Origin of the sequence: Mycobacterium botniense, from assembly GCF_010723305.1 — a bacterium.
GTDB classification, from domain to species: domain Bacteria; phylum Actinomycetota; class Actinomycetes; order Mycobacteriales; family Mycobacteriaceae; genus Mycobacterium; species Mycobacterium botniense.
This window is the reverse complement of sequence record NZ_BLKW01000004.1, coordinates 688,403-746,073: the sequence shown is the minus strand read 5'-3', so window position 1 is coordinate 746,073 and position 57,671 is coordinate 688,403. Positions and strand designations below refer to the sequence as shown.

Annotated in this window: 42 protein-coding genes and 4 pseudogenes (1 of these 46 cut by a window edge); 14 read left to right on the top strand and 32 right to left on the bottom strand. The window is 64.6% G+C overall.

Annotation, left to right across the window (positions count from 1 at the left end; genetic code table 11):
* The 6 genes from G6N08_RS13480 to G6N08_RS13455 all read right to left on the bottom strand — a co-directional run.
* Positions 1 to 1,767 carry the beginning of a non-ribosomal peptide synthetase gene (locus G6N08_RS13480; protein WP_163760592.1) on the bottom strand. 2,589 nt of this gene lie to the left of the window's left edge, so 1,767 of the gene's 4,356 nt are visible here — the first part of the coding sequence; it begins with the start codon at positions 1,765 to 1,767; its stop codon lies off the left edge, out of view.
* A 44-nt stretch (positions 1,768 to 1,811) separates the two neighbouring features.
* The gene (locus G6N08_RS13475) at positions 1,812 to 8,402 is read right to left on the bottom strand and encodes a non-ribosomal peptide synthetase (protein WP_163758043.1); all 6,591 of its coding nucleotides are present in this window, start codon (positions 8,400 to 8,402) and stop codon (positions 1,812 to 1,814) included.
* Between the two features lie 65 nt (positions 8,403 to 8,467).
* A complete protein-coding gene (gene mbtD / locus G6N08_RS13470; RefSeq protein WP_163758041.1) occupies positions 8,468 to 11,491 on the bottom strand; it encodes a mycobactin polyketide synthase MbtD in 3,024 nt (1,007 codons plus the stop codon).
* Positions 11,491 to 12,816 carry a beta-ketoacyl [acyl carrier protein] synthase domain-containing protein gene (locus G6N08_RS13465; protein ID WP_163758039.1) on the bottom strand — a complete coding sequence of 442 codons (1,326 nt, stop codon included), beginning with the start codon at positions 12,814 to 12,816 and terminating at the stop codon, positions 11,491 to 11,493. Before G6N08_RS13465 ends, mbtD begins: the two co-directional genes overlap by 1 nt.
* Positions 12,806 to 13,543 (bottom strand): thioesterase II family protein, encoded by a 738-nt coding sequence (locus G6N08_RS13460; protein WP_163758037.1) that lies wholly within the window; start codon positions 13,541 to 13,543, stop codon positions 12,806 to 12,808. The genes G6N08_RS13465 and G6N08_RS13460 overlap by 11 nt, the downstream gene beginning before the upstream one ends.
* A gap of 62 nt (positions 13,544 to 13,605) precedes the next feature.
* On the bottom strand, positions 13,606 to 17,055 hold the full coding sequence (locus G6N08_RS13455) for a non-ribosomal peptide synthetase (RefSeq protein WP_371869023.1): 3,450 nt from the start codon (positions 17,053 to 17,055) through the stop codon (positions 13,606 to 13,608).
* Positions 17,056 to 17,229: 174 nt separating this feature from the next.
* On the opposite strand from G6N08_RS13455, the pseudogene G6N08_RS13450 reads away from it, so the two are divergent.
* A pseudogene (locus G6N08_RS13450) lies at positions 17,230 to 18,885 on the top strand ((2,3-dihydroxybenzoyl)adenylate synthase); the annotation flags it as partial.
* A 34-nt stretch (positions 18,886 to 18,919) separates the two neighbouring features.
* Positions 18,920 to 19,103: pseudogene (locus G6N08_RS13445) on the top strand (MerR family transcriptional regulator); the annotation flags it as partial.
* A 13-nt stretch (positions 19,104 to 19,116) separates the two neighbouring features.
* On the opposite strand, the gene G6N08_RS13440 reads toward G6N08_RS13445, so the two are convergent.
* A complete protein-coding gene (locus tag G6N08_RS13440; protein WP_163758033.1) occupies positions 19,117 to 20,469 on the bottom strand; it encodes a salicylate synthase in 1,353 nt (450 codons plus the stop codon).
* Between the two features lie 314 nt (positions 20,470 to 20,783).
* Here G6N08_RS13440 and G6N08_RS13435 point away from each other — a divergent pair, with 314 nt between their 5' ends.
* On the top strand, positions 20,784 to 21,002 hold the full coding sequence (locus G6N08_RS13435) for a hypothetical protein (RefSeq protein WP_163758031.1): 219 nt from the start codon (positions 20,784 to 20,786) through the stop codon (positions 21,000 to 21,002).
* An 83-nt stretch (positions 21,003 to 21,085) separates the two neighbouring features.
* Positions 21,086 to 22,306, top strand: a pseudogene (locus tag G6N08_RS13430) (sodium-dependent bicarbonate transport family permease).
* Positions 22,307 to 22,421: 115 nt separating this feature from the next.
* Here G6N08_RS13430 and hemW read toward each other — a convergent pair.
* The 3 genes from hemW to G6N08_RS13415 form a co-directional block, all read right to left on the bottom strand.
* Positions 22,422 to 23,591, bottom strand: a complete 1,170-nt coding sequence (hemW, locus tag G6N08_RS13425) for a radical SAM family heme chaperone HemW (RefSeq protein ID WP_163758029.1) — start codon at positions 23,589 to 23,591, stop codon at positions 22,422 to 22,424.
* Positions 23,592 to 23,685: 94 nt separating this feature from the next.
* Complete coding sequence (locus G6N08_RS13420; RefSeq protein WP_163758026.1) at positions 23,686 to 24,117, bottom strand: transglycosylase family protein; 432 nt, start codon at positions 24,115 to 24,117, stop codon at positions 23,686 to 23,688.
* On the bottom strand, positions 24,114 to 24,545 hold the full coding sequence (locus G6N08_RS13415; protein ID WP_246216754.1) for an Rv1363c family protein: 432 nt from the start codon (positions 24,543 to 24,545) through the stop codon (positions 24,114 to 24,116). The genes G6N08_RS13420 and G6N08_RS13415 overlap by 4 nt, the downstream gene beginning before the upstream one ends.
* A gap of 685 nt (positions 24,546 to 25,230) precedes the next feature.
* Here G6N08_RS13415 and G6N08_RS13410 point away from each other — a divergent pair.
* Positions 25,231 to 26,895: a nitrite/sulfite reductase gene (locus tag G6N08_RS13410; protein WP_163758024.1), complete on the top strand. Its 1,665-nt coding sequence runs from the start codon at positions 25,231 to 25,233 to the stop codon at positions 26,893 to 26,895.
* A gap of 103 nt (positions 26,896 to 26,998) precedes the next feature.
* Positions 26,999 to 27,724 (top strand): sirohydrochlorin chelatase, encoded by a 726-nt coding sequence (locus G6N08_RS13405; protein WP_163758022.1) that lies wholly within the window; start codon positions 26,999 to 27,001, stop codon positions 27,722 to 27,724.
* A gap of 108 nt (positions 27,725 to 27,832) precedes the next feature.
* Here the strand turns inward: G6N08_RS13405 and G6N08_RS13400 are convergent, their stop codons facing one another.
* The 6 genes from G6N08_RS13400 to G6N08_RS13380 all read right to left on the bottom strand — a co-directional run bounded on the left by G6N08_RS13400 (position 27,833) and on the right by G6N08_RS13380 (position 32,167).
* Positions 27,833 to 28,888, bottom strand: coding sequence for a sulfate/molybdate ABC transporter ATP-binding protein (locus G6N08_RS13400; protein WP_163758020.1), 1,056 nt, complete (start codon positions 28,886 to 28,888; stop codon positions 27,833 to 27,835).
* Positions 28,885 to 29,697 carry a sulfate ABC transporter permease subunit CysW gene (gene cysW / locus G6N08_RS13395; RefSeq protein ID WP_163760587.1) on the bottom strand — a complete coding sequence of 271 codons (813 nt, stop codon included), beginning with the start codon at positions 29,695 to 29,697 and terminating at the stop codon, positions 28,885 to 28,887. Before cysW ends, G6N08_RS13400 begins: the two co-directional genes overlap by 4 nt.
* Positions 29,698 to 29,708: 11 nt before the next feature.
* Positions 29,709 to 30,503: a sulfate ABC transporter permease subunit CysT gene (gene cysT, locus G6N08_RS13390; RefSeq protein WP_163760585.1), complete on the bottom strand. Its 795-nt coding sequence runs from the start codon at positions 30,501 to 30,503 to the stop codon at positions 29,709 to 29,711.
* A gap of 77 nt (positions 30,504 to 30,580) precedes the next feature.
* On the bottom strand, positions 30,581 to 31,618 hold the full coding sequence (locus G6N08_RS13385; RefSeq protein WP_163758019.1) for a sulfate ABC transporter substrate-binding protein: 1,038 nt from the start codon (positions 31,616 to 31,618) through the stop codon (positions 30,581 to 30,583).
* A gap of 100 nt (positions 31,619 to 31,718) precedes the next feature.
* The gene (locus G6N08_RS21345) at positions 31,719 to 31,811 is read right to left on the bottom strand and encodes an Ms4533A family Cys-rich leader peptide (protein ID WP_371869022.1); all 93 of its coding nucleotides are present in this window, start codon (positions 31,809 to 31,811) and stop codon (positions 31,719 to 31,721) included.
* Between the two features lie 152 nt (positions 31,812 to 31,963).
* Complete coding sequence (locus tag G6N08_RS13380) at positions 31,964 to 32,167, bottom strand: hypothetical protein (RefSeq protein ID WP_163758017.1); 204 nt, start codon at positions 32,165 to 32,167, stop codon at positions 31,964 to 31,966.
* A 415-nt stretch (positions 32,168 to 32,582) separates the two neighbouring features.
* Here G6N08_RS13380 and G6N08_RS13375 point away from each other — a divergent pair, with 415 nt between their 5' ends.
* The gene (locus tag G6N08_RS13375) at positions 32,583 to 33,158 is read left to right on the top strand and encodes a metallopeptidase (RefSeq protein ID WP_163758015.1); all 576 of its coding nucleotides are present in this window, start codon (positions 32,583 to 32,585) and stop codon (positions 33,156 to 33,158) included.
* 82 nt (positions 33,159 to 33,240) lie between these two features.
* Here G6N08_RS13375 and lepA read toward each other — a convergent pair.
* Positions 33,241 to 35,161, bottom strand: a pseudogene (gene lepA / locus G6N08_RS13370) (translation elongation factor 4).
* 48 nt (positions 35,162 to 35,209) lie between these two features.
* Between lepA and G6N08_RS13365 the strand changes: the two are divergent.
* Positions 35,210 to 35,857: a type II toxin-antitoxin system PemK/MazF family toxin gene (locus G6N08_RS13365; protein ID WP_163758011.1), complete on the top strand. Its 648-nt coding sequence runs from the start codon at positions 35,210 to 35,212 to the stop codon at positions 35,855 to 35,857.
* 12 nt (positions 35,858 to 35,869) lie between these two features.
* Here G6N08_RS13365 and G6N08_RS13360 read toward each other — a convergent pair whose 3' ends face one another.
* Complete coding sequence (locus G6N08_RS13360; protein ID WP_163758009.1) at positions 35,870 to 36,298, bottom strand: CBS domain-containing protein; 429 nt, start codon at positions 36,296 to 36,298, stop codon at positions 35,870 to 35,872.
* A gap of 643 nt (positions 36,299 to 36,941) precedes the next feature.
* Here G6N08_RS13360 and rpsT point away from each other — a divergent pair.
* A complete protein-coding gene (rpsT, locus tag G6N08_RS13355; protein ID WP_163758007.1) occupies positions 36,942 to 37,202 on the top strand; it encodes a 30S ribosomal protein S20 in 261 nt (86 codons plus the stop codon).
* 101 nt (positions 37,203 to 37,303) lie between these two features.
* Here rpsT and holA read toward each other — a convergent pair whose 3' ends face one another.
* Genes holA through G6N08_RS13340 form a run of 3 tightly spaced genes read right to left on the bottom strand, consistent with a single transcriptional unit; the run spans position 37,304 to position 40,700 of the window.
* Positions 37,304 to 38,272, bottom strand: coding sequence for a DNA polymerase III subunit delta (gene holA / locus G6N08_RS13350; RefSeq protein WP_163758004.1), 969 nt, complete (start codon positions 38,270 to 38,272; stop codon positions 37,304 to 37,306).
* Between the two features lie 47 nt (positions 38,273 to 38,319).
* The gene (locus G6N08_RS13345; RefSeq protein ID WP_371869059.1) at positions 38,320 to 39,834 is read right to left on the bottom strand and encodes a ComEC/Rec2 family competence protein; all 1,515 of its coding nucleotides are present in this window, start codon (positions 39,832 to 39,834) and stop codon (positions 38,320 to 38,322) included.
* 23 nt (positions 39,835 to 39,857) lie between these two features.
* Positions 39,858 to 40,700 (bottom strand): ComEA family DNA-binding protein, encoded by an 843-nt coding sequence (locus G6N08_RS13340; protein ID WP_163758002.1) that lies wholly within the window; start codon positions 40,698 to 40,700, stop codon positions 39,858 to 39,860.
* Between the two features lie 815 nt (positions 40,701 to 41,515).
* On the opposite strand from G6N08_RS13340, the gene G6N08_RS13330 reads away from it, so the two are divergent.
* The 3 genes from G6N08_RS13330 to G6N08_RS13320 all read left to right on the top strand — a co-directional run bounded on the left by G6N08_RS13330 (position 41,516) and on the right by G6N08_RS13320 (position 46,187).
* Positions 41,516 to 42,664 (top strand): NAD(P)H-dependent amine dehydrogenase family protein, encoded by a 1,149-nt coding sequence (locus G6N08_RS13330; protein WP_246216753.1) that lies wholly within the window; start codon positions 41,516 to 41,518, stop codon positions 42,662 to 42,664.
* A gap of 203 nt (positions 42,665 to 42,867) precedes the next feature.
* Positions 42,868 to 43,311 carry an MmpS family transport accessory protein gene (locus tag G6N08_RS13325; protein WP_163758000.1) on the top strand — a complete coding sequence of 148 codons (444 nt, stop codon included), beginning with the start codon at positions 42,868 to 42,870 and terminating at the stop codon, positions 43,309 to 43,311.
* Positions 43,308 to 46,187 (top strand): MMPL/RND family transporter, encoded by a 2,880-nt coding sequence (locus G6N08_RS13320; protein WP_163757999.1) that lies wholly within the window; start codon positions 43,308 to 43,310, stop codon positions 46,185 to 46,187. Before G6N08_RS13325 ends, G6N08_RS13320 begins: the two co-directional genes overlap by 4 nt.
* A gap of 75 nt (positions 46,188 to 46,262) precedes the next feature.
* Here G6N08_RS13320 and G6N08_RS13315 read toward each other — a convergent pair whose 3' ends face one another.
* The 8 genes from G6N08_RS13315 to G6N08_RS13280 form a co-directional block, all read right to left on the bottom strand.
* Positions 46,263 to 47,096: a DegV family protein gene (locus tag G6N08_RS13315; protein WP_163757998.1), complete on the bottom strand. Its 834-nt coding sequence runs from the start codon at positions 47,094 to 47,096 to the stop codon at positions 46,263 to 46,265.
* A 4-nt stretch (positions 47,097 to 47,100) separates the two neighbouring features.
* Entirely contained in the window at positions 47,101 to 47,844 is a 744-nt protein-coding gene (octT, locus tag G6N08_RS13310; RefSeq protein WP_163757997.1) for a diglucosylglycerate octanoyltransferase, read from the bottom strand.
* Complete coding sequence (gene gpgP, locus G6N08_RS13305) at positions 47,834 to 48,496, bottom strand: glucosyl-3-phosphoglycerate phosphatase (protein ID WP_163757996.1); 663 nt, start codon at positions 48,494 to 48,496, stop codon at positions 47,834 to 47,836. The genes octT and gpgP overlap by 11 nt, the downstream gene beginning before the upstream one ends.
* On the bottom strand, positions 48,493 to 48,861 hold the full coding sequence (rsfS, locus tag G6N08_RS13300; RefSeq protein ID WP_163757995.1) for a ribosome silencing factor: 369 nt from the start codon (positions 48,859 to 48,861) through the stop codon (positions 48,493 to 48,495). The genes gpgP and rsfS overlap by 4 nt, the downstream gene beginning before the upstream one ends.
* A complete protein-coding gene (gene nadD / locus G6N08_RS13295) occupies positions 48,858 to 49,490 on the bottom strand; it encodes a nicotinate-nucleotide adenylyltransferase (RefSeq protein ID WP_281352789.1) in 633 nt (210 codons plus the stop codon). The genes rsfS and nadD overlap by 4 nt, the downstream gene beginning before the upstream one ends.
* 76 nt (positions 49,491 to 49,566) lie before the next feature.
* Positions 49,567 to 51,009 (bottom strand): vWA domain-containing protein, encoded by a 1,443-nt coding sequence (locus G6N08_RS13290; RefSeq protein WP_163757994.1) that lies wholly within the window; start codon positions 51,007 to 51,009, stop codon positions 49,567 to 49,569.
* Positions 51,010 to 51,019: 10 nt separating this feature from the next.
* Positions 51,020 to 51,895, bottom strand: a complete 876-nt coding sequence (locus G6N08_RS13285) for an AAA family ATPase (RefSeq protein ID WP_163757992.1) — start codon at positions 51,893 to 51,895, stop codon at positions 51,020 to 51,022.
* Positions 51,896 to 51,922: 27 nt separating this feature from the next.
* Positions 51,923 to 53,170 carry a glutamate-5-semialdehyde dehydrogenase gene (locus G6N08_RS13280; RefSeq protein WP_163757990.1) on the bottom strand — a complete coding sequence of 416 codons (1,248 nt, stop codon included), beginning with the start codon at positions 53,168 to 53,170 and terminating at the stop codon, positions 51,923 to 51,925.
* Positions 53,171 to 53,468: 298 nt separating this feature from the next.
* Between G6N08_RS13280 and G6N08_RS13275 the strand changes: the two genes are divergently transcribed.
* On the top strand, positions 53,469 to 53,966 hold the full coding sequence (locus G6N08_RS13275) for a ferritin (protein WP_163757988.1): 498 nt from the start codon (positions 53,469 to 53,471) through the stop codon (positions 53,964 to 53,966).
* Between the two features lie 45 nt (positions 53,967 to 54,011).
* Here the strand turns inward: G6N08_RS13275 and G6N08_RS13270 are convergent, their stop codons facing one another.
* Positions 54,012 to 54,242 (bottom strand): hypothetical protein, encoded by a 231-nt coding sequence (locus G6N08_RS13270; protein ID WP_163756969.1) that lies wholly within the window; start codon positions 54,240 to 54,242, stop codon positions 54,012 to 54,014.
* 35 nt (positions 54,243 to 54,277) lie between these two features.
* Between G6N08_RS13270 and G6N08_RS13265 the strand changes: the two genes are divergently transcribed.
* Entirely contained in the window at positions 54,278 to 55,156 is an 879-nt protein-coding gene (locus G6N08_RS13265; protein ID WP_281352751.1) for a PfkB family carbohydrate kinase, read from the top strand.
* A gap of 161 nt (positions 55,157 to 55,317) precedes the next feature.
* On the opposite strand, the gene G6N08_RS13260 is transcribed toward G6N08_RS13265, so the two are convergent.
* A complete protein-coding gene (locus tag G6N08_RS13260; RefSeq protein WP_163757984.1) occupies positions 55,318 to 56,154 on the bottom strand; it encodes an SDR family NAD(P)-dependent oxidoreductase in 837 nt (278 codons plus the stop codon).
* A gap of 272 nt (positions 56,155 to 56,426) precedes the next feature.
* A complete protein-coding gene (locus tag G6N08_RS13255; protein WP_163757982.1) occupies positions 56,427 to 57,419 on the bottom strand; it encodes an SDR family oxidoreductase in 993 nt (330 codons plus the stop codon).
* Between the last annotated feature and the right edge of the window lie 252 nt (positions 57,420 to 57,671).

Genomic DNA, 57,671 nt, shown 5'->3' with positions numbered 1-57,671 from the left:
GGTCGTTCCGGAGGTGAACACCACGTATGCGGCCTGGTCCGAATCCACATCGACAGGCCGGAAGTCGCTGGCACACCGCTCAGCGAGCGCGACCAGGCCCTCGTCGACAACGATCGCCGCATTCGTTTGGCGCAGAATCGAATTGACACGTTCAGGCGGCATTCCCGGCTCCAGCGGCACGCACACCGCGCCGACTTTCAGAATCGCGAGCATAGCCACGATGTACGCCGGACCGCGGGCCAGTCGTATCGCAACCGGAGTTTCGGTCCCCGCGCCGCGGGCGGCCAGCAACGCGGCGAGCCGGTTCGCCGCAGCATCCACCTCGTGATAGCGCATCTCTCCGCCCGCCCAGCTCAGCGCCACGGCGTCGGGCATCTTTCCGGCGATCGCGGTGAACCGGGTGTGGATGCCAGTCGCCGCCGGTGGTTTCTGCCACGACCGCGCAGTGCCCAGCGGCGCCGCCTCGTCGTCGAGAAGCACACTGACCTCGTCCAGCCGCCGGTCCCACATCGACAGCAGCCGCTCAGCGGTGGTCAGCACCCGGCGGCCCAGCATGGCGCCGGTGGTGGAGCCCAGCGCGCCGTCGAGCACCTCGACCAGCATGACCAGCGACCGTCCAGCCATATGCACGGCCAGCGCGACCGGGAAATGCGACAGGCTCTCCAACGTTGCCGGGCGGAATGTGACACCGGCAGCACGTAATTCGCTGTCTCCAGAAAGTCCCCCGCGGGGAAAGTTTTCATAGACGAACAGGGTGTCGAACATCTCACCGACACCGCCAAGTGCTCGCAGTTCTGCGTGCCCTAGGTAGCTGTGCTCGCGTAACATCGCCGCATCTTTTTGCACGCCATGGCATTGCGTACCGACAGTCGCCCGGCCGTCGAGACGTACCCGCAGCGGAACGGTATTGATGAACAGGCCGATCATGGTTTCGACGCCGGCCATCTCGGGCGGGCGGCCAGACACTGTGACACCGAAAACCACATCTGTGCGGCCGGTCAGCCGCGACAACACCAGCGCCCAGGCCGTCTGCAGCAGCGTATTGACGGTGATCCCGCGTGCGCGGGCACCGTCGACCAACCGTGCGGTGGCGGCCGCGTCGCTACGCACCTCGGTGCGGCGCGGCAGACCCGCTCCGAGGTGCTCGCCGCCCATCGCGGCAGACAGCAGCGTCGGACCCGACAACCCGGCGAGATACTCGCGCCACACTTGCCGGCTGGCATCGGCGTCACGGTTTGCCAGCCATCCGATGTAGTCCCGGTACGGGCGCGGCGCCTCAGGTAGCGCATCGAGATCCCCGCCGGCGCAGTACAGGGTGAACAGCTCGTCGGCGAACACGGGCAGCGACCAGCCGTCGATCACGATGTGATGGGCAGTGATCACGAAACGCCATTGGGCGTCTGGTAGTTCGATGAGCAGAAAGCGGATTGCCGGTTTGCGTTCGAAATCGAAAGGCCGCCTGCGTTCCTCGGTCTCCAGCGCCGCGACAGTAGCGGGTGTGGCCGTAACGTGACGCCAAGGCAGGTCGACGCGTGTCGGCACAATCTGCACGGGGCGCGGAATCCCGCGGCTGACAAAGCTGGCCCGCAGGTTCGGGTGGCGAACCAACATCTTTGCCGTGCACTCGCGCAGCAGACCGACGTCGAGGTTTCCCAATATATCGGCAGCCATCCCGATCACGTACGGATCGTCGGCCGGTCCGGCTTCGGTGAACTCCGCCAAAGTAGTGAGCGAGTACAGCCCCTCCTGAAGCGGGCTGAGCGCCATCACGTCCTCGATACCCGCCGCGGCGTTCGATTGCCGGATTGTCGTCACGGCTCCCCGCCCCGCCCCGTCGAGTCCGGCGGTGCGGCTGTTGTCCCCGAAGCCGTGCCCTCGGCATCGGCACCCGACAACCACGCCGACGTCACTGCGGCCAGGTCCGCCTCGGAAAGGCCGGAGACGCTCATCGGTGCGAACCGGATATCGCTTTGTTCGCCCGACACGACGCCCGGGGAGTCAAGCGCTGCAGCTAACTGCTGGACCGTCGGGTTCTCGAATATCATCCGGGGATTGACCGCCAGCCCGGCTGCGCGCGCCCGCGCCGCCAGTTGCACCGACAGGATGCTGTCGCCGCCGAGCGCGAAAAAGTCGTCGAAACGCCCGATCTCGGCGGTCGAGAGCACCTCGGCGAACACTGCCGCCAACTTGCGTTCGGTGTCGGTGCGCGGCGGTTCGCTTTGGCCGGTCGTGCTCACCAACGGCCGCGGCAAACCGGGCCGGTTCAGCTTGCCCGATTCGGTCTTGGGCATCGTGTCGAGCACGGTGATTGATGACGGCATCATGTACCCGGGTAGCACCGTGCTGAGTGCCGCACGCACCGACGCCGCGAATTTCGATCTCTCGGCGTCGTCGGTGAGCGGCTGGTGGGGAACCACATATCCGGCCAGTGTGGTGCTGCCGGCGATCTCCCACGTGCGGGCCGCCGCAACCGCTACGCCGTCCACCGCCGCCAACGCCGCTTCGACTTCACCGAGTTCGATACGGAAGCCGCGTACCTTGACCTGGTGATCGGTGCGGCCGACGAACTCCAATCGCCCGTCTTCAGTCCACCGGGCACGATCGCCGCTGCGGTAGAAGCGCGCGCCAGGCTCGGTCGCGAACGGGTTGGCCACAAACCGCGACGCCGTCAGGGCGGGGCGTTTCCAGTAGCCTCGAACCAGTTGGCCCCCAGCGTAATACAGCTCGCCGATCACACCCACCGGTACTGGTTGTAGCGCGTCATCGAGAAGATATACCTGCGAATCCGGTGTCGGTGTGCCCAGGAACGGAACCGGGGGGGCGAGCGGTCCGCGCACCAGCCCTCCCGAGGTCTCGGTGGCGCCGAAGTTGTTCAGCAGCTCGGGCCCACCAGATTGCACGCAGCTCACCAGCCGCTGCAACAGCGATTCGCTTACCGGCTCCCCGCTGCATACCAGACGCTTCAGCGACCGCACCGCCTCGGGCCAAGAGTCGACCATCGCCGACACCAGGCTGGCGACGGCGGTCACCTGGGCCACCGAATGACGTTGCAGCAGCGACACCAATGCCTCGGGGTCGCGGTGTTCGGCGTCATCAGCCAGGATCATGGTCGCGCCGGCGGCCAAACCGGCGAGTGTCTCCATGCTGCCCTCGAGGAATGTCATGGATGCCTGCGCGAGCCGAATGTCGCGGCCTGGCACCGGGTAATTCAACAGCTGCCAGTCCAGGCGGGTCGCCATCGCCCGATGAGTGCCCAGCACTCCCTTGGGTTGCCCGGTCGATCCCGACGTGAACACCAGATACATCGCGTCGTCAGGGTGCGGCAGCGGCAAACGCAGCTGCGGCGCTGGGGCGCTCATCGCTGCCCGAACCGCAGGGTCGTCGAGTGAAATCAGTTTTGTCCCCGCACGTTTCGGCATAGTCTCGGCCGCTTCTGCGGTCACCAGCACCACTGGCGGCTCGACGTCGGCGAGCATGAACTGTTTACGCGCCGAAGGGTATCCGGGATCGATCGGGAAATAACCGGCGCCGGCCTTCATGATCGCGACCAACGCCACCACCAGGTCGATACCACGTCGCGTGGACAGACCGACCAGTGATCCCGGCCCCACCCCGTGGTCGACGAGCAGCTGGGCGAGGTTATCCGAACGACGGTGCAGCGCCGGGTAATCAATCTCCCCGTCGCTGCAGCGCACTGCGATGCACTCGGCACCCAACGACCGGGTGGGTTCGAGCAGTTCGGGAATGGTGCGCGGACGGCCCGGCGGGACCTGAGGTCCACGGCTCCAGCACTCCAGGATGCGGCGGCGTTCCGCGGTGTCGGTCAACTGCACATCCCGCAAAGTCTGATCGATGTCGTCAGCGAACGCCATGACGACCTGGGTCAACCACCGAACCAGCCGTTCGATGCTCGCCCTGCGGTACAGTTCGGTGCGATATACGACATTGCCGGAGTATCTGCCGTCCCCCTCATTGGCGAAGAAGTTGACACTCAGGTCGGCGGGTGCCATGTCGAAGGTCGGCTCCAGCGCCGTGAACACCATGTCTCCTGCCGGGCCGGAATCGATCACCCGGGAGGCCGGCAGATGATCGCGCACGTGCACGACAACTTGGAACAGCGGATTGCGGGACAGTGAGCGTGTCGGGCTGACAGCCTCGACAACCCGGTGAAACGGGAGGTCCTGGTGCGCGTAGGCGGCCAGCGCCGTCTCCCGGACGCGGGTAAGTACCTGTCGCAGCGTGGGGTTGCCGTGTAAGTCGTTGCGCAGCACCACGATATTGACGAAAAAACCGATCAGTTGGTCGAGTTCGGGTTCGGCACGGCCGGCCACCGGTGTGCCAAGAGGGATGTCCGCGCCGCCCCCGGCCTTGTACAAGACCACGGCGACAACGGCCTGCAGCAGCATGAACTCGGTGATGCCCAGCTCGCGGCAGACCTCGGCGAGTTTGCCCCGCGTGGCTGGGTCGATACTGAACTCCACCGATTCACCGTCGCCGCTGGGCGCCGGTTGGCGCGGAAAGTCGGGCCGCAGCCCGCTATCCTCGGGCAGTCCGGCGAGCTGCCGGGTCCAGTAGTCACGCTGGGCGCTGGCAAGTGCGGTGTCCGCACCGTTCGGCTCGGTGAGCAACGCGTTTTGCCAAGTCGCGTAATCGGCGTACTGCACCGGCAACCGGGCCCAGCAGGGGGTTTGCCCAGCCCGGCGGGCACGATAGGCAGCCAGCAGGTCGGCGAACAGCACTGCGCCCGACCAATGATCCGCGGCGATATGGTGAACCACCAGCGACAGCGCGTGTTCGTCGCCGATCCGCAAGATCGCTGCCCGGATGGGCCATTCTCGATCCAGCGCGAAGCAGTGCCGGCGCTCGGCATCCAATTGCTCCTGCAGCCACCGCTCGCCATAACCGCTGGCCCGGCGCACGGGCAACGCCGCGGCGGGATTGACAACCTGGTAGGGCACGCCGTCGATTTCCACATATGTGGTGCGCAGGATTTCATGGCGGGCGACGACGTCGCTGACCGCAGCGGCCAAGGCGTTCGCGTCGCACGGGCCGCTCAACCGCGCGGCGAACGGAATGTTGTTGACGGCACTGGGCCCTTCGACGCGGTAGGCAAACCAGGAACGCAGCTGGGATGCTGACAGCGGCAACGGCCCCGAATGGTCTGTTGCGATTAGTTTGGGCCGCTGCGCTCTCACCGCCCCAGCGCGGAGCTGGTCTACCCGCTCCGCGAGCCGCGCGACGGTCGCCAGCTCGAACACCTCCCGGATACTGAGCTCCACGTCACATTCCGACCGAACGGCAGCCACCAGCTTGGCGGCAACCAGGGAATGCCCGCCAAGATCGAAGAACGAATCGTCGACACCCACCCGGTCGTGGCCGAGCAGCCGAGCGAACAGAGCAGCGAGCCGACGCTCAGTCACCGTTGCCGGCCCACGGTATGCGGCACTGGCCTCGATCTGTGGGGGAGGCAGGGCGTCGCGGTCAATCTTGCCGTGCGCAGTGATCGGAATCTCGTCGAGGACGACGTAAGCCGCCGGCGTCATGTAATCGGGCAACGCTGCGGCGACCCGAGCGCGGATGCGCTCGACGTCGACCGTGTCGGGACCACCCCCGTCGGCCGGAGTCACGTAGCCGATCAGGCTCTTGCCCAGTTGCGGCAAGTCGGCGGCGACGACGACAGCCTGACCTACGCTGGGGTCAACCGAGATCGCCGCGGCGACCTCGCCCAGTTCGATACGGAACCCGCGGATCTTCACCTGTTCGTCGGCGCGGCCCACGAACTCGATGTCGCCGTCGGCGTTGCGGCGGGCCAAGTCACCAGAACGGTACAGCCGCCCACCCGGGGTGAACGGATCAGCGACGAAACGTTCCGCGGTCAGCCCCGGCCGGCGGTGATAGCCATGTGCGACGTGTGTTCCGCCGATGTAGATTTCACCGATCACACCAACCGGCACCGGCTGCAGCGCGTCATCGAGCAGATATACCTGTGTGTTGATCTTGGGCTTGCCGATTGGCACAATCCGGGTGCCTTGCGTGCCTTCGACCTGGTAACTGGTGGCGTTGACCACCGTTTCGGTGGGCCCGTAGAAGTTGTACAGCAAGGCGTCGAAGGTGGCGTGGAACTTGTCGGCGATCTCGCCGGGCAGTGCTTCCCCCCCGATAGGCACCCGGCGCAGGGTGCGCCACTGGTTGACGCCGGGCAGCGACAGGAAAAGACTGAGCAGTGACGGCACGAAATGCATCGAGGTGATGCCTTCGCGGCGCAATAAATCGGTCAGATAGCTGATATCGCGCAGCCCGTCAGGGCGCGGAATCACCAGCCGAGCACCGCAGATCAAGGTGCCAAAGATCTCGCCGATGGACACGTCGAAACTGGGCGACGCCACCTGCAATAACCGGTCGGTCTCGTCAACCTGATACTCCTTGCCGAACCACACGAAATACTCGGCGATCGGTGCGTGCGGTACCGGCACACCCTTGGGCAGACCGGTCGAACCGGAGGTATAAATCAGGTAGGCGGTGTTGTCCGGCCGCAGTGGCCGTACCAGTTCGTCAGCAGCCGGGTCGGCAGGCGAGTAGCGCTCGAGGCCCGTGATCGGTTCGCGCAAAACGAGTTCGGCGGCCGCGTCGCCGAGGATGAACTCCCGCCGATCCTGCGGATAGGTCGGGTCGACAGGCAGGTACACCGCCCCGGCCTTGAGAATACCCAGCGCTGTGGTGACCAGTTCGGGTGATTTGTCCAGCAACACCGCAACCCGGTCTTCGGCTCCGATGCCCTGCTCGATGAGCCAGTGTGCCACGCGGTTGGCTTGTTCGTTGATCTCGCGGTAACTGTAATGGCGGCCCTCGTAGACAACAGCGACCGCGTCAGGGCTCCGTGTTGCGCGCTCAGTCACCAACGCGGGCAGCGTAGCTGCGGGTGTGACGAACTTTTCGCCGGCGGATACCTGCCGCAGCCAGTTGGCATCGGCGTCGCTCATCAGCGTCAGTTCCCACAGCGCGGTATCCGGCTTGGCCAGCGCACTATCGAGTAACACGATGTAGTGCTCGAGTAACTGTTGCGCCAGCCCCCCGTCCAATACCTCGACCAGGTACTCGGCTTCCACCAGTGCGCCAGTGCCGCCTTGCGGATTATCGCTGACACCGCCAGTCCCGCCGGCAAGCTCGACCATGAAGCTCAGTGGCAACTGACTGAACTGGCCGCGCAGCTCGGCACGCTCACAGTGCACGCCAGGGGGGCAGAAACCCCTGCCATCGGGTTCTCGTACACCGAAGCCGACCCGCGTCATCCGCTCGGCACCATGACGACGATCGGGGTTGGACTCACGTACCAGCCACTCCAAGTCGACCCGGGAGTGAGCAATGGCGCCCACTGCGGTGTCGCGGGTTTCCATGACCAATTGCCGAAATGTCTGTCTGGGCTGCGGGCGCATCCGCATCACCACGGTGTTGCCGAAATAGCCGATATCTTCGGCGTTGCTGGCCCCGCGATTGAGCACAGGGACCGCGACCAGGAAGTCGGTGGAGTGGGTGTAGCGGTGCACGAGAGCGGCAAACGCGGCCATCAGCACCATCGATGGGGTAGCCCGGCTGTCGCGCGCCAACGCGACCGCACGATCGACGGTGTGTGCGGACAGGCGTGCCGATACCCGCTGCGAGCGCCAAGTGGTCGGCACCACCGAACCGTGAGGACCGGGGAGCTCAAGCGGCTCGGGGAAATCCGTCATCAGAGATCGCCAGTAGCTCATATCCGCGTCGAAATCCACGGCATCGCCGGTTGGGATTACTTCCGGCGCGGGAGCGAGGGCGTCAGCGTCTTCATAGGCACGGGTCAGGTCGGTGAAGAACGGTGCCCATGATCCGTCATCCCATGCGATGTGATGCGCCGTCACCAGCAGCATCAACTCGTCGGCGGCCAGCCGCACCACAGCGATCCGCAGCGGCGAGTCTTTGGTTAAGTCGAATGGGCGGCGAAATTCACGCTGCGCCAGCACCTCCAGTCGCAGCTGCTGGGCCTGGCCGGTCAGACTGGTCAAGTCGTGCTCGGTCCAGGCGGGCCGTAGACGCTGATGGGTGACCGGATAGGGGTCACCGTCGCGGTCGGTGTGATACGTGGTGCGGAGCATGCGATGGCGCATCGCGACGGCGTCGAGTGCAGCGTGCAACCGTTCGGTGTCGACGGTGCCGGTGATGCGGTAGGAGACGCACACGTTGAGCAGCGCGCTGGCAGGATCGAGTGAGTGCAGGAACCACATCCGGCGCTGGCCGGCGGACAACTGCTCAGGTTGCGCGCCGGTCGGTGATGCCGCCGACCGGGTCAGACCACGTTCAGCAATTCGGCGACGCAACAACTCCAGCCGCTGGTCGTCAAGCCGGGCGCCGGTGTGGGTGGCGTCAGTCACGAGCTCATTCCAGCCTTTCTGGTCTCTAATCGGGCGACGATGCAGTTCTGGGCTTCGCCGGCGCGCTATCTTCTGGCTTCTTGCGCCGCGGTCACGTTCGAATCACCGTTTGTCTGCAAAGCTTCGATGAGCTGGGCACCGGTGACTCCGCTGAGCAATCTGGCAAGCGGCACCGAACGGCCGGTGCGACGCCCCAACCTCCTGCGCAGATCCAGCGCCAGCAACGAGTCGACTCCCAGGTCCACCAGCGCCGCACTCAGGTCGACCGAGTCGGGATCGCCAAGGCTTAACACCGCGGCCAGTTCGATGCGAACGGCTTCGGTAACCGTTCCGTCGATCGCATCACCGGTTTCCGCGGTCTGGTCGTATTTCTGCATTCCCGTGAACGGCAATGGGATTCCTTGACCTTCGAATAAAACCCGCACTCGGTCAAAGTCAGCAGCGAACACCAACGGGTCGTCGCGGTACTGCAGGCTGGCGTTGATGGCCGCCTGGGCATCCATCGCCACCAGACCGGACCGCTCGATGCGGCTGATCTCGTCAGCGCCAGCAATCCCGGAGTTCTGCCACAGACCCCATCGCACGGCCGTGCAATCCAGTCCTTTGGCTCGCAGCTGCGCCGCGAAGATGTCGAGCATCCTGTTTGCCGCCGCGTAGGCGGAATGCCCGTATCCACCCCAGACCCCGGAAATCGACGAGCACAGCAGTATTCGCACATCGTGCCGAAGCGGCCAGAATTCGATGACTCGTGCCAGACCGATTACCTTGGCGCCGAACACCTCTGCTAGATCCACATCGGTGAGCTGATTATGCGGACCGAACCTGCCAACGCCGGCCGCGTGGACGAGTAGAGAAGCACCATCGCCCGCATACGCGGCAGCGGCCCTGGCCAGCGCATTCGGGTCGGTGATATCGCAAACGGGAGCATGCACCTGCACAGCCCGGCCGGCTACCAGCCGGTCAAGGTCGGCACGGTCGACACCCTTGCGGCTCAACAAAATAACTCGGCGTGCCCCAAGTTCAATGCAGCGCCGGGCATAGTGCAGGCCGATCACTCCGTTACCGCCGGTGATGACCACGTTATCCAATTCGTCGGCGCCCAGCGATGGCTCCGGTGCGGGTGTGCTGAGTTCCCGCAGCGTTCGCACGTACTGGTGCAGCCCGGCACCACCGGCGCGCAACGCTACTTCGGTGGCAGTCTCGCCGACGAAGGTGTCGATGCACAGACGCGCAGCTTCGCCGTCAATTTTCCAATCCGGTAAATCCAAGCGGGCAAACGTCGACTCAGCGAATTCAAAGCCAATGCTGCGGTGCATCGCCCCCAGTGCCGCCTGCGCCGGCAATACAACCGTTTCGCCCGGTTCAACACGCTCACCACCGACGGTCACCAGCCAGACGCGGCGACAGCGCGGACCGACAACCGTGGCGTAGTCAACGAAATTTCCTGCCCGGGCGATAATCTCTTCGGCGACTGTGGCCACGTCGTGGCAGGTCAGTGCAGGTGCGATTACCACGACAACATCGGCTTCGGCAGGCGACACCAGCCGCCACTTCGGATACCCCTCGACGGCATCGGACAGCCGACGCGACAGCACGCTCGACAAAGAAGGCTGCACCACCAGATCCGTCGAAGGCGCGTTAGCACCTTCGCAGCCGAGGATCGCGATACCCCCGCAGCTATCGGCGGGCCTGCTCGGCGCACGGGACCGGCTCCATTCCTCGACAGCGACAGTGAGAGGTGCAACGGACGTATCGTCGGTGAGCGGTTCTGGTGCGGCCCACAAACGTATCGCCCGCATCGGCGCGTTCGGAAATTCCGGCAGCGGCCGGTGGCCGGCGGCGTCCGCCACCTCCGCCCACCGGTAGCCCGGATCAGCCACTGCGACATTGGCGATGCTGGCCGAAATCTCTTCCAATATAGGCTCGTCACGACGTGCGGAGCCGACGATAAGCGCGTCGTCAGCCAGAGTAGTCAATGCGTAAAGCAACGACGGATGCGCCGACATCTCAATGAACACACTGGCTCCGCGCTGTAGGGCGGCGGCTACGGCCCGGTCGAATCGGACCGGGCTACGCAGATTCTCGTACCAGTAGTCGGTGAAATCGGTGTTGGCAAAAACGGTGTCGCCGCGAGTCGAGCAGATGAATTCCACAGGTGAATCGGAAAACCTGGCTCTGGGAAGTAGTTCTGACAACCTTCCGCGCAGCGATTCCAAAGCGCGAGTGTGGGCGGGAAAGTCGACATCGATCAACCGGGCGAAGGCACCGCGGTCCTCCACACATCTGGCGATTGCCGCGACGGCCTCACGCTCACCGGACACGACGATCGACGAGTCCGCGTTGACTACCGAGATCTCAAGCCACCCCGGCGCTTCAGCAATCAATTGCTCGACTTCTCCAATGGACAGGCCCAGCACCGCCATGCCGTACTGGCCAGGCAACTCGCCCACGACGATGGCGCGAGCAGCCACTACAGCGACCGCATCCGCCAGTGCCACGGCACCGGCCACATAGGCCGCTGCGACCTCGCCCAAGCTGTGCCCCACCGTGATGTCAGGCAGGATCCCGCAGGATCGCCACACTTGGGCCAGGCTGACAGCATGGGTGAATTGGGCTGCCTGGATTTCCCGTTGCGACCACTGCCGCTGTCCGCCCTCGACCAGATAGGGCAGCGGCGACGGGTGGGCCGCTGCAGTGAACGCCGCAGCGCACCGGTCTGCCTCGGCCCGGTAAGCCGGAAGCAGCCGATAGGCTTCGGCGCCCATCGCCGGCCACTGGTTACCTTGACCGGGAAAAACGTATGCCGACCGGGGTGCAGTGAGATTTGACGATTTGGCCACCAAGGGGTGGTCGTGACCGTCGACCAATGCCTGAAGCCCTGCCGCCAGTTCAGCGCCGTCCGCGGCGCGAACGACCGCCCGGTGGCGACGCACCCGCCGGGTGCGCACTAACGTCGATGCCACCGCGCCGACACTGGGCCGGTGCCGCAAGTAATCGAGGATCGCGGCGGCGTCGTGCCGGATCAGTTCTTGTTCGTGTGCGCTGAGCAACACCGGCGTGCGGCCATCAGGCAGTGCGTAGGCGCACATCACGCGGCCTCCGGGACGGACGCGATGACATGAGCGTTGGTGCCGCTCATCCCGAACGCTGACACCGCGCCGATCCGCTCGCCGTTCACCGCGGGCCAAGGTGTCAGAACTTGTGCTAAACGCAAGCCTTGTTTTTCCCATTCGATTTCGTGGCTTGCCTCGGCTGCATGCAAAGTGGCCGGCACAGCACCGTGCGTGGCTGAAACCAAGACTTTTGCCAGACCCAGCGCGCCCGCGGCGGCTTGCGCATGCCCGAAGTTCGATTTCACCGACCCCAACAGCGGTCCGCGACCCGGTTCAGTTCGCCCGTAAGTCTTTGAGAGCACCTTTAATTCGACGCTATCGCCGAGACGAGTCCCGGTGCCGTGGCCCTCGACCATCCCAACCTGCTCGGGCCTGATCTGGGCCTGGGTAATGGCACGTTCGATCAATCGCATTTGAGCTGCACCACACGGTGCGGTCAGCCCGGCGCTCCGCCCGTCCTGGTTCACGACGCTTGCGCGTACTTCGGCGAGTATTCGCCGGCGGTCGCGCACTGCCGCTGATTTGCGCTGCAGCACAAACATTGCCGCCCCCTCTGCCCAGACCGTTCCACTCGCTTGCGCACTGTATGGGCGGCAGCGGCCGTCGTCGGACAGGGCGTGCTGTCTGGAGAATTCGACGAAGAAACCGGGCGAACCCATCACACAGACTCCCCCGGCCAGCGCCATATCACAGTCCCCGGACCGCACCGACTGCACCGCGACATGAAACGCGGCCAGCGCAGATGAGCATGACGAGTCAATGGTGAGCGCCGGTCCAGCCAAACCCAGCGTATAAGCGATCCGGCCGGAGATCACCCCCAGCGCCGTCCCGGTGATCAGGTGACCGCTATGGCGGGAAAACTGCGCCATGTCCGGGCCGTACCCCGTGGCGTAGGCACCGACGTAGCAGCCTACGTCGTGCCCTGCGAGATCGTCGGGGTTGATACCGCTGTTTTCTAACGCACGCCAAGCCACCCGCAAGGCTACTCGTTGCTGGGGGTCCATTGCGATGGCTTCGCGCACTGAGATCCCGAAAAATTCTGGATCGAAAGTCGTTGCTCCGGTAAGAAATCCGCCAGAGTTGTGAATCTGCTTGAAGCCTTCGCGGCGCGAACCGGTCAGTAGTTTGTCAATCGGCCAGCCCCGGTCGGTGGGAAACGGCCTGAAACCTTCCCGTTGTTGTGCCAAAAGCTCCCAATAGCCTTCGGTCGTTTCAACGTCGCCGGGGGCCTCGACGGCCATGCCGATGATGACAACCGGGTCAGCGCCACCGACTTGGGCGCCACACGAGTTAGCAGACATCGGCGAGAACCCGGCTGGCGAGGGTGTCAACGTGCTCGTTGAGATAGAAATGTCCCCCTTCGAAGAACGACAACGTGAATCGGCCTTCAGTGTGGTTGGCCCACCGCCGCAGCGAAGCGGCGTCAACCCGGTGGTCCTGGCGGCCTGCGACGGCATGGATATCGGCGCGGATCCGGACGGTGGCGTCACAGCTGTAGCGGTTGAGCGCTTGGTAGTCACAGCGTGCTGCGTTGGTCAGCAACGCAGCGAACTCTTGGTCGGCCAGCAGCCGTGGGTCGGTTCCACCGAGATCGGCCAGATCCGCAAGCAGCTCCTCGTCGCCGGTCGGCAACTCGGGCAGCCCGGCAATGTGGGACGGGACCGGGCCGGCCGATACCCACAGCTTTTGCACTGCGACATTGTTTTGCTCCGCGATACGCGCAAATTCGAACGCGACTATTGCACCCATGCTGTGCCCGAACAGCCTCAGCGGAGCGGCGCTGGACCACGGTCCGGCCTCGAAGAGCCCCCGCGCCAGATCGTGCACGGTTTGCGGGGCTGGTTCGTGGAGCCGTTCCGCCCGCTGGGGGTACTGCACGGTAAATGTGTCTGCCGCGGCCGACAAGGCTGCGGCAAATGGCCGGTAGTAAGCCGCGGATGCTCCTGCGTGCGGGAAAATTACGGTGGCGGCGGTGCGTCGCCGCTCATGTGGCCCCGGTAGATACTTAATCCAGGGCGCAAACGACATATCCGCCAGCCTACCGACTGGCTTTGTGTCATCACGTTTCTCGCGACTAGCCATAGCGACTTTTAAGCATTTGTCCGGGTGATTTCTAAGTACAGCTCGGCGACCTGCTCCAACCGTCGCGAGTGATGTTCACGGGAAGTGAGCAGCGCGGCAAGTGCTGTGACTGTTCTGGTAGCGAAGATGTCCGCGACCACAGCATCGGGAGCGTCCAGCCACGTGCGGATGCGGGCGACGGCCTGGGTGGCCAGCACCGAATCGCCGCCAATTGCGAAGAAATCGTCGTCCGCACCGACGAGATCCACGTGCAGTACATCGGCGATGATCGCTGAAAGAGCGGCCTCCAACGGTGTGGACGGGGCTCGGTAGCTCGGTCGGGCAGTTGCAGCGACGGCGTCCGTGAGCCAGCTGGTGACAGCGCGCCGGTCGATCTTTCCTCCCGCGGTGTAGGGAATGCGATCTACCAGCAACAGGTGAGCCGGAATCATGTGTGCGGGAACCAGGTTGGTGAGCTTCGTCCTTATCCGCGACGTGCTGAGTGTGACATCTTCGGCTCGGACTGCGGCGGCGAGCACATGAGAACCGCCGGGCGTTGGCACCGAGGCGGCGACGGCCGCCACCACACCGGGCACCCGGTGCAGCATGGCCTCGACTTCCCCGAGTTCGACGCGGTAGCCGCCGATCTTCACACGATCATCCGCCCGGCCGATGAACTCAAGTGTGCCATCAGGCCAATAGCGCGCTAAATCGCCGGTGCGATACCAGGTCCGGCCGCGGTGCTTGACAAATCGTTCAGCGGTTAAGTCGGGGCGGCCGCGGTAGCCTCGAGCAATTCCGCGACCCGATATCCACAGCTCCCCCACCACCCAGTCCGGGCAATCCTCACCCGTTTCGCTGACAACCCGGCAGGCGATGTTCGGGAACGGTTTCCCGTAGGGCACCGCCGTCCAGTGCGCCGGCGGATTCGTCGTCTCGCAGATCGTGGCGTGCACAGCTGTTTCCGTTGCACCGCCCAATCCTGCGAACCGTACCGTCGGTGCTTGCTCCCTCAGGCGGTGAGCCAGCGAGGGCCGCACCCAGTCGCCCCCGGTGGCCACCACCCGCAGCGACGACAAGCGTCCACTTCCCACCTCGAGTAGCATCTCCAGCCAGCCCGGCAGGAAGTTCAGTACCGTCACGTTGTGGGCATCGATAAGCCTCGCCCAGCTGTCGGGGTCGCGGCGCTGTGACTCGTCGATCGCAACTATCCCGCCTCCGGCCCGGAGCGTCGCGAAAATGTCAAGCACCGACATGTCACACTCCAGAGTCGACAACGCCAAACAACGGTCGTGAGCGCCTATTTCGAATTGACGGGTGAGAAACTCCACCGTGTTCATCGCACTGTCGTGGGTCATCTCGACCCCTTTAGGTTCCCCGGTGGACCCCGACGTAAACAAGACGTACGCCAAAGCTGCGGGATCCGTTACCGCTGGGTGATATTCGTTCAACGTCTGTATATCAGCGTGTAGTGCCTGACCAACCGTCAGCGCCGGCACCGGTAGCGAATACGTCCCGTCACCGCACACTACAGCCGCGCGCACCGCACCCGCCTCGACTATGCGCTGCACGCGGTCGGGGGGTTGGTCGACACCGACCGGCAGATAAGCGCCGCCGGCGGCAAGAATGCCCAGCAGCGCCGGAATCTGTTCGGCGTTTTTCGGTCCCATCACCGCGACCGTATCCCCCGGGCGCACACCGAAATCGCGCAACGCTGCCGCCACTGCCAGCGCCTGGTCACGGAGTTGGGCGTAGCTGAGCACATCGGAGCCCGTGTACAGCGCCGGTGCAGTGGGCTGGAGCTGCGCGCGGCGAAAAAAGCCGTCGTGCAGCGCCTCTCCCGTGGGCTCGGCACTGCGGGTATTGCAGGCCTCACGCACCGCACGCTGCGAGGGCGGCAGCGCGCTCCTTCTCGGCGTGTCCCAGGCGCCGTCACCGGCCAGCTGCCGCAGTTCCTCGATGTGAAAGGCGAACATGGCGTCAATGACTCCGGGGGCGAACACCCTGTCGCGAACATCCCAATTCACCAGCACACCCCCGTCGAACTCGGCGACCTGTGCATCCAGCAGCACCTGGGGGCCCTGGGAAATGATCCACGACGGGGCGCCGAATTGTTCGATGACCTCGGTGCAGAACAGGTCACCCAGCCCGAGTGCGCTGGTGAACACTACCGAAGCGAGCACCTGGGTGCCGCGGTGACGGCTCAGGTCGCGTAGCACCGACAACCCGGAATATGCCGAATGCGTGGCAGCAGTGCGCAGCTCGTCCTGCACCGCTCGTGCCCGGGCCGCCGCGGTAGCCGCGTGAGTGAGATCGATGTCAAGCAACAGCGACGAGGTGAAGTCGCCGACCACGCGGTTCACATCGGCGTGGAGGGGCTGGCGGGCGAATAACGGGACGTTCAGCAAAAACCGCGGCGTACCCGACCAGCGGGCCAGCGTGTGAGCGAATGACCCGGCCAGCGCCATCGCCGGCGTGATACCCCGGCATCGGGCGTTGGCAAACAGTGCACCGCAGGTCTGCGGGTCCAGCCAGTGCCAGCGCCGGGTGCTTATGCGTGTTTCGCCTGCGTCACCCGGGGGCGCCAGCGGCAGCGGTGGCGGATCCGGCATGTGCGGGATGCGCTGCGCCCACCACGCCCGGTCAGCGTCACGGGCAGGTTGCGGCGCCGATTCCTGCCGCTCCAGGGCCAGCCGGTATTCCCGGTAGGTGTAACCCAAATCCGGCAACTGCCGGCCGCGGTACAGCGCCGCCAGATCAGCCATCAGCGTGCGGTAGCTCATCGCATCAGCCGCCTGCATGTCCAGGTCAACGTGCAGCCTCGATCGCTCGCCGGGCAGCATCGACACCGTGAGCTCCAGTACTTGGCCGTCAAGTTGTTGCTGCGATTTGGTTTCCCGGATGACCGCCAGCTGCTGGTCGACGGCCGCCGCCTCGAGCGTGCGAAAGTCGTGGACAGTGACAGCGAACGGCCTGGGCGGATCGATGCGCTGGGTGCCGTCGGGCAAAAACCGCACCCGGAGCATGGGGTGACGGGCTGCAAGCCGGCTGGCCGCCGAGCGCAGTCGTTCGGGATCGATCGGGCCGCCGTCGAACTCGACGTAAAGGTGACCGGCAACTCCCCCTAACCGCTGGTTGTCTTGTCGGCCCACCCACAGGGCGTGCTGCATGGGCGCGAGCGGGAATGCGTGCTCGGCATCGCCCTCATCCGTGGTGACTGAGGCGGCCGGAGCAACCGCCACCCGCGGCGACGACGACAACAGCGTCGACCACGCCTCGATCGTCGGCGTCGCGGCCAGCGTGGCGAAGTCGATCGCCAAACCGTCGCGCCGCCAGCGTCCCGCCAACGCCATCATCCGGATCGAGTCCAAGCCCTGACCGATCAGGTTGGCACAGGGATCAACGGCGTCTGCGCCGACGCCCAGTAATTCGGCCACCTGCGCGCGGATGGTCTGCCGATCGACAGCGGCGGACACCACCAAAACGCCTCCCTCAGCCCAGCGGGCCAGACAACGCACCCCGTGACGGCACCTGACCGCGTCGCTGCGTTGTCCAGCGGTGTCGCGTGCCGCCTGTAGGTTAGCTCAGCCTGCCCTAACTTTTGGGTCTACTCTATAGTCTTCCGGCGAGCACCGCCTCAGTGAGGAGCCCGCATGCACACGACGCGACCGGAGCGACTCGATGGCTTTGTTCCGTTCCCCCCCGAGCGGGCCGCCCGGTACCGGTCGGCGGGTTATTGGACGGGCCGCAGCGTTGCGGCCATTCTGGCCGATGGCGCCAGGCGATGGCCACAACGGGTCGCCGTGGCTGACAGCGGCCAGTCCCCTAGCCTAACCCCCCAGCAGCTGAGCTACGCAGAGCTTGACCAGCTGGCCAGCCGCGGGGCAGCGGGACTGCGCGCGCTCGGCATCGCACCCGGTGACCGGATACTGCTGCAGCTGCCCAACACCTGCCAGTTCGCGGTGGCGCTGTTCGCTATCTTGCGGGCCGGAGCGGTGCCGGTGATGTGCCTGCCCGGCCATCGCGCCGCCGAATTGGGCCACTTCGCAAGCCTCAGTGGGGCCACCGGGCTGCTGATCGCCGATGCGGCCAGCGGTTTCGACTATCCTGCCATGGCGCAGGGCCTTCGTGAGGATCACCCGGGACTTCGCTATGTCATCGTCGACGGCGAACCCGGTCCATTCGTGTCCTGGTCGGAGTTGTGCGCCGGCACCGCGCCGCAGCTGACCGAGTTGCCCGCGATCGACCCCGCCTCACCGGCGTTGCTGCTGGTATCCGGCGGCACCACCGGGCTGCCTAAACTCATTCCCCGCACCCACGACGACTACGTCTACAACGCGACCGCCAGCGCCGAGATCTGCCGGCTCACCGCTGACGACGTCTATCTCGTGGCGCTGCCCGCCGCGCATAACTTTCCGCTGGCCTGCCCTGGCCTGCTCGGCGCCATGACGACCGGCGCGACCACAGTGTTCAGCACCGACGCCAGTCCCGAGTCCGCGTTCGCCACCATCGCTCGGCACGGTGTCACCGTCACGGCATTGGTACCGGCATTGGCCAAACTGTGGGCGCACGCTTGCGAATGGGAGCCTGTGGTGCCGACCTCGTTGCGGCTCTTGCAGGTTGGTGGGGCCAAGCTGGAACCCGAGGATGCCCGGCGGATACGTGCCACACTGACACCGGGACTGCAGCAGGTCTTCGGGATGGCAGAGGGGCTCGTCTGTTACACGCGTCCCGACGATCCGCCGGAGCTGATTGAGCACACTCAAGGGCGACCGCTGTGCCCCGATGACGAGTTGCGTGTCGTCGACCCCGCCGGCCGGCCGGTACCGCCCGGTGAGGTGGGTGAGCTCCTGGTCCGTGGCCCTTACACGATCAACGGCTACTTTCGGGCCGAACGCGAGAACACACGCTGCTTTGATGCCGACGGTTTTTATCGCACCGGAGATCTGGTTCGCCGCTCCGCCGACGGTTATCTGCAGGTCACCGGCCGAGTCAAAGACGTCATCTGCCGCGCCGGGGAAATCGTCGCCGCGAGTGACCTCGAAGAGCATCTGCTGACCCACCCCGCGATCGTGTCCGCTGCCGCCGTGCCTCTGCCCGATCCCTACCTCGGTGAAAAAATATGCGCTGCAGTAGTGTTCGCCGGTCCGCCATTGACGCTGAGCCAGCTGCACAGCTACCTCGATGAACGCGGGGTCGCCGCCCACGCCCGGCCCGATGTCGTGGCGCCGATGACAGCACTGCCGACCACAGCAGTTGGGAAAATCGACAAGTCGGCGATCGCGCGCCAGATCAGCGCGGTGCCGGGCGCTGCACCGGTACGGCCTGATGTGGATTCGACCGCTGGTGGCGCTGCGAGTGATCCGGATCGACGGCGCGCAGACCACCCTCACCCGACCCAAACGCATCGATGCCAAAACCGGGACAGCCACTGCCCGCCGACACCGAAATCGCCGACCTGATCACGATGCTGGTCAGATTCGGCACCCAGGCTTTCACCCGGGTTGCAGCTATCCTCGCGTGGTAAGGCAGGCTTGAGGTCATCGACGCGCGACAAGGTACGGCGCTATGGTGGAGAGCTTCTCACAGGTCTCCACGAATTCACGTTCCGGTTCCGAGGACCCGATGATCCCGGCACCGGCCCGCAGCCAGGTCTCGCCGTCACATTCATAAGCCGCACGCAACGTCAGCGCCGCATCCAGCCCGCCATCGGACGAAAACATCACCACTGCACCGGAATATAGTCCGCGCGGAGTTTGATCCAGACGCTGAATGGCTTCCACACCAGCATCCTTCGGAATACCAGATACGGTGACGGCCGGAAAAAGCGCCTCAAGCGCATCCAGTCGGTCTTTGGAGGGGTCCAGGCGCGCACTGACCCTCGAGCCGAGGTGTTGCACACTTCCGCGCTCTCGTACTGTCATGAAATCGGTGATGGCGGCACTGCCTGGTTCGGCGATCTCGGTGATCTCCCGCAACGAGGTGCGAACTGAAATTGCGTGTTCCACAATCTCTTTAGGGTTCGACTCGAGGTCATCACGAGCTTGCCGGTCATGTGTCGCACCCCGACCGAGCGCCCGCGTCCCGGCCAGCGGCTCGGTGATCACTACTCCGTCGTGGCCCACCGCCGCGACCAGCTCGGGACTGCAGCCAACCGCCCGAATCCCGCCAAGCCGCAACAGGAACGATCGGGTAGGAGTGTTGTGGCGACGCGCCAGCCGATAGGTCGAAGGGAAGTCGACCCGGAACGGGACGTCCACACAACGGGATAGGATGACCTTTTGGTAGCGGCCGGCTGCGATCTCGCCGATGGCTACCGCCACCCTGTCGCGGTAGCCACCCCGGTCAGCGGTCACGTCGACCCCGGAGGGGACCATCGGTGCGGGCACACCGTCGCTGAGCAGCCGTTGCACCGCTGTCCGGTGACGCTCCTCGGCGCCAACCAGACGAACCGTGTCCTGGGTGATCACAATGCGGGTTCGCGGACAGAACACCCGGGCCAACGGAGTACGCGCACCCAGGCGCTCGTGCAGCCGGAAGCGGTAAACACCGAATTCGAAGGCAATCCAGCCGAAGAGCTGGTCTGCCTCCATTAGCAGCCGGTCGACAGCATCGCCGAGCACCGAGGCTGGCCGCCCTGACCACCGCTGTCGTCGGGTGCCATCGCGGCGGGTGACGCGAAGCTCGTCGCTGTCAAGCTCAAGCAGGGCCGCCGTCCCGGTGGCCAGCACCCATTGACCCGCATGTTCGTAGAGCAGGTACTCTTCACCGGCGCGCTCGGGCAGCTCCGCCGCCAGCGCGGCGGCGAGGTCAGCCGGCGCCAGATCGGGGGGCAAGGGGATCGACGATGAGGCGGCACGGGAGGAACTCGCCTCGGCACTCACCTGGACCACGGTTAGTAAATGTAGCCTAACCTCAGCAGTGGCTTGTGGTGGCACGGACGAGTCGCACATCGCACGCACAGCGCTCGGATCATCCGCCGTCACAACCCACCATCACCAGCTGAACGGGTGCGGGGCGCATCGTTCCACAGCGTGCGTACCGGAGCGAGGCGCCGACGTCTACGTCATCCAACGTTTCTGTGAGATTCACCTGCCGGCCTCGCAACCGACCCGGTGCAAACCACGGCTGTCTTTAGGATCAGCGGCGGCCCGACGTCGACAGCGCAAAAACGACCAGACCCGATGCGGCGAGAGGAGAAAACGCGGTGTTTGTGATTCGGCTCCTCGACGGTGAAGAAGTGTCCGCCCATGACGGCGACAAGCTCTCGATCAACCGCCAGACCGGTGTGATTACCGTCTCCCGCGTCGAGGGATTCCAGGAGATCACGACGCACTACTCGCCGGCGGCATGGGTGTCAGTGACCCACCGGGTCAAGGACACCGTCAATCCGGCACTGGTTTCGCCCGCGCGCAAGGCACAGTAGCGCCTTGCGGGTGATGTCCGAGGCCGCACCACCGGCGACCTCCGGGGTGCATTCATGGCCAGGCCGGATCGGGTAGGACACTGATGTTCCTCGAGTTCTGGCACAACCTCACCCACAACCTCTTCAAGCCGCTGCTGCTGTTCTTCTATCTCGGGTTTTTGATCCCGGTCCTGAAGGTCCAGTTCGAGTTCCCTTAGGAGATCTACCAAGGTCTGACGATGTATCTGTTGCTGGCGATCGGCTGGCACGGAGGTGAAGAACTCGCCACGATCCACGCTTCCAGTATCGGCACGGTGGCCGGATTCTTGGCCGTCGGCTTCGCCCTGAACTCCGTGATCGGTTTTCTCGCCTATGTGCTCCTGACCCGCATGACCTCGATGCGGCGGATCGACAGGGCGACGGTCGCGGGGTATTACGGGTCGGACTCAGCGGGCACCTTCGCGACGTGCGTGGGCGTGCTCGCAAGTGTGGGAATGGCTTTCAACGGTTTCATGCCGGTCATGCTGGCGCTGATGGAGATCCCTGGCTGCCTGGTGGCGCTCTCCCTGGCAGCGCGGCTGCGCCACAAAGGGATGGACCCAGCGGGGAACATGCCCGGTGAGCCGGGCTACCTTCGCCCGGCGCCGGTCCGGATCGGGCCCGGGGCGGCCACCCAGCCAGCTCAGGGCGACCGCCGCACCATCGAGCGCGAGCGGGAACCGCACCCCGGGGCGGCGATGTCACCGGACGAGCGAGAACATCCCGGCGACCGGGTCGACGCGGACGATCCGCGGCCAATCCGCAGCGCGACATTGCTGAGAGAGGTCGTGCTGAACCCGGGTCTGTATCGGCTTTTCGGTGGCATCGCCATCGGCTTGGTCAGTCGCTTGCAGGGACCGAGGGTCGTCCACGACGACGACAGTGTATTCGTGACCGCGTTCCAGGGCGCGCTGTGCCTGTTCCTTCTCGAGATGGGCATGACGGCCTCCCGAAAACTCAAGGACCTCAAGACCGCCGGTCCTGGCTTCATCGTCTTCGGACTGCTGGCACCGAATCTGTTCGCGACGCTCGGCATCATCACCGCCCATATCTACGCGTACCTCACCCATGCCGATTTCATGCCCGGGACCTACATCTTGTTCGCGGTGCTCTGCGGCGCGGCGTCCTACATCGCGGTACCGGCGGTGCAGCGGCTGGCGATTCCCGAGGCCAGCCCGACTCTGCCGCTGGCGGCGTCGTTGGGTTTGACATTTTCCTACAACGTCACCATCGGCATTCCGCTCTATATCGAGATCGCACGCTTCGTCGGAAGCTGGTTCATCTGAACACGCTTGACACACCACCACGAAATACGTTAGCCCTGAAGGGCTCCCACCCCGGTGCACTGACCGGGCTGCGATGAGGTAAACCGCTGTCGAACATCCGCGCAGAATCGTCCGCCTAGCCCAGCAGGCTGCGCACCACCGCGTCGGCCAACAAGCGCCCGCGGTCGGTGAGCACCAGCCGGTCGCCCTCGGCGATCAGCAAGCCGTCAGCGATCGCAACCCTGGCGCGCTGACGTTCCGGCTCGGTCAACCTGGCGAGCGCCAGTCCCCGGCGGAGTCGAATCCCCAACAGCACGTCCTCGGTGTGCAACTCGCCGGCACCAAGCCGCTCGAACCCCGCAACGGGCAGTTCACCGGCGGCCAGTAGCTGCGCATAAGTCCGCGGGTTTTTGACGTTCCACCAGCGAATCGCGCCGGCGTAGCCGTGCGCTCCGGGCCCGGCCCCCCACCACTGACCCCCGTCCCAATAGCCGAGATTGTGCCGGCACTGCCCGCCGGGCCGACACCAATTCGACACTTCATACCAGTGAAAACCCGCCGCCGATAACCGCGCATCCACCAGCTCATAGCGCAGCGCCAGCACGTCATCGTCCGGAACTGTCAGCTCACCCGACCGTACCCGCCGAGCCAGCGCGGTGCCGTTCTCGACCGTGAGGGCATAGGCGGACAGGTGGTCGACGCCCGTTCCGACCGCCGCGTCGACCGAACACCGCAGCTCCTCGTCGGTCTCCCCCGGCGTGCCGTAGATCAGGTCGAGGTTCACATGGTCGAATCCCGCGGCACGGGCCTCGCGGGCGGCGTCCAACGCCCGTCCCGGCGAATGCGCCCGGTCCAAGGTGGCCAGCACTCGCGGTGCCACCGACTGCATGCCCAGCGAAATTCGCGTATACCCGGTCGACCGCAGGGCCGCGAACAGCTGAGGCGACGTGGACTCCGGGTTGGCTTCGGTCGTGACCTCGGCGTCGGGAACCAGTGTGAAGCACGCGCGGACCGCGGCGAGAACCGCGCCCAATCGCTGAGCGCCCAGCACTGAGGGCGTCCCGCCCCCGACAAACACCGTGTGAACCGTCGGCCCACCCAGTCGCGCCGCCGCCAGCTCGAGTTCTCTCTGCAGCGCCACCAGCCAGGCGTCCAGATCGACACCCCCCAGCTCGGCCGGGGTGTACGTGTTGAAATCGCAGTACCCGCAGCGGGTCGCGCAAAACGGAACGTGCACGTAAATCCCGAACGGCCGGCCCGGTGTCAGCCGTACGTCCGGCAGGCCCGGCTGCCAACGCGATGTCATGCACCCACATCATGGCACGGCATGACCAACGTGCCGCATCCTCACGGCGTGTCCTGGAGTGGGACGTTCATCGCGCCGGATAGCCCGGCCTGTGCTACACCGCTCCCTCTTCCACCGCACGCGACGACCCCGGGCACCCGCCGGCCTGAGCCCACATGTATGTCAAGAGATGGGTCAGCGAGCCCACCGGAGCTTCATCCTGGCTGCACGCCGCGCACCGCGGCCACGCTCCCGGCCCCTGGGTCGCCATAATCCGCTGCGCCACCAGGATCTGTTCCTGGGGAGTGGCGGTCGAGGGTAGTGGGGATAGCTCGGCGCCACCGTTGGCATCCCAGGTGGGAAGGCTGATCTGCAGACCGCCATAGTCGCCATTGCCGGTGTCGGCCGCCCAGTTACCCCCGGACTCACACTGCGCGATAGCTTCCCAGTTGACGCTATCCGCGTGTGCACTGGATAACGCTGTTGATCCAGCCGCGATCGATGCGGCGATAGCGGCAGCGGCGGTTCCCGCGCACCAGCTTCTCATAACAACTCGACCTTGCTCACCAGCCAGCGGCCACCGACTTTCTCCATCGTCATCTTGATGCGGCTGCGATCAATTTGCGGTTCTGGGGCAGCCCGACTGGTTACCGACTGGTCAACCATCAGCAGCACCTGAACCTTGTGCGGGCTGACGGATTTGACCGCCGATTCGACAACCCGGCCGCGTGTTGTCACTTGGTTATTGACGATGAGCTGACGGTGCTGCCCGCGGACGGACTTGGAGTAGTTGTTGTTGAATTCGCCTGTCGAAGCGGCGAGTACCTCGGCGACATGTTTATCCATGGTGTTGCTGTCGACACAGGTCAGCGTCACCACAAATTTCTCGGCAGCAGCAAGCGCCTGCCGGGCGGCGACGTCCTTTTGATGCCGCTGAAACAGCAGCCACCCCCCAAACCCGGACCCGGCCAGCACGGCAACCAGCGCGGCGGCAACAAGCCAGCGGGCTGGTGTGCGCCAGCGCGGCCGCGCGTCGCGCTGACCGTCAGCGGACTCCCGCCCATCCTGGGCGGTGTCGCGGGCGCCTGGCCCCGCTGTGTCCGGCTCACCGGCGGAGGGCGCGCTAGCCGACAACACGCCGACGGGTTCGTCGGCTGATTCAGAAGGGCCGGCCACCGTGGTATCTCCCGAAACTTCCAGTCCAATCATCTGACCTGTTTTGGCTAGGTCATTTTCGCCTGTCCGCGCCGCTCCTCGGCGATCGACACGCCGCGGCCCCGTCACAAGTTCGCCAGGACTGGCCAGCGCCGCGAGCACCCCACCGAACCGCAGCGGACGGCTGACCCGCTCAACGGTGACGTGTCCATACCACGTTGCTGGTATTTTTTTATCAGCGTGCGAAAAAGTTTGACCTGGTCATACGGCAGCCGGTAGGGGTGGCACAATGCTACGGTGACCGCCGCGCACCTGAGCCCATCTGAGGTTGCCCGGGTGAATTGGCGGCATGTCTTGAGCACGTCTGCGTCTACCGCTGTCTGGCGTTGATGTCGTAGATCCGTCCAACTGAAACGTGCAGCTGGCCAGACCAGCGCCGCCGGGACGGTTACACCGCTTGGTTTGCGCGGTCCAGGCTGGCTCCCTCCGCGAAGGAGAAACCGCAATGACGACAGCCCGTCCCACCAAGACCCGCAGTGAAGGTCAATGGGCGCTCGGGGAGCGCGAGCCGCTCAATCCGACCGAAGAGCTCAAGAAGCACGGAACCCTCGACGTGCGGGAGCGCATCGAAAACACCTATGCCAAACAAGGCTGGGACAGCATCGAGAAGACCGACTTGCGCGGACGCTTCCGCTGGTGGGGTCTCTACACCCAGCGTGAGCAGGGTTATGACGGCAGCTGGACCGGTGACGAGAACATCGACGTTTTGGAGTCGCGCTATTTCATGATGCGGGTGCGCTGCGACGGTGGCGCGTTGTCCACCACCGCGCTGCGCACCTTGGGTGAGATTTCGGTGGAGTTCGCGCGCAATACCGCCGACATCTCCGACCGCGAGAACCTGCAGATGCACTGGGTCGAGGTGGAAAACGTACCGGAGATCTGGCGACGGCTGGACGCAGTCGGCTTGCAGACCACCGAAGCCTGCGGCGACTGTCCGCGGGTGATCCTGGGCTCACCGCTGGCCGGTGAGTCACTCCAGGAGGTGATCGACCCGACGTGGGCGATCAACGAGATCGTGCGCCGCTATATCGGCACACCCGACTTCGCCGACCTGCCGCGCAAGTACAAGACCGCGATCTCGGGTCTGCAGGATGTCGCGCACGAGATCAACGACGTAGCGTTCATCGGCGTCAACCATCCCGACCACGGGCCCGGGCTGGATCTGTGGGTGGGAGGCGGCCTGTCGACCAACCCGATGCTGGCGCAGCGCGTGGGCGCCTGGGTGCCGCTGGAGGAGGTCCCCGAGGTCTGGGCCGGCGTGACGTCGGTATTCCGCGACTACGGCTATCGGCGGCTGCGGTCCAAGGCGCGGATGAAATTCCTGATCAAGGATTGGGGGGTCGAGAAATTCCGCCACGTCCTCGAAACCGAGTACCTCAAGCGGCCGCTGATCGACGGTCCCCCGCCGCCTCCGGTGATCCATCCGATCGACCACGTCGGCGTGCAGCGCCTCAAGAACGGCCGCAATGCCATCGGGGTTGCACCAATTGCCGGGCGAGTCTCAGGCACCATCCTGACCAAAGTGGCGGAACTGGCTGAACAAGCCGGGTCTAACCGCGTCCGGTTCACCCCGTACCAGAAACTGATCATCCTCGACGTGCCCGATGACCACGTGGACCGCATGGTCGCCGAACTGGACGCCCTCGGGTTGCCGTCGCGGCCGTCGCACTGGCGTCGAAACGTGATGGCCTGCACCGGTATCGAATTCTGCAAGTTGTCGTTTGCCGAAACCCGATGCCGTGCACAAGCTTTGGTACCCGAACTGGAGAAGCGGCTCGAGGAGGTCAATGCCCAGCTCGACGTGCCGATCACGATAAACATCAACGGCTGCCCTAACTCGTGTGCTCGAATCCAGATCGCCGACATCGGATTCAAGGGCCAGATGGTCGACGACGGTCACGGCGGTTCGGTCGAAGGTTTTCAGGTGCATCTCGGCGGCAGCCTCGGCGCCGACAGCGGTTTCGGCCGTAAGTTGCGCCAGCACAAGGTGCACAGCCACGAGCTCGGCGATTACATCGAGCGGCTGGTGCGGAACTTTCTCAAGCACCGTAATGACGGCGCTCGGTTTGCGCAGTGGGTAATGCGCGCTGACGAGGACGATCTCCGTTGAGCGGCCAGACCAACGGCTGGACCGAACAACACCCCCGGAAGGTGGCGGCGCGCAGCGGGCGCTGGCGGGAACGGTCTAAAACGGAAGGCGGGTTGCACCCCTTGTGACCACGATGGTGCTGACCGCACATGGCAGCGCAGATCCGCGATCGGCCGCCACCACCCGGGCGGTGGCCGATTTGCTGAAAGACCTGCGGCCGGGTCTTGACCTGCGTCTCGCCTACTTGGACAAGAACCCGCCGGGCTTGGTCGACGTCCTCGCCGGGTTGCGGGGAACGCGTTATGTTGTGGTCACTCCGCTGCTGTTGGCTGACGCCTACCACGCCCGCCGTGACATTCCCGAACACATTGCTCGTTCGGGTGCGACAGAGCGCGGAATCAGCGTACGGCGCGCTCCGGTGCTCGGGGCCGACGGCCGTTTGGTGTGTGTATTGCGGGAGCGGCTGGCCGGCATGGGCGTTTCTCCGGCCGACGATGCGCTTGGCGTGCTGGTGGTGGCAATCGGCTCCTCGGATGCCGCAGTCAACGCGCGCACCGCGCAGGTCGCATCGAAGCTGTCGGCCGGAACCCGTTGGGCAGGGGCGACCACCGCGTTCGTCACCGTGCCCGGTTCGCTGGCAACGGCGGCTCATCGGCTGCGCCAGCTAGGCATGCGCCGACTGGTGATCGCCCCGTGGTTCCTGGCGCCGGGGAGGCTACCCGACCGGGTGCAGGCGTTTGCACGCGACGCCGGCATCGCGATGGCACCCCCGTTAGGTGCCCACCGGTTAGTTGCTGAGACTGTGCTGGATCGCTTCGACCGTGCGGTGGCCGGTCACATGGCGGCGTGAATCGAGCCGAACGCCGATCGCCGTCGCGGAAGGCGCCCAACTGGGCTGCCGCAGCCGTGACACCGCTTGCCGTCGCCTGCGGGTGAGCACGCAAAGACTACGACGACGTCACTGTGCTCGCATCCTCTCGGTGTTCGGACCGTGACGGGCCATAACGTCGCCGCCAATAGGCGGCACACGGGTAGCACGCACGTAAACGGTGTCGCCTTCGCGCAGGGCAAGCGCCTCAGCGTCGCCGCGGGTGATCTGCGCGGTGAACGGGACACCGGTGGCCGCGCTGGTCAACTCGACGCGGACTTCAAATCCCAGCATCACCACGCGGTTGACGGTGGCGCGCTGTACGCCGGCAGATTGCGCCGTGCCGTCCCGGGCGGCAACCGCCATATCAGGTGTGCGACCGACCCGGATATCGTGCGGGCGAACCAAGGTTCCGTTCAGTGTCGATACCGCACCCAAAAATGACATCACGAAAGTGTTCGCCGGGTTGTCGTAGACCGTTGCTGGGGATCCGATCTGCTCGATGCGGCCCTTATTGAGCACGGCGATCCGGTCAGCCACATCCAGGGCCTCCCCTTGATCGTGAGTGACCAGCACCGTGGTCACATGCGCCTCGTCGTGCAAGCGACGCAGCCAGGCGCGCAACTCGTCGCGGACTTTGGCGTCCAGCGCGCCGAACGGCTCATCCAAGAGCAACACGTCCGGGTCCACGGCCAGCGCGCGCGCCAGCGCCATGCGCTGTCGTTGCCCACCGGACAACTGATGGGGGTAGCGAGTTTGAAATCCGCTCAGCCCGACCACTTCCAGCAGGTTATCGACTTTCTCTTTGATCTCGGCTTTGGACCGTCTGCGGATCTTTAACCCGAAAGCGATGTTGTCGCGCACAGTCAAGTGTTTGAATGCCGCATAGTGTTGGAACACGAAGCCGACTCCACGCCGCTGGGGTGACACACCGGTCACGTCACGTCCGTTGATAACAATGCTGCCGGTGTCGGGCCGATCGAGGCCAGCAATGGCACGCAACAGCGTCGACTTACCTGAACCACTGGGCCCCAGCAACGCCGTGAGCGAACCGGCGGGCACCGAGAAGTCGATATCGTCTAGTGCAACAAAATCTCCGTAACGCTTAGAGACACCGGCAACGATGATCGCGTCGGTCGGGTTCATGCCATCTCCTTGCGCACATCCTTGCGCACACGTCGGGCGTCAAAAAACACCTGTACGACCAGCACCAGCATCGAGACCCCCATCAACAACGTCGACAGAGCATAGGCGCCGTATTCAGCCCCGCGGTTGTAGCGATCCGAGACCAGCAGAGTCAACGTCTGCGACTTTCCCGGCAAGTTGGAGGACACCATGATCACCGCCCCGTATTCCCCGAGCGTGCGCGCGCTGGTGAGCACCACGCCGTATGTGAGCCCCCATCGAATTGATGGCAGCGTCACCCGCCAGAACGTCTGCCACACACCACAACCCAGTGTCGCCGCCGCCTGCTCCTGATCTGTTCCCAGCTCCTGCAGGACCGGTTCGACTTCGCGCACCACGAACGGCAGCGTGACAAAAACGCTGGCGAGCACGATACCGGGCAGCCCGAAGATGACCCTGAACCCGAGGTCTCTCTCGACAAAGCCCAAAGCTCCGGCCGATCCCCACAACGCGATCAGTGCGACGCCGACGATCACGGGCGACACCGCGAAAGGCAGATCGATAATCGTCTGCAGCACGCCTTTACCGAGGAATCTGCGACGCGCCAGAACCAGCGCCACCACGACACCGAAGACCACGTTCAGCGGTAGCACGATGGCCAAAACAAGCAACGATAAGCGCAAAGCCGCCACTGCGGCAGGAGTACTGACGTAGGCAAAGAACTGAGATAATCCGGGCGCGAAGGTCCGCCACAAAATCAGCAGAACCGGAATGATCAGCAGTGCGAGAATGTACAACACTCCTACGAATCTGATGAAGAAGCGGATCATCGGTGAGAGTGTCACGTGGCCATCTCCTGACGTCTAGCCGCGCGTGCACCGACAATGCGCAGAATGAAAAGTACTGTGAACGACATCGACAGCAGAACAATCGATATCGCAGCAGCACCGCTGCGGTCATCGTTCTCGACCAGAGTGCGGATCCACTGCGAAGACACTTCAGTCTTCCCCGGAATCGCCCCACCGATCAGTACGACGGATCCGAACTCGCCGATGGCGCGTGAGAAAGCCAGGCCAGCACCTGATAACAACGCCGGAGTCAGCGATGGCAACACGACGGCGGTGAAAATCGTCAGGCTGCCCGCCCCCAATAACGCGGCTGCCTCTTCGGTCTCCCGGTCGATCTCGAGCAGCACCGGCTGCACGGACCGCACCACAAACGGCAATGTGACGAATGCCAGCACTACCCCAACACCCATTTCGGTGTGCTGAAAGTGAAGACCCACTGGGCTATTGGGACCGTACAGCGCCAGCATCACCACGCTGGCAACGATGGTGGGCAGCGCGAACGGCAGATCGATGACAGCATCGATCAGGCGCTTGCCAGCAAAGTCGTCTCGCACCAGTACCCATGCGATCAGCAGACCGAAAACCGTGTTGATCGCGGTGACGGCGGTAGCCAGGGTCAGTGTCACCCGGAAAGACGCCAAAGCGGCGTGCGACGTGACCGCGAACCAAAACGCCTGCCAGCCACCGCTGGCGGCCTGCCAGCTGACCGCGGCCAGTGGTAGCAGCACGATCACTGAAATCCACACCATTGCAGCGCCGACCAACAGGCATGTGCTGCGGTGGCCCATGCGCACCGAGGCCCGCCACCGGACCCGATGGTTGACTCGCGGCCGGCTTGTGTCCGGATCGGGAATGAGTGCCATCGTCATCCGGTCGCGCGCATATAGATTTTGGTGATAGCACCGGTATTTTTGTCGAACAGTTGTGGATCGACAGCATCCCAGCCGCCCAGGTCGGCTATCGTCCACAATTTACCCGGCGTCGGGAACTGGTCGCGGAAATCGGCTGCCACCGCAGGATCGACAGGTCGGAAACCAGCTTGTGCCCAAAGTTTTTGAGCTTCGACGGTGTATTGAAAGTTTTTGAATGCGACGGCGGCGCCGAGATGAGCGCTGGTGTTAACAACGGCGACCGGGTTTTCGATCTTGAACGTCTGCGGCGGGTTAATGTGTTGCACCGGCCTGCCCTGGCGCTCGGTGGCAATGGCTTCGTTTTCATAGCTGATCAGCACGTCGCCTCGGCCCTCGATGAAAACATCGGTGGCTTCGCGGCCAGATCCGGGACGGAGTTTGACATGCTGGCTCACCAACTCGTCGACGAATTCTAAACCGGCTTGGCGATTCTGGCCGCCATTGCTCTTGGCGGCATAGGGGGCGAGCAGGTTCCACTTGGCCGAGCCGGAACTCAGTGGACTGGGCGTGATGACCTCCACCCCCGGACGCAGCAGGTCATCCCAATCCTTGATATGTTTCGGATTGCCAGCACGCACCATCAAACTCACAACGGAGCCGAAAGGGATGCCTTTGGTGGCGTCCTTATCCCAGTCTTTGGAAACCTTGCCGGCCTTCACTAATCGGCTGACATCAGGTGCCGACGAGAAGTTCACGATATCGGCCGGCTTACCGTCTACGATACTGCGGGACTGGTCGGCGGAGGCCCCATAAGAAGTGATCACCTGAACATCTCTGCCCTGCCGGGAAGCGTTGAACGCGGGAATCACCTTGCTCCATCCAGGTTCTGGAGCCGAGTAGGCAACCAAGGTGATGCTTGTGCGCGTTCCGGCCGGACTGCGGCCACCGACCATGTCGCTGGCGCCGGCATGACACGCCGCGGCAAGACCTGCTGTCAGCGCGAACGCGACAGTCTGCCTCCAGCGGACTCTGCTCGCAACATTGTTGGGCATGGGTGACCTTTCACCGGGGAGATGTCGGTCCCGGTGCGACGGCAGCGCGCACAAGCGCTACCTAGCAGTGTTTGACCGACACCAAAATCGCAGGCTGGGTTCAGCGGTGACAGTGCACGTCAGCCACAGCACAATTACCCACGGCAATGAGCGCCAGAACGTGGCACTGCCGGTTGCCGGACGCTGCGTGCATGGCGCGAAGCCTAACAGAAGATGTTGACTGGCGCCCGTCCGTGGGCGAGGAATCGACGGTCACGCGATATCAACGCGTCAGCAGCCACGTCACGATCACCAGCACCACCAGCACGACGAGCACCAATGTCACCCGTGACCGCGGCATACCGGTCATCCGGGGGCCTCATCGCTGCGACGGGCGCGGCGCATCAGCTTGATACCCTTGCCGAGAAGTCCGTCCAGCACCACCGCGATACCGTACGCTACGACCAGCACGACCGGCATGACGACGAGGGTCTGCAACACGAAGCCGAGCCCTGATAACCACAGCTCGACGCCGTCCCACCAATTCAGAAACCCGTCCACCGGCCTCACCTTATGCTCCCCGCGACCCGAAACCAACGTGTGCCACGATCGGCGGACAAGCACCGTTGCGCGGTCTGACAGCAAACCGGGCATCATCCACTCAGCCGGAGCTTCGGGACTTCCGTGGCGTTTCCCTGCCTGTCGCACCTTTTCGCCGCAGAGGCCGAAGAGGTTGACTCCCGCACCGGTCAACACCGCACAACTCTCTGAGGGCGTCCACCCGGCTGGTGCTGATCATCCAGGCGCAACCGACAAGAGGGAAGTCTTTCCGTCCGCACCCCGAAGCGCCGGATCGCCGACCGCGCCACCCTACGGTACGCCGGGTCGGGTACTGCGTATCCGGCAAAGTCGTGCGCGTAGAGGTGTCAGGCCGCGTTTCCGAGCACCGAAAACGAGCCGCCGAGGGCCGCGGTACCATGCGCCGATGGCTTATCTGAGGTATTGCTCCCGGGTTCATACGGTTGTCGTTGCCGTCGCGGTTCTGGCGCTGGCCGGCTGTGGCCAGAGCGGCAAGCCTGCCGCGACATCGGCGACAACCAGCAGCAGAGCCACATGGTCCCGTCCCGCTGCCCCGCCCGACCCGCAGACATTGTTGCGCGCCGGAGCCGCCGCGGTGGCCCAGGTACCGAACGGCACGCTGACCCTCATCAGGAGTCAAGAGAGTGGCAGCTGGAAAGTTCATGTGGTCACCCCGGACGGGACGGAGGACTCGATGGATGTGTCGTCCGACGGTGTGACGGTAATGGTCGGACCGACCCCGAAAAACGAAAGCGACAAAGCCAAAAACCGCGCGCTTGTGCAGGCCGCGCGCCTGGACTACCGCGCGGCGGTGAACAAGATGCTCGACGCGGTGCCCCAGGGCTCGATCACCGAGTTGAAACTCGGTGACAGCAACGCGACGACCGTGTGGAAAGCCGACGTGTGGGATTCATACATCGTTGAACACAAGGTCACGATCAACGCCACGTCCGGGCAGCTCATCTCCAACACGCAGGTGTAGCCGCGGCCGCCGCACGGCGTAGTCCACCCTGCTCCCGCGTCGCCGGCGCGGAGAACACCTCTGAAGCCGTTTTCCGCGCCGGCTATTTTTTCGATTTTTCAGTGGAGGTGTCGGCAGAGAGCGCGGCGACGAAGGCTTCCTGCGGGACCTCGACCCGCCCGATGGTCTTCATCCGCTTCTTGCCCTCCTTCTGCTTTTCTAGCAGTTTGCGCTTGCGGGTGATGTCACCGCCGTAACACTTCGACAACACGTCTTTGCGCAACGCCCGGATATTCTCGCGGGCAATGATCTTCGAGCCGATTGCCGCTTGTACCGGTACCTCGAATTGTTGGCGCGGAATGAGTTCTTTGAGCTTGGCGGTCATCTTGTGGCCGTACGCCTGCGCAGCGTCCTTGTGCACGATCGCGCTCAACGCGTCGACGGGCTCACCCTGCAACAGGATGTCCACCTTGACCAGCGCGGCCTCTTGTTCACCGGCCTCCTCGTAATCGAGGCTGGCGTAGCCGCGCGTGCGGGATTTCAGTGCATCGAAGAAATCGAAGATGATCTCTCCCAGCGGCATTGTGTAGCGCAACTCGACACGCTGGGGCGAGAGATAATCCATGCCGGCGAGTTCGCCGCGCCGAGACTGGCAGAGCTCCATGATCGCGCCGATGAATTCACTGGGCGCAATGATGGTGGTCTTGACAACAGGCTCGTACACGGCGCGGATTTTCTTGCCTGACGGCCAATCCGAGGGATTGGTGACGACATGCTCAGAGCCGTCGTCGAGCACCACCCGGTAGACCACATTCGGTGCGGTGGAAATCAAGTCAAGGTCGAATTCGCGTTCCAGCCGCTCGCGGGTGATCTCCATGTGCAGCAACCCCAAAAACCCGCAGCGGAACCCGAACCCCAGTGCCGCCGAGTTCTCCGGCTCGTACGTCAGAGCCGCATCGTTGAGCCGCAGCCGGTCAAGCGCGTCACGCAGCGCCGGGTAGTCAGAACCGTCGACCGGGTAGAGCCCCGAATAGACCATGGGCTTCGGCTCGCGGTATCCGGTCAGTGGCTCAATGGCGCCGTGACGCGCGGTGGTCACGGTATCGCCGACCTTGGACTGACGGACGTCCTTCACACCGGTGATCAGATAGCCGACCTCTCCGACCCCTAGGCCCGCCGTGGGCTTCGGCTCGGGTGAGACAATGCCCACCTCCAGCAACTCATGCGTGGCGCCGGTGGACATCATCGCGATCCGCTCACGCGGGGTGATCTTCCCGTCAACCACGCGCACGTACGTCACCACACCGCGGTAAATGTCGTATACGGAGTCGAAAATCATTGCGCGCGTGGGGGCGTCGGGATCCCCCTGCGGCGGAGGTACCCGCTTGACGATTTCGTCGAGTAATTCGGGAACCCCCTCGCCCGTCTTTCCCGACACCCGCTGCACCTCATGTGGTTCGCAACCCATGATGTGGGCGATCTCACCGGCGTAGCGGTCAGGATCCGCGGCAGGAAGATCGATCTTGTTGAGCACCGGGATGATCACGAGGTCGCGATCCAGCGCCAGATAGAGATTAGCCAGCGTCTGTGCCTCGATGCCCTGCGCCGCATCGACCAGCAGTACGGCGCCCTCGCAGGCGGCCAGCGCCCGGGACACCTCATAGCTGAAGTCCACATGCCCCGGGGTGTCAATGAGGTGCAGGACGTACTGTTCGCCGGCGCCAGGGCCGCCGGCGACCCGCCACGGCAAGCGCACATTCTGCGCTTTGATGGTGATCCCGCGCTCACGCTCGATATCCATGCGGTCCAGGTACTGAGCCCGCATGGATCGCGCGTCGACGACACCTGTCAGCTGGAGCATCCGATCGGCCAGCGTGGACTTGCCGTGATCGATGTGGGCAATGATGCAGAAATTCCTTATCTGCGCCGGCGCGGTAAAGGTCTGGTCGGCGAAGCTGCTGATGGGAATCTCCTGACGGACGCGTACCAGCCAACGGTTCAGTGAGCACATCCAGCGTATCCAGCGACGGTGCGGTGCGCCCAATTGCCACGTGCCGTCTTATGCTGCCCACATGACCCGTCCGGGAAAGGGGCACTGGAAAGAACACTGGAAAGAACAGTGGAAAGGACAGTGGAAAGGACAGTGGAAACTAGTGCAGCAGCTCGCGGAGAACCTGGTTTTCAACGAAGCTCCACAGTTCATCCGTCACCTGCAGAAATCACCATCCCTGCGGCGGGGCATCCGGGACGGCATCAAGCTCGGCATCAGCGTCATCACGGGCGAATCGAATTCCAGTGCCGCAATCACCGCGGGCCGGCCGGTGACCAGTACCAGCGTTCCCACCGCATACCGGGCTCGCAAGCTCGTCTATGCGCCGGACCTGGCCGGCCGGGCCGGTCCCGGCGAGATTGTCTGGACATGGGTGGTGGACCAAAGCGACCCCACCCGTGGTGAGGACCGAGCGGTTCTCCTCGTGGGCCGTGACCGGCGCACCCTGCTGGGGCTGATGTTGTCAAGCCAAGAGAAGCTGGCCAAAGACCCGAACTCAGTCGAGATTGGTTGCGGTAGTTGGAATTACGGCGGAAAGTCCAGCTGGGTCCGATTGGACCGGGTATTCGAGGTGCCCGAGGAAAGCATCCGGCGCGAGGGCGCCATCGTCAACCGGGAGGTTTTCGACCGGGTGGCGGCCCGGCTGCGCGCCGAATACTCCTGGAGCTAAGACGGTTAACGGCTAACCCTGGATGATGTAGGACTGCAGCTGCCGTTGCTCGGCTTCGAGTTCCTCCATGCGGGTTTTGACCACATCACCGATACTGACTATGCCCGCCAGCTTGCCATCCTCGATAACCGGTACATGGCGCACCCGGTTTTGGGTCATCAACACGCTGAGGCTGTCAACCGTGTCAGACTTGGTGCAGGTGACGACCGCAGGCGTCATGATCTTTGCGACCGGCTGGCTGAGCACGCTGGCGCCGTGGGTATGAAGTCGACGCACGACGTCACGCTCCGACACGATGCCGACCAGACCGTCCGGCCCGATCACCACCATGGCGCCGATGTTGTGTTCGGCGAGGCCGGCGAGCAACTCCCTGACCGTCGCGTCGGGGCTGATGGTCACCACCGCCGCCCCCTTATTTCGCAGCACGTCCGCAATCCGCATCGCAGGCCTCCCGCCGACCGTGATCGTGTTCACACCAGGCTACCGGTCGATTCGCCCCGGTGAAAGCGGTCGCCCCGCCGCCGGCGCAGAGCCCGGCCGCAGCCGACAAGCCCTCAGTGCGCGACCGGGGATGTTGCCCAGCCATGTGGTGGTCTCTGTCGATGAGCTCCAACAGCGTGGCTATGTCGAGCGTTGCCGCAATCCGAACGATCGCCGACTGCATGCCCTCTACCTCACCGCGGCGGGAAAGAAGCTGTTGCGCAAGGTTGTCGAACTGGCACGCCGGCACAAACAGCGGCTCACCATCGGTCTGAGCCCCGGACACCGGGACACTTTGCGCAATCTCCCGGCGACGGTGGCCGCTCAACAGGATCTGACGCCTCATGTCGCCCGGGGTACCGGAGCCTTGGCGCGGTTGCGAAGCCAAAGCGTTGACACCTGGTCGAGCATCCACTGCTGCGAACATGGGCACATCTCCCGCGGTCGTGGCCGACCCGACAGGTGCGTTTTGAGGCAACGCGGCGCTGACTGATAGCCTGGGCGCTGATAGCCTGGGCGGTTGCCGCCCGACATCGGGCACCGCGAAACCGGTCAACGACGGTGGCCTTAGCTCAAGCGATTGGATCGACAGAGGAACTCACGCGTGGCCAACATCAAGTCGCAGATCAAGCGCAACCGGACGAATGAGCGCCGACGACTGCGCAACAAGTCGGTGAAGTCGTCGGTCCGGACGGCTATCCGCAAGTTCCGGGCGGCCGCCGAGGCCGGCGATAAGGAGAAAGCCGCTGAGTTGCTGGTGGCCACCAGCCGCAAGCTGGACAAGGCGGCAAGCAAAGGCGTGATCCATAAAAACCAGGCCGCGAACAAGAAATCGGCGCTGGCGCGGGCATTCAATAAGCTCTGAGCACTACTGCTGCCCTACTACTGGTGGTCTATAGGGTCTATAGCGGCTGACACTGGCCGCAGTGCGCGGTGTACCCTCGGGCGGTCACCCGGCCCGCATCGTCACCGCGGGCTGGCCGCCAGCTCGGCGACCTTCCTGACCGCGGACTCCAGCGCATAGTCGGGATCCGCGGCGGCACCCTTGACGTCGGCGTTGAGCGTTGCCACCACTCTCATCGCAGCGGCGATCGTGTCCCGTGACCAGCGCCTGGCCTGTTTCTGCGCTTTCTGCACCCGCCAGGTTGGCAATCCCAGTTCGGCCGCCAGCCGGTGGGGATCGCCCGACAGCGGCCCCACCCGGCCGATGGTGTGCACCGCCTCGGCGAGCGCGTCAGCCAAGACGACGCGGGGCTCGCCGCGCATCATTGCCCACCGCAGTGCTTCGGCGGCGCCCGCGAGATCGCCGGCCACGGCCTTGTCGGCGATATCGAACCCCTTGACCTCGGCCTTACCGCTGTGATAGCGGCGCACTGCTGCGGCATCGACCCGGCCACCGGTATCGGCAACCAATTGGGAACAGGCTGAAGCGAGTGCGCGCAGGTTAGACCCCACCGCCTCCAGCAGCGCGGTCACCGTTTCGGTATCGACCTTGACTCCCAGCGAGTGGAACTCTTTGCGCACAAAGTCGGCACGCTCACCGGCCTTGGTGATCCGCGCACAGGGATGCACGTGAGCACCGAGCGCACGCAGCTGCTCGGCCAGCGCTTTGGCCCGTCCGCCACCCGAGTGCACCACCATGAGCACGGTGTGGGGCGGGAGGTCGGCAGCGGCTGACGTGATCAGCGCGGCGGCATCTTTGCCCGCCTCAGCGGCAGAATCCAGGATGACGACGCGATCGTCGGCAAACAACGACGGGCTCAGCAATTCCGCCAGCTCGTAGGTGTCGACCTCGCCTGCGCGCAGCCGGTTCACCGGCACATCTTCGGTACCTGCCCGCTGCCGCACCGCTCGGAGCACGCTGGTCACCGCGCGCTCCACAAGCAGCTCCTCGTCCCCCAGGATCAGGTGTAGCGGCGAAACCGGCTGGCTCACGCCACGATCCTGTCACGAGCGGCCGACTAATTCGATCCGGCAGCCACTTATTTGGTCAGCAACCCTGACAGCGACCAGGACAGCAGGCACACAACGCCGATCGCGATAGCGGCCCGAAACCACGCCCAGCGCCACAGGACGACGATCACCACCGCACCGCCACCGACAACGAGGACACCGACCAGGCCCGCGGGCACAGGAATACTCGCCGTGGGGATGCTGGCCGACCAATGCGCGATACTCAGCACCCACCACAGTTCCGGACCGGTGAAGCGGATCAGCACACTCGCGCCGACGGGCCATATCACGCACAGCGCAGCCGCGGCGCTGCCCAGCACCGTGATCGGTGCGATCACGACGGCCACCGCCAGGTTCGCGGCTGCGCCCACCAGGCTGACCCGCCCGGAGATACCGGCCACCAACGGAGCGGTCACTACCTGCGCGGCCCATGCGATACCGAGCGCATCCGCCAGCGGCTTGGGCCAGCCCCGCGCCACCATGCGCCGTGACCAGACCGGCGCGATGACCACCAGCGCGGCCGTGGCTACCACAGACAAGGCAAAACCTGCGTCGACGGCGAGGTGGGGTGCACCGACCATCACCACCAGCACGGTGGCTGACAGCGCCGGGACGGCCGGTCGTCGTCGGGCCGACAACATCCCCAGCAGCGCGATCGCGCCCATCACCGCCGCGCGCAATACACTGGCCGTCGGCTGGACCACAATGACGAAGGCCACCAATGCCACTGCGGCCAGCCCCACAGCGGTACGCGGCCCGACCAGCCGTGCCGAAAACAGCACCGCTCCGCACACGATGGTGACGTTGGCGCCGGAGACCGCCGTCAGGTGTGTCAAACCCGCGACGCGGAAGTCATGGTTGGTCATGGCGGGGATGGCCGACGTGTCACCGAGGACCAACGCAGGCAAGATCGCAGCCTGCTGCGGGGGTAACACCTCACGCGCTGCAGAAGCGAATCGATCGCGGACGGTGTGGGCGGCCCGGGGCACCGGGCCCGCCTGGCTTCGGGTCGGCTCCCCCGTCGCATTGAGCACCGCGACCGTCAGGTCATGGCGGGTGGGGCGGCTGATCCGCGCCGTGAAGTGCACTGGCTGGCCCACAATGATGTCAGCAAAACCCGGCGTGCGCGCGAAAACCACTACCCGGCCTGATATCTCGTGCGGGCCCAGGCGCTGCAGCTTTGCCCGGAACATCATTCGACTGCCCCCCACCGCGAGCGCACTCTCGGTGGGGGTGACTGTGACCTGGGCGGTGGTGCCAAAAGCTGCGGTGATCGGGTGATGGCGAACCGCCTCGGTGCGCAGCGTGATCGCGATCCCAAAGCCGACACCCACCGCACCGGCTGCGATCGTCGCCACACCAACCGCCCGCGCCCAGGTAGCACCGCGCCCCGCCCACCACAGCAATGCCGCCGAGACGGCACCCAGGATCACGCCCAGCGCTGCGATCACCCTGCCCACCGGCCACACGATCCCGGCCGCAGTAACGATCCAGCTCGTCAGTGCGGCCGGAACCAGCCGCACGTCCACCCGCTCAGGGGTCAGGGTGTCGGGACCGGGTAGTGATGTCACACACGCACGTGGGGACGGAGCTTTTCCAAGCGTCCCGGTCCGATGCCCTCGACGTCGGCGAGCTGATCAACGCTGGTGAATTTGCCGTGGGCTTCCCGATAAGCGACGATCGCGGCCGCGGTGACCGGCCCGATACCCGGCAGGCTATCCAGCTGCTCCACGGTGGCGGTGTTCAGGTCGACCACCTCATTGGCTGGGGACGTCGTCGGCCGGGGCCGTGCGCTGGGCGGTTTCGGGGTGGCCGAGCCCGCGCCCACCGAGCTACCCAGCACGGCCGGCCGGCCCGGGGGCGGGGCCAGTCCGACCACGATCTGTTCGCCGTCGCCGACCGGCCGGGCCATGTTCAAGCCGAGGGTGTCCGCTCCATCCAGGGTGCCGCCGGCGGCCTTGAGCGCATCGGCTACTCGAGCCCCGGGCGTCAAAGTGACCAGCCCGGGAGTGTGTACTAAGCCCACCACGCTGACCACCACGGGCAGGTCGGGGCGAGCTGACGGATTCGGGACGGGATTGCGGGTCGCCGACGAGACCATTTCCACTGGGGGAAGTTTGGCCGAGGCCACTGGTGCCCGTGGCTCGCGTACCAATGTGAACACTGTGACCAGTACCGCGACTGCGGCGACCGCCGCCAGCGCGACCGCACCGGAGCGGCCCGGATCAGCGCGAACTTTAGCCAGCCACCCCCCATCCGGGCGCGCATCAGGAAGCCATCGCCCTAACAACGAATTCGGGTCGTCGTCGTCATCGGTTTCGGCAGCCGCACCCGAATCGGCACGCGCGTCGCTGTCCGGAGGGCTGCTGAGCCGCCGGCGCAACCGCTCGACAGGCAGTTCGGATTGCATGGGGCGACCATAGACATGGCAGCCCGGCAACTTCCCCGCCCGAGCTCGCCCGGTCGCGCTGCTGTGGACTAACCCGTGGCTGTGCACAACCGCGCTGGCCTGGCGAACCCAGCCCGGTGGTTCGCACCGCACTCGGGCGACGGCCCGCACCCAACGCTGACACCGAGTCTTGTCACACCCATCGTCCACCGGGGACCGGGTGCGTAGCAGCCGCTCGTAACCGACCTCGCGGCCCGCCACCGGGTCCTGAGCAGACACCAGCGAAAATGTTCGACTCTGTCGAAACACCGGTTGTCGGCCAAGGTGATTCACGGATGCTGCCCGATGCGTGAGTCACAGTTCGCCCGCGAGCGCACCGGCGCCCTGGCGGTGCGCCCGGACTGACCGCGGAGCCGGTGTTGCCGGAGCGGGCCCGCACCATGAACCCGCATGCCCCGAAGCCGATTACCGAAGGTAACCTCAACCCGGTGATCGCCTCCCCGGCCACGTCGCGAGTTGGGGGTCAGACTGGGCTGTCGGCCAGCGATCCACTGGTCTGGCAGTGTGGGCATGATCCCGAGGTTCTCGGTCAACCGGCTGCGGCCCGGCGTCATGACCATCGAACACAGCAGGCTTGCGTGCGAACAGCTGCGCCTGCCGGTCCTACGGAAGCGCCGCCACCTCATATCCCTGGAGATATCCCTGGAGCATCCCTTATGGTCGAACTCTGCGACGAAGTTCTCGAATTCCGGTCGGCGGGCACCCGCACCGGAATGGCGAGTTATCTCGCGTCTGACGGTCGGCTCATGTCGAGTTTCACCATCACCGACTGACTCATGCCCGTCCCTTATCAACGCAAAAACCCCGAAAACATTGGGCTTTCGGATTCGCATGCCGCTTGCCGCGACCAGTCTGACCGGCCGCTGCGGGTGATCCAGTGGACAACCGGAAACGTTGGGCGCCGGTCACTGCATGCGATCATCGGTCGCCCGGACATGGAGCTGGTGGGGGTGTACGCCCACGGGCGTGACAAAGTCGGTGTAGACGCCGCCGAATTATGCGGCTGGGCCCAGCCCACCGGGATAACGGCCACTAACGATATCGACGCGCTACTCGCGTTAGGCGCCGACGCCTGTTGCTACAACCCGTTGTGGCCCAACATTGACGAGCTCGTGCAGCTGCTGGAATCGGGAGTGAACGTGTGCTCCAGCGCCGCCTGGATCACGGGCGGCAAGCAGACCACGCGGGAGCGCGAACGTATCCTCGCCGCGTGCGAACGGGGTAAATCGACAATCTTCGGCAGCGGTGCGCACCCCGGCGTGACGAACGTGGTCGGCATGGTGCTCAGCGGAGCCTGCGAGCGTGTCGATGAGATCCGCATCACCGAGTCGGTGGATTGCTCGGCCTACGAATCGGCAGAAACCCAGCGCGCGATGGGATTTTCCCAGCACCCCGACACTCCGGGGCTGGCCGACAGTGTGCGCCGGGAAAGTGAAGTCTTCGCCGAGTCGGCAGCCATGATGGCTGATGCGATCGGTGCGCACCTGGACACGATGACTTTCGACGTCACCTTCACACCGGCCACCGCCGACACTGACCTGGGGTTCATGACGATCCCCAAGGGCACAGTGGCCGGGGTCTACGGATATCACCGCGGCTGGGTGGGCGACAGGAACGTTGTCAGCGTCGGATTCAACTGGACCATGGGTGATCACGTGGTCCCGCCAAAACCGCTCCAACACGGCCATGTCATCCAGGTATTCGGACTGCCGAATATGCGCACAGTCATTCACTGTTTGGCACCAGAGGATTGGACGGAGCCGGGATTTATGGGTTTGGGGATGATCTACACGGCGATGCCAGTGACCAATGCGGTCCCGGCGGTGGTCGCGGCTAAGCCCGGCATCGTCACACTTGCGGACCTACCGCCGATCACCGGCCGCGCGGCATCGTCGGGCCATACCACCGGTCCCGCGCCCAACTAGGGTGAACGCGCGCGTTCCGTATAGACTACGATACTTAGCCGTGCAAAGGTTCTGTTGATCTCGGTGGTGAGCAACGGAGGCGAGCGTTTTCGACAGCGTTCGGGTCGGGGCCACGGACGCTCTCGGCCACCCCGCCAGCCGAGATCAATCCGTGGCTCCACCAGCGGGCAACGACCATTGATCGGTGAGCGGGAGGAGGCGGCATGAGGAAGGTTTCACTGACCCGAGTGCTCAAACGACTGTGGATCCCCGTGGTCGTAATCGTGGTGCTCACTGTGTCGGGCTTCGGGGTGTCCCGACTCCATCGCATCTTCGGCTCCCAAGACCTCAACGCGAACGCCGGGGCCGGGATCGAGATCGTGCAGTTCAACCCCAAAGTCGTGACATATGAGGTCTTTGGGCCGCCGGGCACCACCGCCAACATCAACTACTGGGACGCCGAAGCCAACACCCACCAAGTCAACGGCGCACCGCTGCCGTGGTCTTACACGCTCAGCACAACCCTGCCCGCCGTGAGCGCCAACATTATGGCGCAGGGCGATGGTGATCAAATCCGCTGCCGTATCACCGTCGACGGTGTGGTCCGCGAAGAAAAAACCGCCGACGGTCTCAACGCCCAAACGTTTTGTCTGGTGAAGTCCGCATGAGCCCTATCACCGCCGAGCGCACCCACTATCCGGTGATCCCACACACCTTGCGCCTGTTCGCCGTGCCGATCATCGGCGTGTGGGTGTTCATCACCGTCATCGTGAACACCATCGTGCCGCGGCTGGAAGTGGTCAGCGAGGAGCATTCGGCACCGATGGCCCCCATGGACGCTCCGTCCATGCAGGCCATGATGCGCCTGGGTCATAACTTCAGAGAATTCGACTCCAACAGCACGATCATGATCGTGCTGGAGGGTCAGCAGCCCCTCGATGATGCCGCACACCGCTACTACGACGACATCATCCGTCAACTGCGCCAAGACCCGAAGCATATTCAGCACATCCAGGACTTCTGGAGCGACCGGTTGACCGCGGCAGGAGTTCAGAGCGCTGACGGTAAGGGCGCCTATGTGATGCTGAATATCGGCGGTAACCAAGGCACCACGTTAGCGAACGAATCCGTCGAAGCCGTCCGCCACGTGGTGGATCGGACGCCGGCGCCGCCCGGGGTCAAAGCCTATGTCACCGGTCCGGCGGCGCTCTCTGACGATATGCACGTCATCGGGAACGCCAGCCTGGCCAAAATTACGCTGTTCACCTTGGCGGCGATCGCGATCATGTTGTTCCTTGTCTACCGCTCGATCGTCACGACACTGGTCCAACTTTTCATGACCGGTATTGCGCTGGCCTCCTCGCGGGGGATCATTGCCGTTCTCGGCTACCACAATGCCTTCGGGCTGACTACCTTCGCGGCGAATATCCTGACAATGCTGGCGATCGCGGCGGCAACAGACTATGGGATATTCCTCATCGGCCGCTATCAAGAGGCGCTCACGGCCGGTGAGGATCGAATAGCGGCGTATTACACCACTTTCCGTAGCGTCGCCCCCGTCGTTTTGGGTTCGGGTCTGACAATCGCCGGAGCAACCTATTGCCTCAGCTTTGCTCGGCTGCCCTGGTTTCATACCATGGGTGTGCCCGTGGCGCTCGGCATGCTCGTCGTTGTCGCAGCCGCACTCACTCTGGGGCCCGCCGTTATCACCGTCGCCAGCCGGTTCGGACTGCTGGAGTCCAAGCGGGCAGCCAAAGGCCGCCTCTGGCGCCGGGTCGGCATCGCAGTCGTCCGCTGGCCCGCGCCAATTCTGGCAGCCAGTACCGTTGTCGTGCTGATCGGGATGGTAGCCCTGCCGGGGTTCAAGCCGGGTTACAACGACCGCTACTACCTGCCCGACCGCGCACCGGTCAACGTCGGGTACGCGACTGCGGATCGGCATTTCTCCCAGGCCCGGATGAACCCGGATCTGTTAATGGTCGAAGCCACTCACGATATGCGAAATCCGGCCGATATGCTGGTGCTGGACCGGGTGGCTAAAAACGTTATTCGGGTCGTCGGCATTGCCATGATCCAGGACATCACCCGGCCTTTAGGGATTCCAATTCAGCATAGTTCGATACCATTTCAGAACAGTATGCAAGGCCAGACGACCATACAAAACATGGCATTTCTGAAGGACCGCATAGCTGATATGCTGAAAATGGCAGACGATCTGCAAAAAACGATAGACACATTGCAGCAGACGTACAAAGTCCAGCTCCAGCTTGTTGAGGCTACTCACCGGACTGACATCGACACGCACGAGCTGACGAAGATCACCGACGAATTGCGGGACCATATCGCTGACTTTGACGACTTCTGGCGGCCTATCCGCAGTTACTTCTATTGGGAGAAACACTGTTTCGATATTCCTATCTGCTGGTCCCTCAGGTCGCTCTGGGATTCCTTGGACGGTATCGACCAGCTCGACGAGAGATTTCATCAGCTCGCAAAAGACTTTGACTCGGTCGACGCACTCCAGCCGCAACTGGCTGCGCTGTTGTTGCCTCAGATCGAATCGCTGAAAACGACCCGAGCGCTGACGCTGACGATGCACAGCACCTTCGAAGCAATGATCAACCAGATGGAAGCAATGAATGACACTGTGATCGTCATGGGACAAAGTTTCGATGCTTCCAAAAACGACGACTTCTTCTACCTGCCGCCCGAAGCGTTCGATAATCACGACTTCAAGATCGGTCTGAAAATGTTCTTGTCGCCCGACGGCAAGTCAGCCCGGTTTTTTATTACCCATCAGGGTGACCCGGCTACCCCTGAGGGAATCGCGCGTGTCAACGCGGAGCGCACGGCCGCGCAGGAAGGTCTCAAGCAGTCCTCGTTGTCGGACGCCAAGATCTATCTGGGTGGTACCGCGGCGACCTACAAGGACATGCACGACGGCGAGAAATACGACCTCATGATCGCCGTATTGTCCTCGCTCACCCTGATCTTCATGATCATGCTGTTGCTGACACGCAGTCTGGTCGCAGCGCTGGTCATCGTGGGCACCGCAGCCAGCTCGATCGCCGCGGCCTTCGGCCTCTCCGTGCTCATTTGGCAGGACATTTTCGGCATTAACATCCATTGGGTGGTGGCGGCGCTGTCTGTCATCATCTTGTTGGCGGTCGGATCCGACTACAACCTGCTGCTGGTGTCGCGGTTCAAAGAAGAAATACACGCCGGGTTGAAGACGGGCTACATCCGCGCAATGGCGGGCAGCGGTGGGGTGGTGACGGCAGCGGGTCTTGTGTTCGCCTTCACCATGGCCGCGATGCTGGGCAGCGATCTTCGAGTGCTCGGTCAGTTCGGTTCCACGGTCTGCGTCGGTCTCTTGATGGACACGCTGGTCGTTCGCACCTTGTTCATGCCGTCGATCGCCACGCTGCTGGGACGCTGGTTTTGGTGGCCGCAAATCGTCCACCCGCGCGGCGTCGATAACGTACGCCGGCCCGCTCGATTGTCCGACGACACCGCTCCTCTGGCGGTACCTACGCGTGGCTAAGGCCACCCAGCGTCACCTGAGAGCGACATGCGCCGCGAAAGCCGGGGACATCTGCCCTCGCGTTGCGTGCACTGCCTAAGGGGCTACCTCGACGCACACCGCCAGAGCCCCGGCGCCGACATGCACCGCGAGGACCGGGCCCAGATCAGTCACCATCGGCGGCTCACACCCGGGCAGCCGATCCGCGAGCGCTGCAGCCACGTCGGCCGCACCGGTGGGGTTGGCCACATGATGCACCGCCAGTGCAGCGGTGTTGTCGCCGACGATCTCGCAAATCCGGTCGACCATCGCAGCCACGGCCTTGCTGGCGGTGCGGACCCGTTGAGCCAAAACAAGTTTGCCGTCGTCAATGCGCAACAGCGGTTTGAGCGCCAACGCAGTCCCCAGCCAGGCCGCCGCGCCGCCGATCCGCCCGCTGCGGCGCAGGTTGTCTAGCCGCTGCACCACCAGGTACGCGTGGTTACGGCGCACCGCGGACTCAGCAGCAGCCGTGACAGCGTTGAGGTCGCTGCCGTGGGCAGCTGCCCGTGCGGCCGCCAACGCGACAAAACCGGTACCCATAGCGGCCGACTTCGAGTCGATAACCCGCACAGCCGGACCGACGTCGGCGGCAGTCTTGGCGGCCACGCTGAAAGTCCCCGACAGCGCCGCCGAAATATGCACTGACACCACGCCGTCGCCGCCACTGTCGTCCAGCGCCTGGCGATAGGCAGCAGACAGTTCGGCCGGGGTGGCCGCGGCGGTGGTTGCGTCGCCGCGCTGATAAATATCCTCGGGGACCTCGTCCACACCATCGCGGAGATCGGTGCCGTCAACCAGGATGTGCAGCGGGACTTCCCGGATTCCCCACCGCCGTCGCACATCGGCCGGCAGCCGCGACGACGAATCGGTGACCACCACGACGGACATCGGGTCAGCCGCGACGTTTCTCGTCGGGCACCCCCGCTTCGGCGAGGGCTTTGAGCATCAGCTCCGCGACCGCCTGGTGTGCCTCGAAGTTCCAGTGGATACCGTCAGGGTTACCACGGCCGCTCATGATGTGTTCAGCGACGGCTGCTGCGAGGTCCACCACCGGGATGCGGTGGCGCTGCGCCCATTCGCTGATGGCGCCCGCCGTTGCCGCGCGGCCCTGGTGGGCTCTGCCATATGTCTCGGCGAGGTGAACAGGCGGAAGCGATGCCACAATCGGGATTCCCGGACGGTTGAAATCAATTGCACCGCGTGTCTTTTCCAGGTACTGGACGGTCAAGCGCGGCGGTAATGCGGCTCGGGCCACTGGCGACACCCGCGGTTGTAGCCAGCCGTAGCCGCCGCGGACCCAGCGCCGCAACCGGGGCGGCCGCACATAGCGAATCAGCTCGCGTAGCGCGGTCGGCAGCGGCGACGGCAGCGAATCCATCCCGCCGGTTGCGATGATCACCGCGCCGGCTCTGCGTAGCGCAGCCCACGCGCGCGGATCCTGCGTAGCTGCCCACCACACGTCGCGGCAGGTCCAGCCGATTCGACCGAGCAACTCGACATCCCAGTTCAGTTGGGAAGCGACGATGTTGGGCCAAATCCGCGGGTCGTCAGCCGGCAGCCCCCCGGTGGGCCCGTAGTAGGCCAGCGAATCGGCGAAGACCAACAGTACGGGTCGCGACACTTGCTCAGAGGACATCATCGGAAACCTGTGCGGGGGCATTCCATACATCCAGGCGCCAGCGGATGGCACCGAGGTCAGCGGCGCCGGCGGAGTGCCCGCTCAGCTGCGTCCAGCTGGCATTGCCCATCCCTCCCAATGCCGGCCAGTTGGCCAGCGGCAGCCGAAGCAGTGCGGCCGAGAGGGCGGCGATCAGACCGCCGTGGGCCACCAGCACCACCGGTCGATGGCCGACACCCCATTCCGGCTCGCCGGACACCAGTTCGGCGATGAGCGGCATACTCCGGGCGGCCACGTCGGCCCTGCTCTCGCCCCCGTGCGGCGCCCACGTGGCGTCCTCGCGCCAGGCCTGCCGGGCACCGGGGGCAATGGCGTCGACCTGTTCGTGGGTCAGGCCTTGCCATTCGCCCAGGTGGGTCTCCCGTAATCGGGAATCCACCCGCACCGGAATACCGGTACGCTCAGCCAGCTGGACCGCCGTATGGTAGGCGCGCCGCAGATCCGACGACACGATAAGCAGCGGCTGGCGTTTGCCCAGCACCTCCGCTGCGGCAGCAGCCTGCGCGCGGCCGAGCTCGCTCAGCTGACTGTCCAATTGACCTTGCATCCGGGTGTCCGCGTTGAACTCGGTTTGCCCGTGGCGCAGCATCACCAGTCGCCGCACCCTCATGGCGCGTTCTCGAGGTCGACGGCCACCTGGGGGCAGTCACGCCAGAGCCGGTCCAGGGCGTAAAAATCACGCTCATCCCGGTGTTGGATGTGCACGACGATATCGATGTAGTCCAGCAGGGTCCAGCGACCTTCGCGGGCACCTTCTCGGCGCGCGGGCTTATAGCCGGCTCGGCGCATTTTCTCCTCGATTTCGTCGACAATCGCGTTGAGCTGCCGCTCATTGGATGCCGAGGCGATCACGAAGCAGTCGGTGATGACCAGCTGTCCGGACACATCGATGACCACGACATCCTCGGCAAGCTTCGAGGCCGCCGCGCCGGCGGCCACCCGCGCCATCTCAATAGCTTCCCGGGTGGCTGTCACGAGTCGTCCCCAGAAGTCGACGGCTGCAAGTCCTGCGCGGTCACACGATAAAGCCCCCGCTTAGCGACGTATTGCACAACGCCATCTGGCATCAGGTACCACAACGGCCGGGACTGCGCGGCACGCTGACGGCAGTCGGTTGACGAGATCGCCAGCGCCGGGATCTCGACGAGCGTCAGCGCGTCATCAGACAGTCTGGTGAGAACGTCCGAGAGGTGTTCGCGAGCCAGCTCGTAGCCGGGCCGGCTGACCCCGACGAACCGTGCCATCGCGAATAACTCCTCCCAGTTGTGCCACGACAAGATGGAGGCCAGCGCATCGGCGCCAGTGATGAAATACAGCTCGGAATCCGGGTTGAGCGCACGCAGATCCCGCAGCGTGTCCTTGGTGTAGGTGGGGCCGCGGCGGTCGATGTCTGCTCGACTCACCGAAAACCGCGGATTAGATGCTGTCGCGATCACCGTCATCAGGTAACGGTCTTCGGGATCGCTGACCTGACGGTCTTTCTGCCACGGCTGTCCGGTGGGTACGAACACCACTTCGTCGAGATCGAACAGGTGAGCCACTTCGCTGGCGGCGAACAGATGACCGTTATGGATGGGGTCGAACGTCCCGCCCATCACGCCCACTCGACGCCGGATTTGCACGATTGGCCAGCTTACTGGAGCATGCTGGCCTGGCTCAGCGCCCCGCTTCGGGCCGGGCTCACACCGGTAACAACTCGTCGATCACCGCGGCGAGCTGTTTCGCCGACCGGCACTCGTGCATCATGATCACCTCTTGGTAGCGGGGCACTGCCGAATCTCCGCTACCCCAAAGGTGTTTGGGTTCGGGGTTGAGCCAGTGCGCGTGCCGGCTGGCGGTCACCATCCGCGCCAGCACGTCGGTAGCCGGATCGCGGTAGTTGTTACGCCCGTCGCCGAGCACCAGCAGCGAGCTGCGCGGCGACAGCACATTCGGGTAATTCTCAACAAACGAGATGAAGGCGTTGCCGTAGTCGGAATGACCGTCGCGGGTATAGACACCGGTCTCCCTGGTGATCCGCTGGATCGCCACCGCCAGGTCGGCGTCAGGCCCAAACAGGTGGGTCACTTCGTCAGTAGTGTCGACAAACGCGAAGACGCGCACCCGGGAAAACTGCTGACGCAGGGCATGCACTAGCAACAGCGTGAAGTGGCTGAAGCCGGCAACCGACCCCGAGACGTCGCAGAGCACCACCAGCTCCGGACGCGCCGGTCGTGGTTTGCGCAGCACGACGTCAATCGGCACACCGCCGGTGGACATCGACCTCCGCAGTGTTTTGCGCAAATCGATCGAGCCGGCCCGGGCGCGACGACGTCGGGCCGCCAGCCGAGTGGCCAGGGTGCGCGCCAACGGCGCCACCACGCGGCGCATCTGACGCAGTTGTTCACTCGAGGCGCGCAGGAATTCGACGTTCTCCGAAAGCTGCGGAATGCCGTACATTTGGACGTGCTCGCGCCCGAGTTGTTCGGCAGTGCGCCGCTTAGTCTCCGCCTCGACTAGTTTGCGCAACTGGGTGATCTTTTGTGCGGCAGCCGCTTTAGCGATCTGCTCTTGGGTGGGTGTGAGCTCGTCACCGTAAGGTGCCAGCAACCCCGCCAACAACCTGCCCTCCAGCTGGTCCAGCGCCATTGCCTTAAGCGCTTGATAGGCCGAATACGACGGGCCGCGGCTGGAACTGTATTTGCCATACACTTCGACGATCTGAGCGATCATCGCCACCAGCCGTTCATCCATCGCGGCGAGATCCTCGTTGGCGGCGAGCAGATCGACCAGCATCTGCCGCATCGCCTCGACGTCGTCGGGCGGCAGCGCAATATCGGCGTGGGTCGCCTCGTCTTCGGTGATCAGAGTTCGCGCACCCAGCGCCGCAGGGAACCACAGATCGAACATCGCGTCGTAGGTGTCGCGATGGTCAGGCCGACGGAGCACGGCACAGGCGATCCCTTCGCGCAACACTTCCCGATCGGAAAGCCCAAGGGTGGCCAGCACGCGGCCGGCATCCACCGTCTCGGACGGGCCTACTGAAATACCTTGCCCACGAAGCGCTTCAACGAACCCAACCAGGTGACCCGGCAGGCCGTGCGGAGCCAGTGGCTGGCTGGGGCGGACGCGACGTACAGCCATCGGTGTTCCCCTAGTTCAGGCGAAGTTCACCTGCAGCGCGTTGCTGGTCGGATTGATGCTTCAGCACCACACCCAACGTGGCGGCCACAGTTGCGTCGTCGATAGTGTCTAAGCCCAGTGCCAGCAGCGTGCGGCCCCAGTCGATGGTCTCCGCGATGGAGGGCACTTTTTTTAGCTGCATTCCGCGCAGCACCCCGATGATGCGCACCAGCTCTTCGGCCAGGTGCTCGGGCAGCTCAGGGACCCGCGACAGCAGGATGCGCCGCTCCATGTCGGGGCTGGGAAAATCGATGTGCAAGAACAGGCAACGCCGTTTGAGCGCCTCCGACAGCTCGCGGGTGGCATTGGAGGTCAGCACCACAAACGGCGCACGCGACGCGGTGATGGTGCCCAGTTCGGGCACCGTTACCGCGAAATCGGAAAGCACTTCGAGCAGCAGGCCTTCCATCTCGATGTCGGCTTTGTCGGTCTCATCGACCAGCAGCACGGTCGGCTCGGTGCGCCGGATCGCGGTGAGCAACGGGCGAGTCAGCAGAAACTCCTCGCTGAACACGTCGGCCTTGGTTGCCTCCCAGTCCCCCGAGCCGGCTTGGATGCGCAGGATCTGCTTGGCGTGATTCCACTCGTAGAGCGCGCGCGCCTCGTCGACACCTTCGTAGCACTGCAGACGCACCAGACCCGACCCGGTGGCCTCGGCGACCGCACGGGCCAGCTCGGTCTTGCCGACACCAGCGGGGCCTTCCACCAACAGCGGCTTGCCCAGCCGGTCGGCGAGGAACACCGCCGTCGCGGTGGCCGTGTCGGGCAGATAGCCCGTCTCGGCGAGCCGCCGGGCGACATCGTCGACATCGGCGAACAGCGGGATGGGCCGCGCGGGAACGCTCACTGCAAACCCTCCTAGGAAAGGGGGGGGTCAGGCGGGACGGGTGTGGCCGTCTCCCCAGACAATCCACTTGGTCGAGGTCAATTCGGGCAGTCCCATCGGGCCGCGGGCGTGCAGCTTCTGGGTGGAGATGCCGATCTCGGCGCCGAAACCAAACTGCTCACCGTCGGTGAACGCCGTCGACGCGTTGACCATCACGGCGGCCGCGTCGACTCCTGCGGTGAATCGTTGGGCCGCCAGCAGGTTCGTCGTCACGATGGCCTCCGTATGGCCCGTGCCGTACTCGTTGATGTGGTCGATGGCGGCATCAAGGCCGTCGACCACCGCCACTGCGATATCCATCGAGAGGAACTCTTGGCGCAATTCGGATTCAGTGGGGTTCTGGTGCACCGTTACCCCGGCATCCTGCAGCGCGGCCACCAACCGCGGCAGCGCTCGATCGGCGATCGCCGCGTCGACCAGCAACGTCTCGGCGGCGTTGCACACGCTGGGCCGTCGCGTCTTCGAGTTCAGCAGGACACGCTCGGCGATCTCGAGATCGGCGGCCTCGTGCACATAGACGTGGCAGTTACCGACACCGGTCTCGATGGTGGGCACCTGCGCGTCACGCACCACCGCCTCGATCAGACCCGCTCCCCCGCGCGGAACCACCACATCGACGAGCCCGCGGGCCTGGATCAAGTGGGTAACGGTGGCCCGGTCCGAGCTGTCCAGCAGCTGCACCGCATCGGCGGGCAGGTCCTGGCTGGCCAGGGCCGCACGCAACACGGTGACGAGGGCTTCGTTGGACCGCGCTGCCGACGAGCTGCCGCGCAGCAGCGCGGCGTTACCGGATTTCAGCGTGAGGCCGAACGCGTCGACGGTGACATTGGGCCGGCCCTCGTACACCATGCCGACCACGCCCAGCGGGACACGCTGCTGGCGCAGCTGAAGTCCGTTGGGCAGGGTGTAGCCGCGCAACACCTCACCGACCGGATCGGGCAAGCCGGCGACCTGCCGCAGGCCGGCAGCGATCCCGTGGACGCGCTGCGGGTTGAGGGCTAACCGGTCGAGCATCGCCGCCGGGGTGCTGGCATCGCGCGCGGCATTCAGGTCTTCAGCGTTAGCAGCCAGGATCTTGTCGACGTGGGCCAGTAGCGCCTCCGCCGCAGCGTGCAGCGCCTGGTTTTTCACAGCCGTGGGCAGTGCCGCCAGGGTCCGCGCGGCAACACGGGCCCGAGCCGCGGCCTGGTGCACGTCGTGCCGCAAGTCAGGAAGCGACGGTGCTTGCAGACTCATCAGCCCAGAGTATCGGGGTTGCCGCGGGTCGGTGAGCAGGGCTGGCCTGACGGCTTGCCGGAACAGACTGAAATCCGCGCCCAGTCACGCGCCAGCCGCGCCTCAACGCTGCCGAATAAGAGCGGCAAGGGCGTGCGATACCGCACATTATTTTACTGAGGGAAGCCTTCCCTTTTGTGAGTGAAGGAATGGCAGTGATGAATTTATCAAAGGTAGCCTTGCTTTACTTAGGAGAACCTGACCTCAATAAGTATTACCTTCGTTGCAAACGCCTTTGAGCTGCGGTAACTTGTTTGACATGACCGATCACAACACTCCTCAAACGAAATTTCATATGCTGCTGGAAGAGCAGATTCGCAACGAATTCACGGCCGCACAGCAATATATTGCGATCGCCGTATATTTCGACAACGACGACCTGCCGCAGCTGGCAAAATACTTTTATCGGCAGGCCGATGAGGAACGCGAGCACGCAATGAAGATGGTGCAGTACTTCGTCGACCGTGATTTTCGGGTCGTGATCCCGGGAACCGACGAAGTGCGCAATCAGTTCGACACCCCCCGCGACGCGATCGCGCATGCGCTCGAGTTGGAGCGCACTGTCACCAAGCAAGTTGGCAACCTTACCGCCGCGGCCCGCAGTGAAGGCGACTACCTCGGTGAGCAGCTCATGTGGCGGTTCCTGGAGGAGCAACGCGAAGAAGAGGCGGTGATGACCACACTGTTGCGGGTCGCTGAGCGCGCCGGGGACAACCTCTTTGACCTTGAAGAGTTCGTCGCCCGGGATGTCAACTGATGTGCAGTGTCATCCACGGCCCACACGTTATCGGGGTGCAGTCACTCACCCCGCCTCGCCGGTCGCCCCCGGCGGAGTGCCGAGTGACTGACACCTGGGCGGATCGGCTGCATCGGAATTGACGTGCGGCGATGCCGTAGCGAGCGCGCTAAGCATCGCGGGGTTGCCGAAGTCGGCTTCCCGCGATGCCGCGTAGCTCACCCGCAACGTGCGCACCACCACCGGCGATCGGTTGCGCATCGGATGCGGCGTTTCCTCGGTTGCCCCAAGCGTCACGAAACGATCCCCGACGGGACGATAACGTAGGCAAAGTGACAACGCGGGTATGCGTGGTGGGCAGCGTGAATATGGACTTGGTGCTTGACGTCGACACGCTGCCCCGTCCGGGCGAAACGGTGCTGGCCAAGTCAGCCTGGTCAACGCCGGGCGGCAAGGGCGCCAATCAAGCGGTGGCGGCGGCGCGCGCGGGTGCGCAGGTCCAGTTCGTCGGTGCAGTGGGCGACGACCCGGCCGCTGCGAGGCTGCGGGCACACCTGGCCGAAAACGGAGTCGGCGACGATGGCCTGATCAGCGTGCCCGGTTCGAGCGGTACCGCGGTCGTGTTGGTGGAAGCTACCGGTGAGAACGCGATCATCGTCGCGCCCGGTGCCAATCATCATCTGGAGCTGCACGCACCGCAGCTGCGCGCGATAGTCGCCAACTGCGACGTCCTCTTGGTGCAGTTGGAGATCCGGGTCGCGACGGCCATCGCCGCGGCCCGCGAGGCTCGTTCCGGCGGAGCCACCGTACTCGTCAATGCCTCGCCGACCGGTCACGACCCCAATGAGCTCGCAGAGCTGGCCGCGCTGACCGACGTGCTCGTCGTCAACCAGACCGAAGCCGAGCACTGGCTCTGGCCGGTGGAACATCGCGTGGTTACCCGGGGCGCTGCCGGCGCCACCTACAGCACTGCCGGTAACGACTTCGCCGTTCCAACACCCGCGGTAGAGGCGGTGGACACCTCCGGCGCGGGAGACGTGTTCGCCGGTGTGCTCGCCGCCAATTGGCCGCACCATGCGGGTTCACCAGCCGAACGGATGCGAGCGTTGCGGCGGGCGTGCGCCGCTAGTGCATTGGCGACGCTGGTGCCCGGTGCCGGTGACTGCGCCCCCTACGCGAAGGCTATTGACGAAGCCGAACTGCCGCGGTGAATCGGCGCACCGCATCGACCGGGGGAAGAAGGGGCCGGCCGTGCCCATTGCATATGCGGCGAGCACGGCGCGCCCCTTGCGAACAATCTGCCGTTCAGCCTTCAGGCGGCGGTCGCCGAGTCGCGGTGACCATCGTGAGTGGGTGGTGAAATAACCCTGCTTTACGGATAGTGAGCACCGGTGCGGCTGGCCGCGACCCGGCCGAACAGATCGGTCATTCCGGTGTGGGTGGTGACGACCTCGGTGAGTCGCGGCAGCAGTTGAAGAGCCGCGGCCAGCGGCCGCACCGGGGTGCCGGTGCAATGGGTTTCGGGGCGATCGTGGCGAATCGCCGCCACGACTTTGCGGGCCACCCGCCTGGTCGTCGTCGTGCCCAGTATCGGTTTGGCGCGGAATCCCTCGTCGAGCATCCGCTGGTACATGCCGGCGCCGGTCACCAATCCCGGGCACACAACCGAAAAACCGATCCGGGTGTCGCGGTATTCGGCGCGCAGGGCGTGACTGAGCGCGATCAGGGCCGCTTTGGTCGCCGAGTAGGGCGCTTGGTAGGCGCTGCCCATCTTGGCCAGTCCCGACGACACGAACACGATATGGCCACGTCCGCGCTGAAGCATCCCCGGCAGCACGCGGCGGGTGAGCAGCATGGCGGCCGTCAGGTTCACCTCAACCATGGTGCGGATCTGCTCGGCGGTGGTGTCAGTGAACGCGGCCGGCCGTTCGACTCCGGCGTTGTTGATGAGAATATCGATCGGGCCGAACTCGCGTTCGGCACGCTCGATCAGATCCTCCGCCGCCACCGTCTGGGCCAGATCAGCGGAAATCGCCACAGCCCGTATCTTTTTTGCGTGCAGGTCGCTGACAAGCTCATGCAGGGGGCCGGTTTGGCGGCCGGACACCACTAGGTTGACGCCGCAGCCGGCGAGTTCCAGGCAGATGGCGCGTCCGATGCCGCCCGAGGCTCCGGTGACCAGAGCAGTCGCCGCCGTCAGTTCTTTCATTGGAGCTCCTTGCGAAATCGTTGCGGTCGGATTGCTTGGGCTCGCCGCGTAGCGGCTGGAGCGCGTCACGGCGGCGATCCCGATTGCCCGGGCGTTTTGCAGGGGTGAAATCCGACGCGCACGCAGCCGGACCGCACGACAGCACGCAGTCGGGCCTCGCATCGCCGACGTACCGCGACGGCAGCCCACCGCCGGCGGTGTTCGGGGGGAATCGCTCCGCGCCGGTTGCAGGCCGCGCCGGATCCTGCACGTCTCACCGTGCCAGCACGGCGCTAGTCGGCCCCGGAAACGAACACATCTCGGTTGTCCTGCAGCCACGACTTCAACGACAGCGCCTCAAAACCAAGCATTTGCGGGGTGAGGTGGCGTTCGCCGCCGCGCAAATCGTTGCCGCGCTCCAATAGCGCATTGATGAACGGCACCTCGTGGTGGCATTCGGCGAGGATGTGCTCGGCGGCGTCCTCACGCTTGTAGTAGCGGCGCAAGGCGGGACCGAGCTCACGCAGAAACGCTTCGTCTGTGCCGTCGTATTGGATCGGCACGCCCCACGCCTCGCTCATCAAGTCGGCGATCGCGCTGAACTTGATCATCGTGTCAATGCCGTTTTCCACATGCAGCGTCTCACCGACCTCGGTCAGTGACGGATCCAGCAGCAGCTCAGCGGCGCAACGACCGATGTCGCGGGTGGCGATGAAGTTCATCGGCCGGTCTGCCGCCATGACAAAGGTGCGCTTTTTGCGGATCGGATCGGCCAGGAACTCGGAGAAGTCCTCGAAAAACCACCCGGGAATATTCATGTAGACGACCGGCACGCCGGCTCCGGTCAGTATTTTGCGGGCACGCAGGTGATGCAGAGCGGTTTCGTTGCGATAGTCGGGTCCCCACAACGCCAGCACCTCGGATTCGTCGCGGATTCCCGGCGGATCGCCGATCAGCCGGACGAGCCGCACCAGCGTCCCGACCTCGTTGACCGCATTGGCCACGTTGGTCATTGCGGTCTTCTCGTCGATGAAATCCGGTGTCAGGACAAACGCCGCATGGATGCCCTCGAAGGCCGCCAGCATATCGTCGGCGTTCAGATAGTCGGCGATCATGACGTCGGCGCCCGGGTGCAACTCGGCCAATTCAGCGGCCCTGTCGGGTCTGCTGGACACCACCCGCAGGTGCGCCGCGGGGTGTCGCTCGGCGAGCCATTGAGCGCAGGGACGGCCGATATGTCCGGCGGCGCCGAAAACCAGAAACCAGGGCTCGGGGGGAAGTGACACGATGGATTTCCTCAGTTGATTTCCTCAGTCGTGGCGGGGGATCGCCGAGATGACACGAAGCAGTCTGCCACGTGTGACATGATGTCACAAGCACCGTCACATCCGGGGAGACCGCCGCGGATGAACCTATGGCGGCTGCTCCCGCCGCCGGGAGCGCGCACGGAGAAGGGACCTTTGGAGCGGCCGTGCGTAAGGTTGTGCTGATGGTCGACTGCGCGCCTGGATCCACCGGCACCCTACGCGTGATCGACG

What these genes read in the sequence shown, in the direction of transcription:
- G6N08_RS13260 (WP_163757984.1), bottom strand. Translation starts at nt 56,154, where the DNA reads ATGAAAGAACTGACGGCGGCGACTGCTCTGGTCACCGGAGCCTCGGGC.
- G6N08_RS13365 (WP_163758011.1), top strand. Translation starts at nt 35,210, where the DNA reads ATGACCCGTCCGGGAAAGGGGCACTGGAAAGAACACTGGAAAGAACAG.
- G6N08_RS13410 (WP_163758024.1), top strand. Translation starts at nt 25,231, where the DNA reads ATGACGACAGCCCGTCCCACCAAGACCCGCAGTGAAGGTCAATGGGCG.
- mbtD (WP_163758041.1), bottom strand. Translation starts at nt 11,491, where the DNA reads ATGTGCGCCTACGCACTGCCTGATGGCCGCACGCCGGTGTTGCTCAGC.
- G6N08_RS13460 (WP_163758037.1), bottom strand. Translation starts at nt 13,543, where the DNA reads ATGTCGTTTGCGCCCTGGATTAAGTATCTACCGGGGCCACATGAGCGG.
- G6N08_RS13340 (WP_163758002.1), bottom strand. Translation starts at nt 40,700, where the DNA reads ATGCAATCCGAACTGCCTGTCGAGCGGTTGCGCCGGCGGCTCAGCAGC.
- G6N08_RS13280 (WP_163757990.1), bottom strand. Translation starts at nt 53,170, where the DNA reads ATGAGTCTGCAAGCACCGTCGCTTCCTGACTTGCGGCACGACGTGCAC.
- cysW (WP_163760587.1), bottom strand. Translation starts at nt 29,697, where the DNA reads ATGATCCGCTTCTTCATCAGATTCGTAGGAGTGTTGTACATTCTCGCA.
- G6N08_RS13420 (WP_163758026.1), bottom strand. Translation starts at nt 24,117, where the DNA reads ATGAGAAGCTGGTGCGCGGGAACCGCCGCTGCCGCTATCGCCGCATCG.
- G6N08_RS13400 (WP_163758020.1), bottom strand. Translation starts at nt 28,888, where the DNA reads ATGAACCCGACCGACGCGATCATCGTTGCCGGTGTCTCTAAGCGTTAC.
- G6N08_RS13290 (WP_163757994.1), bottom strand. Translation starts at nt 51,009, where the DNA reads ATGGCTGTACGTCGCGTCCGCCCCAGCCAGCCACTGGCTCCGCACGGC.
- G6N08_RS13325 (WP_163758000.1), top strand. Translation starts at nt 42,868, where the DNA reads ATGAGGAAGGTTTCACTGACCCGAGTGCTCAAACGACTGTGGATCCCC.
- G6N08_RS13465 (WP_163758039.1), bottom strand. Translation starts at nt 12,816, where the DNA reads ATGTCTGCTAACTCGTGTGGCGCCCAAGTCGGTGGCGCTGACCCGGTT.
- cysT (WP_163760585.1), bottom strand. Translation starts at nt 30,503, where the DNA reads ATGGGCCACCGCAGCACATGCCTGTTGGTCGGCGCTGCAATGGTGTGG.
- G6N08_RS13275 (WP_163757988.1), top strand. Translation starts at nt 53,469, where the DNA reads ATGACCGATCACAACACTCCTCAAACGAAATTTCATATGCTGCTGGAA.
- G6N08_RS21345 (WP_371869022.1), bottom strand. Translation starts at nt 31,811, where the DNA reads ATGCACGCAGCGTCCGGCAACCGGCAGTGCCACGTTCTGGCGCTCATT.
- G6N08_RS13330 (WP_246216753.1), top strand. Translation starts at nt 41,516, where the DNA reads ATGCCCGTCCCTTATCAACGCAAAAACCCCGAAAACATTGGGCTTTCG.
- G6N08_RS13360 (WP_163758009.1), bottom strand. Translation starts at nt 36,298, where the DNA reads ATGCGGATTGCGGACGTGCTGCGAAATAAGGGGGCGGCGGTGGTGACC.
- G6N08_RS13320 (WP_163757999.1), top strand. Translation starts at nt 43,308, where the DNA reads ATGAGCCCTATCACCGCCGAGCGCACCCACTATCCGGTGATCCCACAC.
- G6N08_RS13385 (WP_163758019.1), bottom strand. Translation starts at nt 31,618, where the DNA reads ATGCCCAACAATGTTGCGAGCAGAGTCCGCTGGAGGCAGACTGTCGCG.
- G6N08_RS13375 (WP_163758015.1), top strand. Translation starts at nt 32,583, where the DNA reads ATGGCTTATCTGAGGTATTGCTCCCGGGTTCATACGGTTGTCGTTGCC.
- G6N08_RS13315 (WP_163757998.1), bottom strand. Translation starts at nt 47,096, where the DNA reads ATGTCCGTCGTGGTGGTCACCGATTCGTCGTCGCGGCTGCCGGCCGAT.
- octT (WP_163757997.1), bottom strand. Translation starts at nt 47,844, where the DNA reads ATGTCCTCTGAGCAAGTGTCGCGACCCGTACTGTTGGTCTTCGCCGAT.
- hemW (WP_163758029.1), bottom strand. Translation starts at nt 23,591, where the DNA reads ATGACATCGCGTTGGCAGCCGGGCCTGCCGGACGTACGGCTGACACCG.
- gpgP (WP_163757996.1), bottom strand. Translation starts at nt 48,496, where the DNA reads ATGAGGGTGCGGCGACTGGTGATGCTGCGCCACGGGCAAACCGAGTTC.